Source organism: Methylosinus sp. is20ea (assembly GCF_059718135.1).
In genome coordinates this window covers 567,111-624,781 of the sequence record NZ_AP046088.1, presented here as the reverse complement: position 1 = coordinate 624,781, position 57,671 = coordinate 567,111, and the positions used below count along the sequence as shown (strand labels likewise).

At 63.2% G+C, this 57,671-nt stretch carries 35 protein-coding genes, 2 tRNA genes and 2 pseudogenes (2 of these 39 cut by a window edge); 20 read left to right on the top strand and 19 right to left on the bottom strand.

Features of this window, described 5'->3' with window-relative positions; genetic code table 11:
• Positions 1 to 280 carry the start of an ABC transporter substrate-binding protein gene (locus AC6IY7_RS02750; RefSeq protein WP_497781485.1) on the bottom strand. It extends 731 nt beyond the left edge of the window, so only the first 280 of its 1,011 coding nucleotides appear in the window; it begins with the start codon at positions 278 to 280; the stop codon falls past the left edge of the window.
• Positions 281 to 303: 23 nt separating this feature from the next.
• On the bottom strand, positions 304 to 2,601 hold the full coding sequence (locus AC6IY7_RS02745; RefSeq protein WP_497781484.1) for a TonB-dependent receptor: 2,298 nt from the start codon (positions 2,599 to 2,601) through the stop codon (positions 304 to 306).
• 202 nt (positions 2,602 to 2,803) lie between these two features.
• On the opposite strand from AC6IY7_RS02745, the gene AC6IY7_RS02740 reads away from it, so the two are divergent.
• A complete protein-coding gene (locus tag AC6IY7_RS02740; RefSeq protein WP_497781483.1) occupies positions 2,804 to 3,229 on the top strand; it encodes a hypothetical protein in 426 nt (141 codons plus the stop codon).
• 631 nt (positions 3,230 to 3,860) lie between these two features.
• On the opposite strand, the gene AC6IY7_RS02735 is transcribed toward AC6IY7_RS02740, so the two are convergent.
• Positions 3,861 to 3,936 (bottom strand) — tRNA-Glu (locus tag AC6IY7_RS02735).
• Positions 3,937 to 4,027: 91 nt separating this feature from the next.
• A complete protein-coding gene (locus tag AC6IY7_RS02730) occupies positions 4,028 to 5,587 on the bottom strand; it encodes a leucyl aminopeptidase (RefSeq protein ID WP_497781482.1) in 1,560 nt (519 codons plus the stop codon).
• Positions 5,588 to 5,930: 343 nt separating this feature from the next.
• Here AC6IY7_RS02730 and lptG point away from each other — a divergent pair, with 343 nt between their 5' ends.
• The 6 genes from lptG to accC all read left to right on the top strand — a co-directional run bounded on the left by lptG (position 5,931) and on the right by accC (position 12,947).
• A complete protein-coding gene (gene lptG, locus AC6IY7_RS02725) occupies positions 5,931 to 7,016 on the top strand; it encodes an LPS export ABC transporter permease LptG (RefSeq protein WP_497781481.1) in 1,086 nt (361 codons plus the stop codon).
• Entirely contained in the window at positions 7,016 to 9,658 is a 2,643-nt protein-coding gene (locus AC6IY7_RS02720; protein ID WP_497781480.1) for an LPS-assembly protein LptD, read from the top strand. The genes lptG and AC6IY7_RS02720 overlap by 1 nt, the downstream gene beginning before the upstream one ends.
• A 46-nt stretch (positions 9,659 to 9,704) precedes the next feature.
• Complete coding sequence (locus tag AC6IY7_RS02715) at positions 9,705 to 10,490, top strand: DsbA family protein (RefSeq protein ID WP_497781479.1); 786 nt, start codon at positions 9,705 to 9,707, stop codon at positions 10,488 to 10,490.
• A gap of 105 nt (positions 10,491 to 10,595) precedes the next feature.
• The gene (aroQ, locus tag AC6IY7_RS02710) at positions 10,596 to 11,039 is read left to right on the top strand and encodes a type II 3-dehydroquinate dehydratase (protein WP_497781478.1); all 444 of its coding nucleotides are present in this window, start codon (positions 10,596 to 10,598) and stop codon (positions 11,037 to 11,039) included.
• 6 nt (positions 11,040 to 11,045) lie between these two features.
• Positions 11,046 to 11,576, top strand: a complete 531-nt coding sequence (gene accB / locus AC6IY7_RS02705) for an acetyl-CoA carboxylase biotin carboxyl carrier protein (protein WP_497781477.1) — start codon at positions 11,046 to 11,048, stop codon at positions 11,574 to 11,576.
• 12 nt (positions 11,577 to 11,588) lie between these two features.
• Positions 11,589 to 12,947 carry an acetyl-CoA carboxylase biotin carboxylase subunit gene (gene accC, locus AC6IY7_RS02700; RefSeq protein ID WP_497781476.1) on the top strand — a complete coding sequence of 453 codons (1,359 nt, stop codon included), beginning with the start codon at positions 11,589 to 11,591 and terminating at the stop codon, positions 12,945 to 12,947.
• A 10-nt stretch (positions 12,948 to 12,957) separates the two neighbouring features.
• On the opposite strand, the gene AC6IY7_RS02695 is transcribed toward accC, so the two are convergent.
• The 3 genes from AC6IY7_RS02695 to AC6IY7_RS02685 form a co-directional block, all read right to left on the bottom strand.
• On the bottom strand, positions 12,958 to 13,281 hold the full coding sequence (locus AC6IY7_RS02695; protein ID WP_497781475.1) for a transposase: 324 nt from the start codon (positions 13,279 to 13,281) through the stop codon (positions 12,958 to 12,960).
• Between the two features lie 208 nt (positions 13,282 to 13,489).
• Positions 13,490 to 14,572 (bottom strand): helix-turn-helix transcriptional regulator, encoded by a 1,083-nt coding sequence (locus AC6IY7_RS02690; protein ID WP_497781474.1) that lies wholly within the window; start codon positions 14,570 to 14,572, stop codon positions 13,490 to 13,492.
• 88 nt (positions 14,573 to 14,660) lie between these two features.
• Entirely contained in the window at positions 14,661 to 15,617 is a 957-nt protein-coding gene (locus AC6IY7_RS02685) for a UDP-glucuronic acid decarboxylase family protein (protein ID WP_497781472.1), read from the bottom strand.
• A gap of 256 nt (positions 15,618 to 15,873) precedes the next feature.
• Between AC6IY7_RS02685 and AC6IY7_RS02680 the strand changes: the two genes are divergently transcribed.
• The 5 genes from AC6IY7_RS02680 to AC6IY7_RS02660 all read left to right on the top strand — a co-directional run bounded on the left by AC6IY7_RS02680 (position 15,874) and on the right by AC6IY7_RS02660 (position 19,440).
• Positions 15,874 to 15,949, top strand: a tRNA-Thr gene (locus tag AC6IY7_RS02680).
• 163 nt (positions 15,950 to 16,112) lie between these two features.
• Entirely contained in the window at positions 16,113 to 17,324 is a 1,212-nt protein-coding gene (locus tag AC6IY7_RS02675; RefSeq protein ID WP_497781471.1) for a tyrosine-type recombinase/integrase, read from the top strand.
• Between the two features lie 290 nt (positions 17,325 to 17,614).
• Positions 17,615 to 17,854, top strand: coding sequence for a helix-turn-helix transcriptional regulator (locus AC6IY7_RS02670; protein WP_497781469.1), 240 nt, complete (start codon positions 17,615 to 17,617; stop codon positions 17,852 to 17,854).
• Positions 17,855 to 17,857: 3 nt separating this feature from the next.
• On the top strand, positions 17,858 to 18,334 hold the full coding sequence (locus tag AC6IY7_RS02665) for a helix-turn-helix domain-containing protein (RefSeq protein ID WP_497781468.1): 477 nt from the start codon (positions 17,858 to 17,860) through the stop codon (positions 18,332 to 18,334).
• A complete protein-coding gene (locus AC6IY7_RS02660) occupies positions 18,331 to 19,440 on the top strand; it encodes a tyrosine-type recombinase/integrase (RefSeq protein WP_497781467.1) in 1,110 nt (369 codons plus the stop codon). Before AC6IY7_RS02665 ends, AC6IY7_RS02660 begins: the two co-directional genes overlap by 4 nt.
• A gap of 10 nt (positions 19,441 to 19,450) precedes the next feature.
• Here AC6IY7_RS02660 and AC6IY7_RS02655 read toward each other — a convergent pair whose 3' ends face one another.
• Complete coding sequence (locus AC6IY7_RS02655) at positions 19,451 to 22,534, bottom strand: type ISP restriction/modification enzyme (RefSeq protein WP_497781466.1); 3,084 nt, start codon at positions 22,532 to 22,534, stop codon at positions 19,451 to 19,453.
• 492 nt (positions 22,535 to 23,026) lie between these two features.
• Between AC6IY7_RS02655 and AC6IY7_RS02650 the strand changes: the two genes are divergently transcribed.
• From AC6IY7_RS02650 to AC6IY7_RS02615, 8 genes are all read left to right on the top strand, one after another.
• Positions 23,027 to 23,509 (top strand): hypothetical protein, encoded by a 483-nt coding sequence (locus tag AC6IY7_RS02650; RefSeq protein WP_497781465.1) that lies wholly within the window; start codon positions 23,027 to 23,029, stop codon positions 23,507 to 23,509.
• 232 nt (positions 23,510 to 23,741) lie between these two features.
• Entirely contained in the window at positions 23,742 to 24,686 is a 945-nt protein-coding gene (locus tag AC6IY7_RS02645; RefSeq protein ID WP_497781464.1) for a hypothetical protein, read from the top strand.
• The gene (locus AC6IY7_RS02640) at positions 24,683 to 24,958 is read left to right on the top strand and encodes a hypothetical protein (RefSeq protein WP_497781463.1); all 276 of its coding nucleotides are present in this window, start codon (positions 24,683 to 24,685) and stop codon (positions 24,956 to 24,958) included. Before AC6IY7_RS02645 ends, AC6IY7_RS02640 begins: the two co-directional genes overlap by 4 nt.
• Positions 24,959 to 25,020: 62 nt before the next feature.
• Positions 25,021 to 25,473, top strand: a complete 453-nt coding sequence (locus AC6IY7_RS02635; protein WP_497781462.1) for a hypothetical protein — start codon at positions 25,021 to 25,023, stop codon at positions 25,471 to 25,473.
• Positions 25,474 to 25,655: 182 nt separating this feature from the next.
• Positions 25,656 to 26,051, top strand: coding sequence for a hypothetical protein (locus AC6IY7_RS02630; protein ID WP_497781460.1), 396 nt, complete (start codon positions 25,656 to 25,658; stop codon positions 26,049 to 26,051).
• Position 26,052: 1 nt separating this feature from the next.
• Positions 26,053 to 26,547, top strand: coding sequence for a hypothetical protein (locus AC6IY7_RS02625; protein WP_497781459.1), 495 nt, complete (start codon positions 26,053 to 26,055; stop codon positions 26,545 to 26,547).
• A 21-nt stretch (positions 26,548 to 26,568) separates the two neighbouring features.
• Positions 26,569 to 26,874: a hypothetical protein gene (locus AC6IY7_RS02620; RefSeq protein ID WP_497781458.1), complete on the top strand. Its 306-nt coding sequence runs from the start codon at positions 26,569 to 26,571 to the stop codon at positions 26,872 to 26,874.
• A gap of 27 nt (positions 26,875 to 26,901) precedes the next feature.
• Positions 26,902 to 28,087 (top strand): IS3 family transposase gene (locus AC6IY7_RS02615; RefSeq protein WP_497781456.1). Its coding sequence is split into 2 segments (ribosomal slippage): positions 26,902 to 27,164 and positions 27,163 to 28,087, totalling 1,188 coding nucleotides; the frame shifts between segments, so codons are not numbered across the junction.
• Here AC6IY7_RS02615 and AC6IY7_RS02610 read toward each other — a convergent pair.
• The 11 genes and pseudogenes from AC6IY7_RS02610 to AC6IY7_RS02560 all read right to left on the bottom strand — a co-directional run.
• On the bottom strand, positions 28,056 to 29,066 hold the full coding sequence (locus tag AC6IY7_RS02610) for a hypothetical protein (RefSeq protein WP_497781455.1): 1,011 nt from the start codon (positions 29,064 to 29,066) through the stop codon (positions 28,056 to 28,058). The genes AC6IY7_RS02615 and AC6IY7_RS02610 overlap by 32 nt on opposite strands.
• Before the next feature lie 537 nt (positions 29,067 to 29,603).
• A complete protein-coding gene (locus tag AC6IY7_RS02605; RefSeq protein ID WP_497781454.1) occupies positions 29,604 to 31,523 on the bottom strand; it encodes a TonB-dependent receptor in 1,920 nt (639 codons plus the stop codon).
• Positions 31,524 to 31,935: 412 nt separating this feature from the next.
• A pseudogene (locus tag AC6IY7_RS02600) lies at positions 31,936 to 32,258 on the bottom strand (transposase); the annotation flags it as partial.
• 102 nt (positions 32,259 to 32,360) lie between these two features.
• Positions 32,361 to 32,444 (bottom strand): annotated as a pseudogene (locus AC6IY7_RS02595) (IS6 family transposase); the annotation flags it as partial.
• Positions 32,445 to 32,560: 116 nt separating this feature from the next.
• Positions 32,561 to 34,948 (bottom strand): penicillin acylase family protein, encoded by a 2,388-nt coding sequence (locus AC6IY7_RS02590; RefSeq protein WP_497781453.1) that lies wholly within the window; start codon positions 34,946 to 34,948, stop codon positions 32,561 to 32,563.
• 2 nt (positions 34,949 to 34,950) lie between these two features.
• On the bottom strand, positions 34,951 to 36,792 hold the full coding sequence (locus tag AC6IY7_RS02585; RefSeq protein WP_497781452.1) for a cyclic peptide export ABC transporter: 1,842 nt from the start codon (positions 36,790 to 36,792) through the stop codon (positions 34,951 to 34,953).
• Entirely contained in the window at positions 36,770 to 44,182 is a 7,413-nt protein-coding gene (locus AC6IY7_RS02580) for an amino acid adenylation domain-containing protein (RefSeq protein ID WP_497781451.1), read from the bottom strand. Before AC6IY7_RS02580 ends, AC6IY7_RS02585 begins: the two co-directional genes overlap by 23 nt.
• Entirely contained in the window at positions 44,179 to 50,697 is a 6,519-nt protein-coding gene (locus tag AC6IY7_RS02575; RefSeq protein WP_497781450.1) for an amino acid adenylation domain-containing protein, read from the bottom strand. The genes AC6IY7_RS02580 and AC6IY7_RS02575 overlap by 4 nt, the downstream gene beginning before the upstream one ends.
• Positions 50,698 to 50,730: 33 nt before the next feature.
• The gene (locus tag AC6IY7_RS02570; protein ID WP_497781449.1) at positions 50,731 to 52,287 is read right to left on the bottom strand and encodes an MBL fold metallo-hydrolase; all 1,557 of its coding nucleotides are present in this window, start codon (positions 52,285 to 52,287) and stop codon (positions 50,731 to 50,733) included.
• A gap of 31 nt (positions 52,288 to 52,318) precedes the next feature.
• Positions 52,319 to 55,711 carry a non-ribosomal peptide synthetase gene (locus AC6IY7_RS02565; protein ID WP_497781448.1) on the bottom strand — a complete coding sequence of 1,131 codons (3,393 nt, stop codon included), beginning with the start codon at positions 55,709 to 55,711 and terminating at the stop codon, positions 52,319 to 52,321.
• Positions 55,712 to 55,746: 35 nt separating this feature from the next.
• Positions 55,747 to 57,671, bottom strand: the 3' portion of a protein-coding gene (locus AC6IY7_RS02560) for an amino acid adenylation domain-containing protein (RefSeq protein WP_497781447.1). The gene runs 6,706 nt beyond the window's last position; only the last 1,925 of its 8,631 coding nucleotides appear in the window; its start codon lies beyond the right edge, outside the window — the gene reads right to left on this strand; its stop codon occupies positions 55,747 to 55,749.

Sequence of the window (57,671 nt, the reverse complement as noted above, 5' to 3'; positions counted from 1 at the left end):
TCTGCACGATCGGGCGTTTCGCGAGATCTGGCGCGAAGACGAATTGGAATTTTCGCGTCAGCTCGCGCGGCAGCCCATTGGCGATCGACTGTTGCCGGCCGAAGGCGAAGAGGAAGCCGTTGAGAACCGGAACGGGCCCCACCGTGACGATGCGCGAGATTTTCTCCGGCAGCGTCACGCTGCGCCCGTCCATGTCGACGATCGTCCGGCCTTCGCCTGCGACGGCGGAGGCCAGCAGCGCCAGGACGAAGCAGAAGATGCGCAGGAGATGCGACGACATCGGCGTTTCTCGACCCGGCGCTTTCAGAATGACGCCGAAACGCCGGCGAAGATCGTCCGCGGCGCGCCGACATAATAAGAGGTGGTGTTCAGATTCGTCTCATTGACCGAGATCGCGCTGATATAGCGATGATCGAAGAGATTGGTCACGCCCGCCGAGACGGTCATCGGCGTCAGGCCGAGCTGGGAGCCGAATTCATAGGACGCGGTTACATCGACGAGCGCATAAGGGCTGACCGCCTGCGTATTGTCGGCGAGGCCGTAGCGCGTGCTGTTGAAGCGGAAGACGGGCGTGATCGAAAAGCCGTCGCGGTGATACGTCGCCGCAAGCTTGGCCTGATAGCGCGGCGTATAGGGCGTCTGCTTGCCGCCGATCTGCATCACGGAGGACGAGCCGGCGGCGATATTCGCCACATAGGTCTCGGCGGCGATCGTCGCGCTGCCGGTGAGCGTCAGCCAGTCCGTCGCTTTCCAATTCGCCTCGAGCTCGAAGCCACGGCCGACCGTCGCGGCGTTGCTCTGATAATAGCTCTGCCCGACGGCGGGGTCATAGACGAGCACCTCCTTCTTATGCGTCCAGAAGCCGAAGAAGGTCGGCGCGATGGTCACATCGCCGGTCTGATAGCGCAGCCCGACATCGACGGCGTCGACGGTCTCGGGACGAATTTTTCCCATCAGCGACGCGAGCGTGATCCCCTTGGCGAGGAAAGCCGCTTCCGCGCCGAGGAAGGAGCTCGCTTGCGGCCCCCAGTCGGGACGGCCGACCTTGCGAGAATAGCTGGCGCTGGCGCTCCATTCCTCGGACAGGCGATGGCGTAGGCCGAGATTGGGCAGCCATTCGTAATAGGTCTGCGACGGCGCGCCGGCGTTCGGATCCGGCGCCGGATGGAAGGCCCACACATCGTCGTAAGTGACGTCCGGAAGTCCCTTGGTGCTGAAATACTGCAGCTGCGGCGTGCTCTCTATGTGCAGGCGCAGCCCGCCGGAGATTGTCGTCGCGCCGAGCGTCTGCGTATATTGCGCATAGGGGCTCACGAATTTGTGCGTGTCGCTCGTCGCGAGCGTGGACCAGCTGGCGAAATTCAGCGTGCCGAGCGGCGTCACCGTATAGAGTTTCTGATGCAGCGGCGGCGGCTCCGGCTCCGTCGACTGGCCCCAGAAGCCGAGCGCGAAATCGGCGTCCCAGGGCAGATGCTTGCGATATTCGATCGTCCCGCCGAGATTGTAATTGCTGATCGGCCACAGGCGGACGCTCGCGCCGGAGGTCGTTTCCTGATAGCCCGTGTTGCGCCAGTAATAGGGCTTCAGGACGATCGATTGCGTGGGATCGATATGATAGGCGATCTCCGCGAAGATCGCATTGGTGACATAGCGTGTGCGATTGAAGGCGTAATAGCTGGCGTCGACGCCGGATTTTCCCGTGAGGCTCGTATTGTAGTCGAAGAAGGCCGTCGCGCCGAGATTCTGCGTCTGCACAAAAGTGAGCGGCAGATAATTATTCGCTTTCTGATCATTGTGGACGCCATAGACAGAAACCTCGAGCTGGTCGCCGAGCGACTGCGTGAGGCCGAAGGCGACATTCTTGCGCCGCGCGTCGCCCTCGCCCTTCCATTTCTCGGCGTCGGAAATCGAGCCGGAGACGAAGAAGGAGGTTCCAGTCGGCAGTCGGCCGGAGTCGATGCGCGCGAAAGTGCGGTGAAAACCGTTCGAGCCCGCGCCCTGCGAGATCGTCCCGCTCAATTTCTCCTTGGGCGGAAGGAGGTTGAGATCGAGCACGCCCGCGGCGTTGGCGAAGCCGAAGCCCTGATTGGCGGGAATGCTTCCGCGGTAGAGGTCGATGCGGCCGATGTCGTCGAGATCGAACAGATCGGCGCCGCCGACGATGCCCTGGATCGGCAATCCGTTGATGGTTCGCGCCAGAAAGAAATCCGAGACGCCGCGCACGGTGATGCTGCGATTGAAGGAGAGGCCGTATGGGTCGGCCGAATCCTCGATCACGCTCGGCAGGAGATCGAGCGCTTTGTAGGTGCTCGCCTGCGCCGGCCCGCCGAGAATCTGCATGCCCGCCCGCGTCACCGAGCTCTTGGGGGTCGGCGCAGCGTCGGTCGCAGGATCGCTCAGCGCGTCGCCGGGATGCGCGGACCGAAACGGATCATCGGAGGCTTTCGCCCGATCGGTTCGCGGAACGCTTTCGGAGCCGATGTCGATCGTCGGCAGGGCTTCGACGCCCAGGGCAGGGGAGGCGACGCAGAGAAGCGCTAGGAAGGAAACGCCATATACATGGCTTTCCGCGATACGGAACGTTTCGAGGTTTCGATTCATTTGGGCCCCTCATCCGCGGCGGCGGATATTCGTCATATAGTATCGCTATATAATTAGGATCGGCGTCTGTCCACCACCTAGCCCGAGTTGTGGGTTACGCAAAAAGCACCTGTATTTCAATAGAATGCCTAAATTCTTGGCGTATCGCTCGTAATGGCGTCGGTTTGCCAAACGTGTGGACGAATATCGATCCGTGCGCCCAATGCGTGTGATATTCACGATCGAGAGGAAGAAAATCGTAACAAAATTCCCAAGCCGTAAAAGTAGCGCGTGTGTCGCGTCGATCGCTGAAGCAGGCCCAGGATCGAGGAGGACATTTTATATTCGTCGGCGAGACGAGCGCGCTTCGGCGCTCGACCGCGCGCCGGCCGGTTTGCTGCATTGCAACAGTGCCGGACTGACGCCTTTTCGACGGGCGTTTTCGTCCGCGTTCTTCTCGATGGGGCCGAAGCGGCTCTTTATTTCGGCGCGCGCAGGCTTGCGAGCGGGCGGCGCTGGTATTTGGCGCGCACGTTCCCCCATCAGGAAAACCGAGCGCAAGCCGCTTTGGAACTTCAGGGGTTCCGCAATTTTCTGCCTCGACAACCAGCGATGCGCCCGCACCCAGAAGGCGCGGGACGGCGAATGATGGCAAACGATGAACTCGCTTCACCCTTTTTATGGTCTCGCCGAGGCCGTCTATGGCGACCCTGGCAAGCTCTCGACCCTGGCAAGCTCTCGACCCTGGCAAGCTCTCGGCCCTGTCCAGCGCAATCGGTCGGCTGCGGCGCAAGGGCGTCGAGGTCGAGACGAAGCGGAGGAGCGGCTATCGCCTCGCCGCCGGCGCGGCGTCCCGGCGCCGATCACCCGCGAGACGCCGCCACGGCTCCCCCCGACGCTGGCGCAGACGCTCGGGCCGATCCTCGCTGCAGGCCACGCGACTTCGCCCGGCGCCACGCCTTCGGCGCTATCGCCCTCCTCGCCGGCCCGAGGCCGAGCGCCGGCGCGATCGAATCCGCGCGACGGGACGATGGCGTTTACGAGCTGCGGCGCTGGCATTGCGCCAGCGAATCGGCTCACCTATTTCGAATAGCAATCGGCGACGGCCGACACAGCGAAACGCCCCGACCTCGGATGAACAGGCGGGGCGTTTTTCTTTGCCTGGGCGGTCGGGACCGAATCGCGACTTCTGGCGTTGGCTGTTCGTCCGAGTTCGCGGCCGTATATTTGACGGTTATTCGACGCTTTCGGACTATTCGATTCTAAATCATTGAAATATTTGGCGCTCCCTACCGGACTCGAACCGGTGTTTTCGCCGTGAGAGGGCGACGTCCTGGGCCACTAGACGAAGGGAGCGGACGAGCGGGTCTATAGACCGCTCTGGCCGGCCGAGCAAGAGGTTATCCGACATTCGGCCCCGCCAAATAGCGGGGCCGAAGCCGAATTTTCAGCCTTCGTAATAATCCTTCACCAGACGGTCGAGCAGCCGCACGCCCCAGCCTGAAGCCCAGCTCTGGTTGATGTCCGAGGCCGGCGATCCCATGCCCGTGCCCGCTATGTCCAGATGCGCCCAGGGCGTCTTCTCGACGAATCGCTCCAAAAATTGCGCCGCGGTGATCGAGCCCGCGTGGCGGCCGCCCGTGTTCTTCATATCGGCGAATTTCGAATCGATGAGCTTGTCGTAGACCGGTCCCATCGGCAGGCGCCAGAGCTTCTCGCCCGTCGCCTTGCCGGCCTCGAGAATCCGCCCCGCGAGCTCGTCGTTGTTGGAGAACAGGCCCGCATGCTCTTGGCCCAGCGCGACGAGAATGGCGCCGGTCAGCGTCGCGAGATCGATGATGAATGCCGGCTTGTATTTGTCCTTCACATGCCAGAGCGCGTCGGCGAGAACGAGGCGGCCCTCCGCGTCGGTGTTGATGATCTCGATCGTCTGGCCCGACAGCGAGGTGACGATGTCGCCCGGCCGCTGCGCCTCTCCCGAGGGCATGTTCTCGACGAGGCCGAGCACGCCGATGACATTGGCCTTGGCCTTGCGCGTGGCGAGCGCATGGAGAAGTCCGGTCACGGCCGCGGCGCCGGCCATGTCGCCCTTCATATCCTCCATGCTGGCGGCCGGCTTGATGGAAATGCCGCCGGTGTCGAAGCAGACGCCCTTGCCGACGAAGGCGATGGGCTGCGCGCCGGGGGCGCCGCCGTTCCAGCGCAAAATGACGACGCGGCTCGCATGGACCGAGCCCTGGCCGACGCCGAGCAGCGCCCGGAAGCCGAGCGCCTGCAGCGCGGGAACATCCAGAATCTCCACTTCCACGCCGAGATCGGCGAGCTTGGCGGCGCGGCGGGCGAACTCCTCGGGAAAGAGCACATTGGCGGGCTCGTTGACGAGATCGCGGGCGATGACGACGCCCTCGGCGAGGCCCAGCGACTGCGCGATCGCGCCGCGGGCGGCGTCCGGATCGGCGATGGCGACGGCGATGTCGCTCGCGCCCTCGCGCTCGGACTCGTCTTTCTTCTTCTTGGTGCGGTAGAGATCGAATTTATAGGCGCGCAGCTCTGCGCCCAGCGCGAGCTGGGCGGCCGCCGCGGAAGAATCGGCCGGGGCCTCGGGCGGATCGAACACCACGAGCGCGTTCTGGCCCTGGCCGAGCTTGGCCGCCGTCTGGCCGCCGAGCCCGAGGAAGTCGTCGAAGGGCTCGCTCTTCTCGGCGGAATCGCTCTCCGAGGCGGCGCCGACGCCGAGGACGAGGAGGCGGCCGACCGAAGGAAGTCCCTGAGGGGCGTAGAGATCGAGCGACGTTCCGCGCTTGCCGGTGAATTTCGCCGCTGCGGCGGCGCGGGTCAGCTGGGGCAGGGCGTCTTTCAGGATCGTCTCGGATTCGGAGCCGAAGCGGAGCTTGGCGCCGGCGAGGACGATGAGGACGAGAGGTCTACCGCCGTCCTCCGGAGCCGTCGCGAGGCGCCGCTCCGCCTCGCCGAAAGACACTGCTTCGATTTTCACATAGGCGGACATTTCTGAACCTCTCATAGGGAAAACAGGCGCTTGCCGCGGTTGCGCGGAGACGTTGACGCACTATCGTCCCGCCGCCGCGAAGGGTCAACGCTCGAGGTGGGCGGTAGAGTGTTTCGTAACTGGCGCTTCGCCCAGGAAAAGCCTCGAGCCCAGGTCAGTTTCTATCCATCCGGGCGGACCCTGGCGCCGGCCTCGGCTTGCGCCGCGCCGACGGAGCGTCTAGCCAAGCGGCTCGGAAATTGGCGCGTCGCCGGAAGGCGGCGCATGGGGAGGGGCGGCGACAGGCGATGGCGATCGATTCTGCGCGACATTTGCCGCCGTCGTTCCGCCGCGCGAGGTCCGCATGATCGGAGCCACGATCACGCGCTATCTCGCCGCGCGCTTCGCCAAGACGATCCTGGCGATCTTCGTCACCATGTTCTGTCTCATGTTCGTCGTCTATTTCGTGGAGCTGCTGCGGCGCGCCGGCGACATTCCGCAGGCGGGCGCCGGCACGGTGGCGTGGATGACGCTGCTGCGCGTCCCGGCGACGGCGGAGATGATTCTCCCCTTCGCCGTGCTGTTCGGCTCCATGGCGACCTTCGTCGATCTGACCCGCAAGCTCGAGCTCGTCGTCGCGCGCGCCTCGGGCATGTCGGTCTGGCAGTTCCTGCTGCCGCCGGCGCTGGTCGCGGGAATGATCGGGATCGTCTCGGTCACGCTCTATAATCCGGTCTCGGCGCTCATGAAGATGCGCTCGGATCAAATGGAGCTCGATCTCTTCGGGGTCGAAGGCAGTGTGCGCATCGACCATGGCAAATGGTTCCGCCTCAACGGCGTCGACGGCCAGGCGATCATGCATGCGGTCAATGTGCGGGCGGGCGGCCTCGCGCTCGATGGGATCAGCGTCAATGTCTATCAGAAGGACGGCGTCTTCCTCGAGCGCGTCGAGGCGGCGCGGGCGCGGCTGCTCGCGGGCGTCTTCGTGCTCGAGGACGCCCGCGTCAGCGCGCCGGGCGAGGAATCACGCGCCGTCGGCTCCTATCTACTGGCGACCGATTTGACCCCCGAGCAGCTCGCCTCGGCGGCGACGCCGCCGCAGGGCGCGCCCTTCTGGGACCTGCCGCGGCTCGGCGACAGCAGCCGCGACGCCGGCCTCGATCCGACCGGCTATACGCTGCAGTTTCAGACGCTTCTGGCGCGGCCGCTGCTGCTTGTCGCCATGGTTCTCGTGGCCGCTTCCTTTTCATTAAGATTCTTTCGATTCGGCGGAATCGCGCGGACCATTTCGGGTGGCGTCGTGTCGGGCTTCGTGCTTTATATCGGCTCGAAAATCTTTTCCGATCTGGGCGGCGCAGGCGTCATCAGCCCGCTGGTCGCTGCTTGGTCGCCTGCTCTCGTCGGAAGCATGTTGGGTGCGCTCGCTCTATTGCATTCGGAGGACGGCTGATGGGTCGCCGCTCTCGCGAAACTAGGCTGGAGCCGGCGCTCGTCCGCTCCGGCCCCGCGTCTTCGCGCATCGCGTTCAAGCTCTTTCCGGGCTTGCTCTTTGCGGGCGTGCTTCTTCCTGTCCTGGCGGCGCTCATCGCCGCGGCGCCCGTCGCCGCGCGCGCGCAGCCGCTCGCCGCTCCGCCGCCCGAGAGCGCGCAGCGCATGGTGGTGGAGGCCAAGGAGCTCGCCTATGACGAGCGCCGCAATGTGGTCACCGCGCGGGGCGCGGTGCAGATCTATTACAAGGGCCGGGTGCTGGAGGCGGATCGCGTCATCTATGACCGCAACACGCAGCGCGTCTTCGCCGAGGGCCACGCCAAGCTGACGGAGAAGGACGGAACGGTCGCCTACGCCGATCGCTTCGACTTCACCGACGACTTCAAGAACGGCTTCATCGACAGCCTGCAGGTCGAGAGCGCCGAAAGCACCCATTTCACCGCGCCCCGCGCGGAGCGAACGGGCGAGGTCATGACCTTCGAGCAGGGCTCCTATACGGCCTGCGACGCCTGCCAGGACGATCCGAGCAAGCCGCGGCTGTGGATGGTCCACGCCAAGCGAATCATCCACGACAATGACGAGAAGGTGATCTACTACGAGGACGCCTCGCTCGAGCTGTTCGGGACGCCGATCGCCTATTTGCCCTATTTCTGGTCGGCCGACCCTTCGGTGAAGCGCAAGTCGGGCTTCCTCAACCCGCAGCTGACCTATCGCCAGCAGCTCGGCCTCGGCATTGGCGTGCCCTATTATTGGGCGCTCGCGCCCGATTACGACCTCACCATCACGCCGACAGGCTTCACGCGGCAGGGGCCCTTCCTCGCGGCGGAATTCCGCCACCGGCTCGAGAACGGCTCCTATATCATTCGCGCCGAGGGCACGCATGTCAGCGACCCCAGCGCCTTCACCATCGCGCCCTATGGCGCGCGCAACGAGCGTTGGCGCGGCTCGGTCTATTCGAATGGCGAGTTCGCGATCAACGACTATTGGCGCTTCGGCTGGGACGTCACCGTGCTCAGCGATCGCTATTTCCTGCAGGACTATAAGCAATACAACAGCTTCCTACAGAACTACTTCTTCCGCGAGGCGTCCTCGACCGTCTATCTGACCGGGCAGGGACCGCGGAGCTATTTCGATCTGCGCGGCTACTACTTCCAAGGTCTGTCGGCGAATGACGTGCAGGCGCAGCAGCCGGTCGTGCATCCTCTGCTCGACTATAATCGCGCTTTCGACGTCGATCCCGCCAAGACCTTCGGCATAGGCGGCGAGATCACGCTGGACGCCAATTTCACCAGCACCTCGGCGAGCATCGCCAATTACGAGTCGATCCAGCCGCGCACGCTCGATTCGCTCTATGGCCTCTACAATGTCTGCCAGCTCTACTCGCCCTCCGCCGACCCTTATAAGAGCGGCTGTCTGCTGCGCGGCATCGGCGGCGACTATCAGCATGCGACGGCGATGGCCTCCTGGCGGCGCCGGATCATCGATCCGCTCGGCGGCGCATGGACGCCCTTCGCCTTCACGCGCGTGACGGGCTCCTATCTCAACTACGACACGACCAATTCCTACGCCGCCTACAACAGCATGGGTCAGCCGATCCCCAATTCCGCGCAGTCGCTGTTCGTCAATGGCGCGGACAGCGTGTTTCGCGGGCAGGCGACGCCGGGCGGCGGCGTCGAATGGCGCTATCCCATCCTCGCCCGCAGCAATCTCGGCGATCTCGTCGTCGAGCCGATCGCCCAGTTGGTGGTGCGGCCGAACCAATCGTCGATCCCCTCGCTCGTCAATATGGACGCGCAGAGCCTCGTCTTCGACGATTCGAATCTGTTCGAATGGAGCAAATATTCCGGCTACGATCGTTTCGAGACCGGCACGCGCGTCAATTACGGCGGCCAGGGCACGCTGACCTTCGCCAATGGCGGCTTCGTCAACGCGCTCGTCGGCCAATCGCGGCAGCTGGCCGGCAAGAACGGCTATTCCACCGCCGACGCGGCCAATGTGGGCCTCTCCTCCGGCCTCGACACGCGCACCTCGGACTGGGTCGGACGGCTCGCCGTCGCGCCCTCGTCCTTCTTCAGCATCGTCGGCAAGGGGCGTTTCGATCCGGACGGATTGCGCGGCCGCCGCATCGACGTCATCGCCTCGCTCAAGCTCGATCCGCTCACGGTCAATCTGCAATACGCCAATTACGCGTCACAGCCGGTCATCGGCTTCGACCAGCGCCGCCAGGGCCTGTCTGTGAACGGCCGCTACGATATCACCAAGAATTATTTCCTCACCGGCTCCGCCACCTTCGACATGAGCCGCTATCTCTATAATTCCTTGACCATATCTCCGGCGACCAATATCACGCTGACCGGCAGCACCATCACGGGATCGGCTCCTTTGTTCTCGGTCGCCGCGCTGGGCCTCGGGGGCGGCTACAAGGACGAGTGCACCACTTTTTCGATCAATTATTCGTCGGTCTTCCAAGGGAACACCTCGACCGGGCTCTCGCGGAACCAGACGATCATGGTGTCGTTGCAATTGCGCACGCTGGGCGACGCCAAGTTCAACTATGGGCTCGGCTCGCTCCAACTCAACGATGGCGTGCGCACACAGCCCTGACGAGCGAACGTCGCCGCGACGTTCCGAACCCTTCGAGGAGATCCCCATGCGGCTCGCCCAATTTTTTGACGCAAGCGCTCTGGCCCGCGCCACGGTCGCCGCGGTCGTCGGCCTCGCCGCCGTCGTCGCGCCGCTGCGCGCGCAGACCGCGGTCCCGCAAAAGGCCGAGATCGAGAAGATCGTCCACGACTATTTGATCGCCAATCCGGAAGTGATTCGCGACGCGATCGACGAGCTCGATCGCCGCCAGAAGGTCGCCGAGGCCGATTCCCGGCAGAAGGCCGTGACTCAGAGCGCCGACCGGCTGTTCAATTCGCCCAATCAGGCGGTGATCGGCAATCCGTCGGGCGACGTTACTCTGGTCGAGTTTTTCGACTATAACTGCGGCTATTGCAAACGCGCGCTGGACGATGTCGCCAAGCTGATCGACGGCGACCCCAAGCTTCGCGTCGTGCTGAAGGATTTCCCCGTGCTCGGCGCGGGCTCGGTCGAGGCGGCCGAGATCGCGACCGCGCTGCGCCTGCAGTTCAAGCCGGACAAATTCTACGAGTTCCACCGCAAGCTGCTCAATACGCGCGGCTCGGTCGGCAAGGCCCAGGCGATCGCCGTCGCCAAGGAGCTCGGCGCCGATACGGCCAAGCTCGAGAAAGACGCCAAGAGCCCCGAGGTCAAGGCCTCGATCAAAGAGGTCATGGAGCTCGCCGACAGCCTCAGCCTGAGCGGCACCCCCTCCTGGGTGATGGGCAAAGAGGTCATCGTGGGCGCGGTCGGCTATCAGCCGCTGAAAGCCAAGATCGACAGCACGCGAAAATGCGGCAAGACGGTCTGCTGATTGCGGCAACTCGGTCTGCTGACGGAGGCGGGGCTTCCTTCGCGGCGACAATGAGGCTAGAAGGGGCCCGCCGGCGCGGCGCGCGCCCTTCGTCCAGGACCCTTTATGCCCGCCGTCCATGTTCTAAACGGTCCAAATCTCAATCTGCTCGGGACGCGCGAGCCCGACATTTACGGCCGCGTCACCCTTGCCGATATCGAGGCGCGGCTGGCCGAGATTTGCGCCGCCCGCGGGATCGAGCTCGTGTTTCGGCAATCCAACCACGAGGGCGACCTCGTGGACTGGATTCAAGAGGCGGGCAAAGCGGGCGCGCCGGTGATACTCAACGCCGGCGCCTTCACCCATACGTCAATCGCGCTCCACGACGCCATCAAGGGCTCGGGGGCGACGGTCGTCGAAGTGCATCTCTCCAATGTGCATGCGCGGGAGAGTTTTCGGCGTCACTCCTTCATCGCGCCCGTGGCCCGCGGCGTCATCGCCGGTTTCGGGGCCGATTCTTACGTTCTGGCGCTGAACGCTTTGTTCGATCGAGAAGAAAGAAAGACCTGAGCAATCATGGCGCGCAAAGTTCAAACTCGTCGCCCCTCCACCCCCGCCGCGAAGCCGAAAGCCGCCGCCAGAGCCGCTGGCGTCGACACCGATCTGCTGCGTGAGATTGCGCGTCTGCTCGGCGAGAGCGATCTGACCGAGATCGAGGTCCAGAAGGGCGATCTGCGCATTCGCGCCGCGCGCATGCCGGCCGCGCCGCCCGCTCATGCGACGATCGCGCTGCCGGCCTATGCGCCGCCGCCGGTCGCTCCGCTGGCGCCCGCTGCGCGGCTCGCGGCGCCTGTTCCCGCTCCGGTCGAGCACGCCGACGCGCTGAAATCGCCCATGGTCGGCACCGCCTATCTGCGGCCGAGCCCGGACGCCAAGCCCTTCGTCGAGGTCGGCGCGCGCGTCACCGCCGGCGACAAGCTGCTGCTCATCGAGGCGATGAAGACCTTCAACGACATTGTCGCGCCGAAGGGCGGCGTGGTGACGGCGATATTGGTCGAAGACGGACAGCCGGTCGAGTATGGCGAACCGCTCCTCGTGATCGAATAAAGCGGGGCGCGCATGTTCGACAAGATTCTCATCGCCAATCGCGGCGAAATCGCGCTTCGCATTCTGCGCGCCGCCAAGGAGCTCGGCATCGCCACCGTCGCCGTGCATTCGACGGCCGACGCCGACGCCATGCATGTGAAGCTGGCCGACGAATCGGTCTGCATTGGGCCGCCGCCGGCGCGCGAATCCTATCTCAACATTCCGGCGCTGCTCTCGGCCTGCGAGATCACCGGCGCCGACGCCGTGCATCCGGGCTATGGCTTTCTCTCGGAGAACGCCCGTTTCGCCGAGATCGTCTCCGAGCACGGCCTCACCTTCATCGGTCCGAAGGCCGAGCATATTCGCCTGATGGGCGACAAGATCGAGGCCAAGGCGACGGCGCGCCGCCTCGGCATCCCCTGCGTGCCGGGCTCCGACGGTCCGATCACCGACGACAAAGAGGGCGCCAAGGTCGCCGCGAAGATCGGCTATCCGGTGTTGGTGAAGGCGGCCTCCGGCGGCGGCGGCCGTGGCATGAAGGTCGCACGCAGCGAGGCCGAGCTCCATTCCGCTCTTTCGACGGCGCGCGCCGAAGCGAAGGCCGCCTTCGGCGACGACACCGTCTATCTCGAGAAATATCTCGACAAGCCGCGCCATATCGAGATCCAGGTGTTCGGCGACGGCAAGGGGCAGGCGATTCATCTCGGCGAGCGCGACTGCTCGCTGCAGCGCCGCCATCAGAAAGTGTGGGAGGAGAGCCCCTCGCCCGCCCTCAATGACGAGCAGCGCGGCGAGATCGGCGAAATCTGCGCCAAGGCGATGCGCGACCTGCACTACGCCGGCGCCGGCACCGTCGAGTTTCTCTATGAGAACGGCTCCTTCTACTTCATCGAGATGAACACGCGCATCCAGGTCGAGCATCCGGTGACGGAGGCGGTGACCGGCGTCGACCTCGTCAGCGAGCAGATCCGCGTCGCGGCGGGGTCGCCTCTGTCGCTGCGGCAGGAGGAGATCTGGTTCTGGGGCCATGCGATCGAGTGCCGCGTGAACGCCGAGCATCCCTCGAGCTTTCGGCCTTCGCCGGGGCGCATCGCCTATTATCATCCGCCGGGCGGCGTCGGCGTGCGCGTCGATTCCTCGGCCTATCAGGGCTATACGATCCCGCCCAATTACGATTCGCTGATCGGCAAGCTCATCGTCCACGGCCGCAACCGCACCGAGGCGCTGATGCGCCTGCGTCGCTCGCTGGACGAGTTCATCATCGACGGCGTCGACACCACCCTGCCGCTGTTCCGCACATTGGTGCGCAACGCCGACGTGCAGAACGGCGTCTATGACATCCACTGGCTCGAGCATTTTCTGGCGACGGGCGGCATCGATCCGAGCTTCTGAGCGGCGCCGCTCAGCGCGGCGCGCGGCGGCCGGGCAGGGCGCAGACGGCGGTGAGCGCAGCCTGCAGCTCTGCGTTCGCCGCGGCTCGCGCCGCCGCGAGCAGGAGGCGCCATTGGCCGCCTTCCGACCATCTCAGAAACTGCCGATAGACCGAACTCCAATTGCCGAACTCCGGCGGCAGGTCTCGCCAGGCGGCGCCGGTCCGCGCGATCCAGAGCACCCCGTCTATGACGCGGCGATGGTCGCGCGGCGGTCGTCCGCGCTTTGCGCCCGTCTCGATGACGAAGCGCGTGCAGAGCGCCCATTCGTCCTCGTCTAGCCGGCCGTCGATCACATTGGTCTCCGCACGCCGTCGTGGGCGCTATCGGCCACGCCGAAGGCTGTGCGCAGCGTCGCTCGCGGCCGGGGGCGCGCTCCCGATGCGATCGTCGAAACTGGCCATGCGTTCCCCCGAACCCCTTCGACTCAACGTCGAGAACGCCGCATCCCGTCCTATATCGGTCGCGCCCCCGGCGTATCCCCCAAATGGAGGAGGGAGGCGCTCAGGGCAGCGTCGCGCCCGACAGCAGCCGGACGAGCTCGACCTGGCGCGACACGCCGGTCTTGGAGAAGACGGCCCTGAGCTGGGTCCGAACGGTTTCCGCCGAGACGCCATGCGCTCTGGCGATCTCGGCGGCCGGCTGGCCCGTGGCGACGGCGCGGGCGACGCGCGCCTCGGCCGGGGTGAGATCGAACAGGCCTTGGAGCAGGCCGGCGCTCGGAGCCGCGCCGAGACTCAATTCGGTGACGATCAGCAGCAGATCTCCGGCCGCGAACACATCCCGAGCCGCGCCGCGGATCGGCGCGAGATGCAGGACCAGCGGCCGGCTGCCCTCCCGCGCGGGAACCGGCAGCGACTGAACCCCGGCCGGCGCGCCGACGATCCGCAGCCGGGCGAGCGCTTGCTCGAACAGCGCATCGGCGCGCGGATCGGCGAGGACGACGCGCTCGCGCCGATCCTGCATCAGCGATGGGACGAAGCGCGCGAACAGATCATTGGCGAGCAGCAGCCGATGCGACCGCGACAGCACGGCCGCCGGCAGGCCGAGGGCGCGCATCGTCTCGGCGGCCGCTCGCGCCCGCTCGAGGCCGAGCCGCGCGGCGACGAGCGCGGCGCGGGCGAGATGGCCGCCGATCGCATCCAGAGAATCGAGCATAGCGCGATCGAAGGGGCCTTCGGCGAAGCGCTTCTCCCAGCTGAAGATGAGCGTGTCGCCCGAGGGCGGGGCGGCGATCTTGCCGGCGCACCAGCCGAGTCCCAGGCTCCGCAAATAGGCGTAGGTCGGATCGGCGTCCATTTCCGCGGGCGAGAACAGCTCGTGATCGCCGACGAAACCGGCGGCGCCGAAAGCGCGTCCGCGCGCTGGACGCGGATTGCGCTCCGCCCATCCTTTTTCGACGAATTCGGCGAACATGGGCGCGATGCGCGGCGACGCCGTCCAACCCGCGAATTGCACATTGGCCGCGAATAAAATGCCGCCGAACGAGCCGCTGAGCACGGAGATCGTTTCGAGAACCTCCGGCCAGAGCTCCGGAACGATGGCGGCCTCATAGATGCGGTCGGCCAAAACTTCGAATTGCGACATCGATGACGTCCGCAGGCGATCGTAAGCGACGGAAGCAATATTTCCGCCGCTCGGCTTCGAGCGAGAGCCGCCGTCGCCTACCCCGTCGCTACCCCTCGCGCGGACGGCTCAGCAGCTCGTCGAAATAAGCGATGGTGCGCAGAAGCCCCTCGCGTAATTGAATTGTCGGCCCCCAGCCGAGCACGCTCTCGGCTGTGGAAATATCGGGCCGGCGTTGCTTGGGATCATCGGCCGGCAGCGGCTCGAAGACGAGCTTGGAGGCGGAGCCGGTGAGATCGATCACCTGCTCGGCGAGCTGGCGAATGGTGAATTCCTGCGGATTGCCGATGTTGATCGGCCCGACGACATGGTCGGGCGAATCCATGAGCGCGGTGAAACCGCCGATGAGATCGTCGACATAGCAGAAGGAGCGGGTCTGCTGGCCTTCGCCATAGATGGTGATCGGCTCGCCTTTGAGCGCCTGCACGATGAAATTGGAGACGACGCGTCCGTCGCGGGCGTGCATGCGCGGTCCATAAGTATTGAAGATGCGCACGACTTTGATCTTCAGTCGATGCTGCCGGTGATAGTCGAAGAACAAGGTCTCGGCGCAGCGTTTTCCTTCGTCGTAGCAGGCGCGGGGGCCGAGCGGATTGACATTGCCCCAATAGGATTCCGGCTGCGGATGGACGGACGGATCGCCGTAGACCTCGGAGGTCGAGGCCTGGAACACTTTGACCTTCAGCCGCTTGGCGAGGCCGAGCATGTTGATCGCGCCGATCACGCTGGTCTTTGTCGTTTGAACGGGATCGAATTGATAGTGGATCGGCGAGGCGGGACAGGCGAGATTGTAAATCTCGTCGACCTCTACGAACAGCGGAAAGGTGATGTCGTGTCGCAGCAGCTCGAAACTACTATGGCCGAGCAGATGGTGGATGTTTTTACGTTGTCCGGTGAAGAAATTATCGACGCAGAGGACCTCGTGTCCTGCCGCGATGAGCCGTTCGCACAAATGCGAACCGAGGAAACCCGCGCCACCCGTCACCAGAATTCTGCGTCTTTCCATGCGGGCGCCCTAGGTGGTAACGAAAAGCAGTGCGTCGGCGAATTTCGATTCGTTACGCCGCGACAATTTCAGATAGCATCTCGTCCGATTGGGCGCAACGCCGCCGCCCCCGCTTCGACGGCCGCTCGCGGCGGGCCGGCCGCGGGCAGCCGACCGGCGGAACTGATACGCTTCGAGGATGCGGTCACGCTCTTTTCCGAAGGATCGCAGAAGCGTATAGAGGCGCGGGACGTCGACAGGCTTGGTCGTTCGAGGCGCCGGTTTAGCTCAGCTGGTAGAGCAACTGATTTGTAATCAGTAGGTCGCGGGTTCGAATCCTGCAACCGGCACCATCTCCCCGTCTCAGATCGTCCGAGAACGTCCAAAAATCCCTAAAAAACAACGTGATATCGGAGAATTAGCGTCCGATGGCGTCTTTCGGCGTGCGTTGGTATCCCGCTCAAAGGTTGGTATTTATGTTGGTCTCTGCGAAACCCCGTCCCGGCGGATACCAACATGCCTTTCACCGACCTCGAACTCCGCGCCGCTAAGCCCCGCGACTCACTGTTCAAGCTGTCCGATGGCGGCGGCCTGCAATTGTGGGTCTACCCCGATGGCGCGAGGCGCTGGCGCATGGCCTATCGCTTCGCCGGCGCACAGAAGACGCTGGCGATTGGCGTCTACCCCACGGTCGGCCTCAAAGAGGCGCGCGAGGCGCGGGAGCAGGCCAAGCGCTCGCTCGCCGAGGGACGCGACCCGTCGCTCGTGAAGAAGATGGCGAAAGCTGCGAAGGCCTCCGCCTCGGCCAATACTTTCGACGCGCTCGCGGGCGAGCTGCTCGACAAGAAGCGCCGCGAGGCGAAAGCCGAGCGAACTCTCTCCAAGCTCGAATGGTTGCTCGGCCTCGCTCGCCCGATGATCGGCGCGCGGCCGATCGCCGAAATCACCGCGCCGGAAATTCTCGCCGTATTGCGCAAGGTCGAGTCGCGGGGCCGGCTCGAAACCGCGGCGCGCCTTCGCGGGACGATCGGCGAAGTCTTCCGCTTCGCCGTCGCGACGGGCCGCGCCGAGGGCGACCCCACGGGAGCGCTAAAAGGGGCTATCGCGACGCCGATCGTCCAGCATCGCGCGTCCCTCATCGAGCCCAAGGCGTTCGGCGGGCTTCTCCGCGCCATTGCGAGCTATGACGGCGCGCCGGAGACTTGCGCCGGGCTCGAACTCTTGGCTTTGACCTTCGTCCGCCCCGGCGAGCTGCGCTCGGCCGAATGGGCGGAATTCGACCTCGACAAGGCGATTTGGTCGATACCGGGCGAAAAGATGAAAATGCGCCGGCCGCATCGCGTTCCGCTCGCTCCGCGCGTCGTCGCGATTCTCCGCGACTTGAAGGCGCTCACCGGACACGGCCGCTTCCTTTTCCCCTCGGTCCGCTCGGCCGACCGTTGCATGAGCGAGAATACGATCAATGCAGCGTTGCGCCGGCTCGGCTTCGAAAAGGAGGAAATGACTGGCCACGGCTTTCGCGCCGCGGCGTCTTCTATGTTGAACGAAAGCGGTTTGTGGAACGTCGACGCGATCGAACGGCAATTGGCGCACGTCGACTCGGACGCTGTGCGCCGCGCCTATGCGCGCGCCGACTATTGGGAAGAGCGCGTGCGGATGATGGATTGGTGGGCGGAGCGATGCCGGGACATGCAGCGCGGCGGCCTCGTCGTGGCGCTCACCGCGTGAAGATCAAAAAGAGAACATCAAGCGAATTGTGGACAGAACGGGCGGAATGGCTTGCCGAGTCCGGTGAAGTGCTAAGCTGACCATCACTGTTACGAAAAGCGCGGCACGGATCACGTCCGCCCGCGCCCACGAGGCAGAAGAGCCGCACCGACCCCGGCCAGGGAGTCAATGCGGCTCGGTGGGCTGTAAACCCGTGCTCGGCTAAGAGCGGGTTCGAGCCTACCCCGGCAGGCCGATGGCAGTAAAGCCGTCGGCCCGTCGGCCCGTCAATCAAACGGTTGAAAGGTAGCATGACGAACTCGACGAACTCCGGCGACAATCGCCAAAAGACCGCCGCCTCCCCTTTCCCTCGGACCGGCTTTCTCCGCCTCTCTTCGATCCTCGCGCCCAAGGGGCCGATCCCCGTCAGCCGCTCCACATGGTGGGCGGGCGTCAAGGACGGGCGCTTTCCCAAGCCGGTGAAGCTCGGCCCGCGCATCACGGCGTGGCGAGCGGAAGATATCAACGCGCTCTGCGAAAATCCGCGGTGACGCATGACGAGGCGGCACGACGTCCGCCGCGTCAAAATCCATCGGAGCTACACAGTCTCGGAAGCCGCTGTGCTTCTGGACGTGCATAAGCTCACCGTCAGCCGATGGATAAACCGCGGTCTTCCCCTCATTGAGCAAAAGCGGCCGTATCTCATTCAAGGAGGCGACTTGCGCGCTTTCTTGAAGGCGAGCCGGCCAGCCCGGCAACCATGCCGTCCCGGCGAAATCTATTGCGTAGCTTGCCGGACGCCTCGGCGCCCGGCGGGCGACATGGCCGATTATATCCCCCGGTCGGCGACGAGCGGCCTGCTTCGCGGCATTTGCCCGGTGTGCAATGCGCTCATGCATCGCGCGACGAGACAGGCCTCGCTCGCTGCGGCGAGCGGCGGTTTGGACGTAACGCTCCAACCCCCGCAACGACGCCTAAGCGATAGGCGTTCCGCCCTCTCGAATGTTCACTTCTCGAAGGACAAAAAATGACCCCCAAACGAACGCCCGCCAATGAGCGCGTCAAGCGCGCCTATCTGCAATTTCTGAAGGACACCAAGGGCCGCGACGAGGCTTCGCTCGATGCGGTCGCCAAGGCCATCGAGCGCTTCGACGAGTATAATCGCCGGCGCGATTTCAAGAAATTCCACATAGAGCAGGCGCGCGGATTCAAGGCGCATCTCGCCGAGCAGCGTAACGCGCGAACCGGCGCGCCCTTGTCGGCTTCGACCGTCTGCTCGACGCTCGCGGCGCTCAAAGCCTTCTTCAAATGGCTCTCCGGCGAGCCGGAATATCGATCGCGTCTCAAATCTGCCGATGCGGACTATTTCAACCCGCCGGACAATCTGGCGCGCATCGCGACGGCGCATCGGCACAAGCCATGCCCGACGCTGCCGCAGATTCGCGCCGTTTTGGACGCCATGCCGGCCGCGACGGAACCGGAGCGCCGCGACCGCGCGCTCGTCGCCTTCGCCATTCTGACCGGCGCGCGCGACCGCGCCATCGTTTCCTTCAAGCTGAAGCATATCGACCTCGAGCGCGATTTGCTCGAGCAGGATGCGCGCGACGTGCGCACCAAGCGCGCCAAGACCTTCACCACCTGGTTCTTCCCCGTCGGCGACGGCCTGCGCCAAATCGTCGTCGATTGGGTGGGCTTTCTGCGGAAGGAGAAAGGCTTTGGGCCAGAAGACCCGCTCTTTCCGAAGACGCGCGTCGCGCCGGGCGCCGAGCATGAATTCGCCGCGCGAGGGCTCGACCGCGTGCATTGGGCCAATGCGGACCCTGTGCGGGCGATCTTCAAAGCGGCCTTCCCGAGGGCTGGCCTGCCCTATTCCAATCCGCATTCCTTCCGCAACACGCTCGTGCAATTGGCCTACGATTTGGGGCTCGACGCGGAGCGGTTCAAAGCATGGTCGCAGAACCTCGGGCACGACTCGTGCCTCACGACCTTCTCGAGCTACGGGACGCTTCCGCCGCATCGGCAGGCAGAGATTATTCGGGGGCTTGCGCGCGGCGACGCACGCAACGGCGACGCGATCACGGCGGACGCGCTGCGTCGTCTCGCGGATCAAATGGAGCATCGAGCAGCAACTCGCTGAACGCGGCGCGTCAATCGCGCTTCAGCGCCTTCATCGCGTCGATGATTTCCATCGTCTCGACGGACACGCGCGTCACGCGCTGGAGAAGGTCGACGACCTTCTCCTTGTAGTCTGCGAAACGATAGGTGTTGAACTTTTGGCGGATGGTCGGGTCTTTGGGCGTCTTCTCTTTGTATTGGTCGAGAATCCATTCGAGCCCGCTGCGATTGCCGAGCCTGTAATTCCAGGCGCTCGCGGGCACGCCCGAAAGCTGCGTCTCGCTGTCGAGCGTGATGATCCCATGCTCCTTGTCGGCGCGCAGCACGCATTTGGGCGCGAGGCCGGCGCGGGCGGCTTTCTCGTCTTTGGCGTCGATGCGCCGCAGCGGCCAAGGCTCGAGGCCCTCATAGCCGATATGCAGCGCCATGAGCTTTTCGCCCCAGTCCGCCCAGCGCCAGAAATCCGCGTAGAAGGGAATGCGCGGAAATTCGCGCTTCAGATTGAGCGCGTATTTTTCGCGATAGACCGGATCATGCAGCACGGCGTAGACGTAATGGAAGATCGCGTCCTTGGTGATGGGGCGCTTTGGCGTTTTGTAATGGGTCGTGAATTGGGCGAGCGCCCAGTCGGTGATGTTGTCGATGCGGGAGCCGGGGGCAGGATAAGTATAGCGAGCTAGAACTTGAGCTGCACTCGGCATAAAGAAATCTTTATTTGGAATTTTTGTGACTGCTAGAGCAGAAAAATCGACGCGTTCTTCCGCGACGTAACAAATTCCAATGTTCTGGCCCACCATAGGTCCAAAAAGTTGCGGAATTTGATAAAGCATTTCATTAAGATTTTGACTAAAATAAAGCTTCCTGCGCACGAAAGGTCGGTAATCGCTCTCAGTTTGAGAGTCTTCATGATATTTATATACTTCGCCCTTCCTAAGGTCGCCCTTTACCGCTCTTGTCCATTTGATCATCAAATCAAGATCGCGGCCTGTCGTTTCTTTGGAAAGAGATTTCGCAAGTCGCTTACGATCTGTGTTGTATACATCAATTAGAAAGCGAACTTTTTCAGCCAATCGTTTGTCGTCGTCTGCATAGACCCACTCGTCGCGATTTGTCACGACACCGAGCGAATATAATTTGAAAATCGCCCTCTCATGTCCCGGTGTCTTGGCTAATTTCGTCTCCTTCGATCCAATAGGAATCAAGGTGTCGAAATCATTGTCCGTGAGGTTGAGCCAGTTCTGTTTCGTGTCCGGCTTCAGGTCGCTTACGTCGAGTGACGACAATCGCGCGGTCGAGACGAACGCCAGCTTATCGTCGCGCGTTTCCAATTCCGGCCGTCGCGCATATAAAATGCGCGCCTTCACGGTCGCGTCTTTTCGCTTCACCAGAAAAGAAATCGCCACGCCCGTTTGAATGCCGAAAACATTATTTTTTGTGCCGGAAATTTTCGGATTGGCGCGCACGTCGCCGCCCAGATCGACGAGATAAATCTCGTTAAAATCTCGCGCGGCGATCTTGCGGAATCCATCGAATGTTCGGCTGTCGATAAAGCTGCGATTGGTGATGAAGGCGATAATCCCCTCGTCCTTGATCCTGTCCGACGCCCAACGGAAAAAGCGCGCATACATGTCGTAGAGCTTTGTCTTCTGCGCTGTGCTCTCCTTTATGTAGGTGTCCTTTATGCGCAGATCGATGCGCGGATATGTGCGGTTCTTGTTGTTGTCGTTCTCGTTCTGCTGATTGGCGTTATAGGGCGGATTGCCGATGATGACGGAAATCTTGCGCTTGTTCTGCCGCTTGATGCGCTCGACATTTTCCTCGCTCATCGCGCCGAAAAGCTCTTCCTGATGGCCAGAAAATTTGCCGAGCCCCGCGACATTGTCCAGTGTGTCGACGAAGCAGAGATTGGGGAATTCCGCATATTGGCCGGTGATCGCCGCATAGGTCGCCTCTATGTTCAGATTGGCGACGTAATAGGGCAGGATCGCCACCTCATTGGCGTGCAATTCCTCCTTGTATTTATGCGCGAGCTTCTGCTTCTGACCGCGAAAATGCTCCAGCAATTCGCAGATGAAGGTGCCGGTTCCCGTCGCAGGATCGAGAATCTCGACGCCCTTGTCGACGAGGCTCTTGCCGAAATGTTTTTCGCATAGCCAGTCGGCGCTTTCGATCATGAAGCGCACGATTTCATTGGGCGTGTAGATCACGCCGAGCCGATCGGCGGCTTTGGGGTTATAGACCTTGTAGAAATTCTCATAGATGACCTTCAGGAAGGTCTGCTTCTCCGCATGGCTCGGAATCTGCGACGCGGCCGTGCGAATGGCTGCGTAATAGGGCTCGAGCTGCTTCAATGCGTTCTTCTTTGCGCTGCCGGTAAAGAATTTCTCCTCCAGCGCATAAAGCTCCTTGGCGATGTTGTTCTGGCGATGGAAATCGCCGTCGTCGAAAACGCGCGCAAAAATGTCTTCCGTCAGAATGTGCTGAATCAGCATCTCGCGCACGTCGTCGGGCGTGACGCTGGGATTAATCGTGTCGCGGGCGTGGTCGAGGAATTTCTTTTCCGCTTTGGCGAAGGGCTTGTTGCTCTTGCTTGCCTGCTCGATTTTTTCGCGCAGCGCCTTCAGCACGGCGGGCAGATCGATCTTGAATTGCTCGACCGCCTTGCGGAACTCCGCAATTTCCGGCCGCTCATAGCCGAAGAACAGATCGAGCAGGCGTTCGAGCCCACGCGGGGCGTCATAGGCGACGCGCGCGACTTCCTGCCTGTTCTGAATCAGGATCGCACGACGCGAATCCTCGAAAATGATATTATCTTGCGGATAGCCCTTGCGCTTCTTCTTGTCGATTTCCTTGTCGAGATCGTCGTCTTCGTCCTTGGCTTCCCAATAGCCGAACGGCACGCGAAGGGAGTAGAGCAGGGCGCCATCGACATAGCGGCGCTCCCTGGCGGGCGTCTCGAACTCGAATTCGGGGACGAAGACGAGATCATATTGCTTGGCCCAGGCCTTGAGCAAATCCTTGAAGGCCTCGCGCACGACGCTTTCGCGTTTGGAGCCAGAAATGGCGCGGAGACGGTCCAGCTCGGCGAGGAATTGGTTAATGAGAAGCTGACTCAACGTCGGGACCCTTTGGATTTGCAGCAGGGGCCAAGATAGACGCGGAGTCGCCGGCTGCGTCAATCGGGACGTCGAGCGGGACAGGGGGGCGGGTAAATCTCTCGCGGAAGCGGCGAGCCGATAGCCGGGGAAGTGGCACGCGGAGAGGCTTGGGGGGCAAATCAGCGAGCACGCCTTTGGCCCTGCCGAGAAATTAGTTGGTATATTTGTTGGAACAAATATTTTTCGTTCTCAGAAATAACGCATTAAATCAGCACTTTATTGGCGTAATTCGGCTCCTGCAACCGCACCAATAAAATCAATATGTTATGACGAAATTTTAGGCGCGTTCCGCTCCCGCTTCGGCGTCGGTAAGCGCTCGGTAAGCAGAAATGGGAAATTCCGGGTAATCGAGATTCACCCCGCTGGTCGTTCGATCGTTGAGCGCCGCCCTCCAGGGCGCTTGTCCCCTCGCGTCCATCGGCATGGTCTCGTGTTTCAAGGACCAGCATCATGGACACGCCGCAACCCGCGTCCGAAGTGGAGCGCCTACCCACCGCCGCGCGAACCTTCGTTCATGCCAAGTTGCGGCGGCTCGCGGACGCGGTGATTGATCGGCTGCGGGACGAGCCAGCGACGGGCGTCTTCAGCGACATCGCCGCCCGCCATCTTTGGGACGAGTTCTGCTGGGCGCTCCAAGAAGGGCCATTCGACCTCGATTTGAGTATCGACGGCCCTCGCGGCGACCTCTCCTACAGCTTCGGCACGCTCTCCGATGGAGCCGACGACACGGTGTCTGGTTTGGTGCTCGTCGAGGCGGAAAAGCTCTCGCAGCCGCTTCTCGAACTCCTGACCGCCTATGCGATGGACCAGGACGACAGCACGATGTTTTTCGGCGAGCCAGGGGGCGTCTGGATCGATGGCGTCGTAAAACTCGCCATGAACGAGATTGAGGAGCGCCGGGCCGCGCGCCGGCAGACACGGAAGACCACGTGAGCGGGCTCGCCGCGCCACGACACGGACACAACAGAACGACTTCGCCCTTCCCAACGCGGAGGCAGCGCGTTAACACAGTTCGGGTTACGATGAATGGCCGGCGGAACGGACGGGGAGCCAGGTGGTTGAGGGGCCAGACGATATACAGCTCAAGTTTGACGGTGAGCCTGTAGAACGGCTAGAGGGGGCTCCAGCCGATGCTGTCATTGCGTCCCTCACCGCGCTTCAGCGCATGGTCCATATCATTGGAATGCGATCGGAAGGGCGCTCGATCACCGAAAGACTAAAGCCTCCGGCGAAGGTGAAGCGAGAATATACCATCATCTGTCGCGCACCGAAACCGGGTAGCCACATCCAACCGTTCAACATCGCGTCGCAATCTGGCACCTTCACCCCGTCAGCCGCGGCCGCCCGCGACAAGCTGCTGAAGACATTGAAGGCGTTCGATAGCGGCGATGAGCAGATGGTCGAACAGGTGCTGCCCAACGCCCGCGAGCGTTGGTTTATGGCGCGGGCTGCTCTCGGCCTGATTCCCCCAGAAGATAGCGGACTTGAGATTACGGTGCGCGCGGGGAGTCGCGGGCCTTTTGCGTTCAAGGCAGACCGAGCGCGTGAACTCCTTCGGCAGTACGAGGCAGGAAGCCCGCCAGATATCGATGAAGAGACAGTTGTTGGAAAGCTGAGAGCGATCGACTTCGCTCAGACGATCCTGACGGTAAAGCCTAGCCAAGACCCCGCGCTGCGCCTGGACTACCCTCTCCCGTTGGAGGGGTGGCTAACAGCGAATGTGCGCCGCCGCATTAAATTGGTGGGCCAGCCCAAGTTCAATCAGAAGGGCGATGTCAGTTCGTTCAAAGAACTGTACAGCGCGACAGAACTGGAGCCGACGCTTGAGCCAATCGAAGAGTTCAAGGTAGACGGTGATTTAATTCGGACGACTCGCCCGCTGTCGATTCCCGTGACTGTGGACTGGCAAGATCGAATTTTCTTAATTCAGGAGAAGTCGCTCGGAATCGATGTTTTCTCGCAAAGCTATTGCCAGCTGAGACAATGCGTGCTGGCAGAGTTGAACGTGCTATGGAGACACTATGCTTTGGCTTCGGACGGTGAGTTGGACTCCGAAGCCTTGGTGGTAAAGCACACCTTGCTGTCGCGATTCAAAGTGGTGCATCCGTGACTAGGGAAAGAGACGATATCGACGCCGCGTTGCAGCGGAAGGGTTTTGAAAAAGAGTCCGGCGACCATTTCTATTACATCTACTGGAATCTTGCCGGTAAGAAGACGATAAAAAAAACAAAGATGAGTCACGGCTCATCTCATAAAGTGGTCGGTGATCCTCTGTTAGGACAGATGGCAAGACAGATCGGCATCACAAAGAAAGATTTTCTTCGGATGGTTGATTGCACCGTCGACCAAGCGGAATACGAGAAGCTGGCATTCCCCAAGTGAGGACGCGCCCAAGCGGCGCGCTGCTTGATCGAGAGCTGAGTCCGCTCGCGGATCGAACGCCTGTGGTTTCTATTCGCGTGTTCGACGATCACCTCTTCGACGAAGAGGCGCGCTTCGACTTCTGCCTTTCTTTGACAAAAACAGGCATGTTTCCGCGCATAGCCCGACAAGTTCATCGTGATGGCGATTGGCAGAGACTACAATGTGATTCGCTCGCTTCGTCGGCGCTATATTCGGGACGCTTGAATCATCACTGCTGCGACAGGGGCTTCATCCGATGCAGGTTGCGTCGTTACTGGCCAGATCCGATGACAATCACGCCTCCTTCGCGGGCGATGGTGTGCGGCTCGCTTTTGGCCGGCGATGGGATGGCAGAATTATTCACATATCTGACGCTGAGCGTGGGAGCGCATGCGGCTGCACCTGTCCCGGTTGCGGCCGAAAGCTGGTCGCTCACAAAGGGGCGGATGTCCGGCATCATTTTGCTCACGCTCCGTTATCGGACGAAGAAATAGCGAAAGGCGTTGCGCCGAGTTGCGTTCATGGCCGGATGACTGCGCTCCATGCCTACGCGCAACAATTGCTCAACGAGAAAAGATGCCTCGTTCTTCCTCCTGTCGAAACGAATATAGGATCAAGACAGAAGAAGCTCAGAGGCGCAGAGAGCCGGAGCTTCGATACTGCGCTGTTGGAGAGAATGGATGGCGAGACAATTCCTGATGTGATACTCTTCCTCGGCCATCATCGAATGCACGTGGAGATATTCGTTACACATCGCTGTGGCCCGGAGAAAATCGCAAAACTCGTCGCCGCCGATATTTCCGCGATCGAAATTGATCTTTCAGGGCTTCCAAGAGATGTGCCCCTCGCCACCCTCGATGATGCGATCTTGAACTGCGCGCCTCGCCGCTGGCTTCACAATCGGCGCACGAAAGCGCTGAGACAAGAGCTGGAGGCGGAGATTGCCGCCGATGAGGCGAAGGTCAAAGAGCGGCGCGCGCGACAGGTCGAGCAATTGCGTCGGACATACGCAAGCAAAGTCACGGGAGGCTGCGCTGAGAGCGACACCGCTCGCCGTCTCCCAAATCAGTGACATGGCCGGACCAGGGCGCGAAGAAATCCTAAACGAAGCAACGGAAGGCGAAGGCTTCTTCTCGGTTCATCCGACCGCATGGAAGGCCGAGGTCATGAGGATGCTCTTGGAAGGCGTCTCGCCGTCCAGCGCTGCCCGTGAGTTCCGACATAGGAAGTGGATTAGCGCTAAGCTTCTCTCGACATGTCGTGACGATGACATGCTTCGAGAAGCGGGACTGCCGCTCGGCGTTGAAGGCGCAGTTCAGAACTTTCTACGTTTCCTCGCGCGCCAAGGGATCGCCGAGGACGAGGGGCGGCGCTGGACCCTTTCGCGAGAACACTCCGCGCAAATCAAGGTCGCTGAGCACAACCGTCGTCGGGCCGAAGAGGAGCGGCGGGCAAGAGAGCAGCGCCACAATGAGCTTTCTGAAATCGTGACGAGAATCGTCGAACTCGCCGAGCCCCACGAGGCCAGGGCCTTCGACTACGGGGCTTGGCTGTCCAGGCGAGGCTAAGAAGGACCGTCATTCGGCGAGGTGGCGGATTTGGGCGCGCGCGAATGGCGAGAACTCGCGGTCGGGCTTCGTCAGACTCTCCGCGTGCTCGAAGGCCGAGCAAAGCCACCCGCTCAGGATTTCGGCCTGCCAGTGCGCGATCTGCTCTCCACCCTGTATGTCGAGCATGTCGCTCAGTTGGAAGCGGAGCGGCGGACTGCGGAAGAAGCGGCGCGGATTGCGTCGGAAAAGCGAGTCGACACTATTGTTCGACGCTCAAGCGTTATCCGCGACCGTATCGAAAATTGGATTGACGTGCCCCTGAAAAATCCCACCAGCATCGATTAGAGTCCGATCGATTGCAGGACGGACACGATGAAGAAGAAACGGTTCACGGAAGAGCAGATCATCGGGATTTTGCGGGAGCAGGAAGCCGGCGCGAAGGCGGCGGACCTCGCTCGCAAATACGCGGTTTCGGAGACGACGCTCTACAATTGGAAGGCCAAATTCGGCGGGATGGACGTTTCCGAGGCCAAGCGGCTGAAGGCGCTGGAGGAGGAAAATGCCCGTCTGAAGAAACTCTTGGCCGATCAGATGCTCGACGCGGCGGCGCTTCGGGAGCTCTTGTCAAAAAAATGGTAGGGCCCGGCTCGAGCGCGAAGCCGTCGCGCACCTTCGGGCCGTCATGGGCCTGTCGGAACGTCGGGCCTGCCGGATTGTCGCCATCGATCGCAAGACGGCGCGCTACACGTCGACGCGCCCGGCCGACGCCGAGCTTCGAGCCGAGCTGCGCGATCTCGCCAACGCGCGTCGGCGCTTCGGCTACCGGCGACTGTTCGTCTTGCTCCGGCAGCAGGGCGAGCGTTCGGGCAAGAACCGCATCTATCGGCTCTACCGCGAGGAAGGGCTGACGGTGAGGAAGCGCCGCGCGCGCCGCCGCGCCGTGGGAACACGGGCGCCGATTCTCGTCGAGGCGAAGCCGAATGCCCGATGGTCTCTCGACTTCGTGCACGACCAGTTCGCCAGCGGCCGACGATTCCGCATCCTCAACATCGTCGACGATGTGACGCGCGAATGCCTGGCGGCGATCCCGGACACGTCGATCTCCGGCAAGCGGGTGGCGCGTGAGCTGTCCGCGCTGATCGAAAGGCGCGGCAAACCCGGCATGATCGTTTCCGACAATGGGACGGAGTTCACCTCGAACGCCGTCCTGTCCTGGTCGGAGGAGAACAAGGTGGAGTGGCATTTCATCATGCCGGGCAAGCCGATGCAGAACGGCTTCTGTGAGAGCTTCAACGGCCGCATGCGGGACGAGCTGCTCAACGAGACGCTGTTCTTCGGGCTCGACCACGCGAGAGAGAAGATCCGCTCTTGGATTCACGATTATAACCACCGGCGCCCGCACTCTTCCCTCGGCTATGCGACGCCGGCGGACTATGCGGCCGCGCTCACCGCAACAGGCGATCGGCTGCGCAACCCGGACCAGCTCCGCCGATCGCCTGTTGCTCACCCTACGCCCGCGGGCGTATCTACCGCCGGGACTCAACTCGCCGCTGGATGAAACTTCGGGGGCACGTCATGGCATAGTAACACATGCTTCCCACGACAGTTGAATAGGTTCCGATTTGGTCGAATTTCCACCGCTGCCCAGCACGATGGATGAGAGGCTTGGTAAAGTTGAACGTCTTGATGTTATTGAATAGATTATAATCCTGGGAAACAAAATCCTCCCCGGTGGTTTGGCCTATGCCTATCGCGCCTTCGACGGTGGCCCCACTGTTGTTCTGGAACTCCATGTCATGCACATGAAGAAATGCCGATATATCCCCTGGATCGGCCGCCGTTGCCCCATGAAATTCGAACAGCACGTTTCCGCCGGAAAACGTCTCAGAAGCAATAAAGCGCACGCCTCCGAGCGAATCTGCACACCCACCCGTATCCAATGGAGCCCATGTGATCGGATAGAAATTCACGGGACGTTGCAGCATATATAGACCGCAAGCAACTCGCACACCGAAGCGTGCGACACTGTCGGTATATGCACCTGCGCGATACGGACCGGCATATTTAACGCTGTCCGCGGCGGCCTGCAAAGCCGCTGAGAAATCGCCCCTCGGCCACCAATTTGCATATGGATAAGACAGCCCGCGCACCGTGCCTGCGCCCGTGAATATCGCATACGGGGCCGCGTCTATCTCCGCCTCGCTCGGGAACGTAAGCGTCTTCGTGCTCGCCACATTGATTGTCGCTCCTTGCTCGACAATCCAGCGAAACGCCCCCGAAAGCGTCAAGTCATTCGATACTGTGCATGCCGCCCCGCTCGTGAAGACAACAGTCCGCTGTGAAGACGAGGCCGCAGTCAACGCCGCATCATCACACGTCGCGCCAAACGCCGAGATCGATATTGCGCCTGCTATGTTGCGCGCGAACGTAGTTGTCGCGAGATACGTCGAATTATCGGTAGTCGGCTGCGTCGTTGCTGTCACCCCATTCGGAATAGCCGATGCTCCCGACACGGCGGACCCGGCGCTCGGATACACCGCGATTTGCCCTATTGTTCCTGGGCCAACAGTTCCAGCCGCGCAGCACGGAGAGCCGCCGTCAATGACGTTCCCGCTTGCATCTGCCGCGAGATAATGCCCGTTCGTAAACGCGCCGCTCGCAGTCGCGAAGATCGTCGTATTGCCAGAGCGCGTGCCAACTCCGATCGCACCGGATCCGTTCCCGATGAGCGGACACCGCGCCCATTGATCCGCACTTCCGACATGCTCGGCTCCCGAGCGAAAGGAGCTTGAATCAGATTTGCCGGTCTCCGGGAATCCTGAATGTCAACGCGCTCTAAACGACGATAAGACTTAGATAGTCGTATAAATTCGTCGATGGTGGACAAGCCGCTCAAGCGTGATCGCGACCAGTTGGCGCGGCTTTTTCGACTCGTACAGCAGCGCCTGCATCGAACAACAAACGATAAGTAATCAATGGGACTGGACTATCGTCGACTGCGCCGCAAGAGCTCATCCCAACGCCGTCGTTGCCGCCCGAACCGCCACACGCCCAGCGGCTCGAGAAGATGGGCGTCAATATCTGAACGACAATGTTGCGGAGATGGAGCGAGGTTCGCCGCGATAGAGCGCGCCGCTCGAGGTGAAATTCGGCCGGTCGGTGAGATTGCTCGCGCTCACATCGAGCTTCCAATGCTCGTCGAAACGATAGCCGAGCGAGGCGCCGAGCATCTGCTGCGGCGCGAGGGTGAATCCATAGGCGTTGGGCAGGGTCGCCTCCGCGGCGCTCGCGTAATAATAGCTCGCGCCGAGCTCCAATCCGCGCAGGACCTCCCACTCCGGCTTGTAGTCGAGGCTGACGCTGAACACGCGGCGCGGCGCGCCGAGGAGATCGCTGCCCGCCTGCGAAGGGACATTGGAGTCCTTGGCGACGACGGCGTGCAGAAAGGTGGCCGCGCCGCTCGCATTCAGCCCGGGAAGAATTTCGCCGGAGAGGTTGAGCTCGACGCCATGGCTGTGTTGGCGGCCGGTGACGAGGGCGAAAAATCCGCCCGGATTCGCGGGATCGGTGATGGCGACATGGTCGCGTGTCACATCGAACAGGCCGATCTCGAAGCGCGCATTATATTCCGAAAAGCGCCGTTCGAAGCCGATCTCATATTGCGTGTCCTGCTGCGGCGGCGGCGCGTCGCCGCCTTTCACTCGCACGGAAATATTGGGGATGAGCGAGCGCCCAAAGGCCGCGAAAAGATGCGTCTGCTCGTCAGGATGGAACAATATGCCGGCGCGCGGGCTGAAATAGCCCCTGGTTCCTTTGCCGATCGTGGAGGAGGATGCCCCGGAGAGCGCGCCGAAAGGATCGAAGGTGGTTTCACGCTGCGCCAAGAGATCATAGCGGCCGCCGAGGAGAATGCGCCATTGCGGCGACAGGTCGACGAGATCCTGCGTGTAGACGGAACGGCTCCAGGCGCGCGCCGCGCCATTGGCCCACTGCGCGCCGGAATAATCGACTCCGAGCGGATAGAGCGGCGCGCCTACGTCGATGTTCGGCAGCGCGTCGCGCGCGAATAATTCGTCATGGCCGTAGAAGTAATCCCAATGCTCGAGGCCGAGAACGACGCTGTGCCCGATGTCGCCCGTCGTGAAGCGTCCGCTCAGCCGCAACTGCGCGTCGAAATTTCGGGACGCCTGATGCGTCTGCGCCGGGCGGCCGAGCGTCAGCGAATGGACGCCGTCATAGCCCCAGTTCAGGAACCAGCCGTATTTGTTGCCGGTCAGCGAATAATCGACGACTGACGTCAACGACCAGTCGGCGTCGAAGGCGTGCTCATAGGTGAAGGTGAAATCAGCCGAATTCGGCTTTTCGTGCTCATTGACCGGCGCGCCCGCGTAGAAGGGGCGCGGCACGTGCAGAAAGAGCGGCGACGCCGGGGCGCCGTCGCGATAGACCAAGCGCGCCGCTTGATATTCGGCGCGCAGCGTCGCCTTGTCGCCATTGTCGAAGACGAGAGTCGCCGCCGGAGCGACGAGAAAGCCACGAGAGCGCACATAGTCCACGAAGCTGCCGACGCTCTGCGCGAAGCCTGTCATGCGGAACAGCAGCGTCTGCGTATCGTTCAGCGGCGTACCGACGTCGAAGGTCGTGCGATAGACGTCGAAGGAGCCGATCGTCGTCGTTCCGCGCGCGAAGCGCTCGGCGACCGGTGCCTTGCGGATGTAGTTTGCCGAGCCGCCATAGCCGCCGAGCGCCTTGCCGAACAACATGGCGCTCGGGCCCTTGTAGAATTCGACGTGATCAATCGTCGAGAGATTGACGTCCTGCGCGGTGAAGCCATGCGCGGCGCCGTCGAAGAGCGTGAGGCCGCCGGGAAAGCCGCGCATCACGAAGCTCGGCGAATAGCCGGAGTCGCCGATCGAAGCATTGACGAAGACGCCCGCGACATCCTTGCCGAGACCCTTCGCCTTCGGGGCCTCGTCCTTCTTTTCCTCCTCCATTGCTCGGGGTTGCGGGATATTTGACCTCCCATCGACGGTCGTTTCGACGCAAAGAGCCGGTGCGGGCAGGGCGAAAATCGACATCATCGCTATGTCGCGTAGGTTTCGACGATAGGGAGTAAGTGCGCTCGATAGCCTCGCGAGTCGCTCGCGTGGACATAAGAAAAATGAGGAGACTGCGAGAGGCGGGCGACGCTCGGCGCGCCACGCCCGAGAATATGCGTCGGGACAAAACATCACATGACTCTCACAGCGAAACTCGCCCCCGAACGGAGCCGAGGCCGTCAGGTGCAACACGCCATTCTTTTATATTGCTCTCCATTGGAGCTGCAATCGAGCAATTAAAACGTCGACGAATATTTTTCGATCTCGCAAACGTTTCGTGAGATTCTCGAAGGCCGCATCGTCGAACGCGACTTGCGCGCCGCGCCTTCTTCCACCAAACGTAGACGCCGGTGACCGACAGCATGGCGGTGACAAGGCCGAACGCATTCGCCATATGTAGAGCGACAAGCAGGGCGGCGAAGTAGTTTGCGCATTGAGCGGGCTCGAAGATGTCGGCGCAGGCTTCGAGGGTGCGCATCAGAGCGCCGGTGTGCGCTCGGCGATTTTGCTCAGATGCACTTTCAGCTTGGAAAACGCCTTCTCGATCGGGTTCATGTTGGGGCTATAGGGCGGGAGATTGTGCAGCTTTGCGCCGGCGGCCTCGATCATCTCCTCGACGCGCGGGCCCTTGTCGTCGCATACCTTTGTTCCGCCATCGTGCGGAGGCAATGCAGGTGAATGGCGATGGCCGAGCGGTGGGAAAATAGGGATGGGACGGGATTGCGGACTGCGGAGAGGGAAATACAGCCAGACGGCGTGGGCGATGATCTGTGGTGGGAAGCGATGGCGCCTGTCGCTCGGGGTCGGTCGGTTCATGATGCCAAAGTGACTCACCGCAACCTACTTGTCGGTTAACGTGACATCAACCCGGCAGGTGTGAGCAAGTCCCCTAGGAGCCGTTTTGCTTCACGTAAATTGAAGCATTTGGTCAGCTATCGTGCCGGCTTCAAGAGCATCGTGTTGCGTGTGTCAGATATGCGGAACGGCCGCGAACGCCCGGCAACCCAATCCGCTTCCTGATCCGCATAATGGGGGGAACCGAGTTGCCCAGATTGACCGGCCGCCATCTGCATTAACCCCTCCGTCTCATGCCCTGGCGCTACGACCATCCGCGCGTTGGCTCCGGAACTCTTGCCTTCTTCTGAAAAATAAAATCTGACACATTGCGCGCATCCAGAAACGGGTGCGCGCGGCATGTTCAGGAAAGGGGCAAGCACGGGCGCGGCGACCGCGAGCGGGTGACGAATCTCGACCCGATTTGTTTCTCCCCAGCTGAGTTCGCTTGCGGCGCGCCCTCCATTGAACTGTGCCACGCGCCGCGCGCTTTCCACCAGCATGGCGCGCAGAAAATGCATCCAATCACGATGCTTGCTGCGGTCCGGAAGCAATTCGGGAAGCTTGGTGTCGACGATGCGCTGGAGCGGGACATCGACATTGGCCCAGTCATAGGCGAAGCCCGGGTCGAGCGCGCGGCATCTCGCCAGCAAGGGTGACAGAACGGCATCGATCAGCGACTTGCGGAACTCGATAAGCAACGGGAGCCCGAGGCTCGCGCTTTCCGCGCGCCCGTCCCAGGCTTCGAGCGCGCGGATCGAGTTAGCGGAGTCTTTGTCGCTCTCGCTGTCGGCACCCTCCAAGGCTCGCAACGCGACGATCTGATAATATCGGTAGAACTCGGTCGAGGCGTCTAGCTGAAGCGCTGCCATATCGTTCTCGTTGACGTGCGACAGCTCGCTCAGGCGCCGGCTGATCCGCCAGGCGCGAAACCCTCCAGAATAGTCATGGCCGATCTTTGGCGCGAGCTCGGAAGCGCCGAGCATGCGCTGATTGGCGTTGACGATATAGCCCGATGCGGGATTCTCGATGCTGGGAAGTTCATCCTTCGAATAGTAACCGTCCCATCCGACACTACCATCGTCCCAAAATTCGGCGAAAAGGCCGGTGAAACCGCGTCGTTTCGGAATACGCCCCATCAAGGTCCAGGCAATCGCACCGGAGCTGTCCGCAAGGAGAGCATTGAGCGGAGGAACGCCCGTATCGCGCAAGAGCGGCATCGCGTCCGCGACGGTCGCGACTCCGTCCATTTCCATCAGATCGAGATTTGTCGCCGCGGGATCGAGCATCGTCCAGCGGATGGCGATCTCATCGCCGAGCAGCGGCTCGGGCAGAATCGGGCCCCAGATCGTATCTTTGACTCGCAGCTCGACCGAAGCCCCGCCCCGCACGTCTATGCGCTCCTCACGGACCGAAAAGTGTCGTGCGCCCTCGGGCGTGCGATATTTCTCAGGCTCGCCCGAGTCCCTATGCAGTCGAACCAGATCGACGAAGTCGCCCTCGACGCTCGTGAGCCCCCAGGCGACGCGCCCGTTCGACCCCGCGATGACCAGCGGCAGTCCCGGCAGCGTCAAGCCTTCGATCCGAGACGCGCCGTAGGCGAGGTCGGCCTGATACCAGATGTTCGGGGTTTCGAGCCGCAGATGCATGTCATTGGCGAGAAGCGCACGGCCATCTCGGGTCCTGCCGGGCGAAACGATCCACCCGTTGGAGCCGCGCGGCGTCCGTTCGCTCTGGACGAGGCCCGCGCTGCGCGGACGCTCTCCCGCTTCCCGCATGAGCTGCGCGAGTTCCAGAACCGGAAGCGCGCCCGGCGCGCAGCGCTCGGGCGCTCGCGGCGCGAGCTCTTCGTTGTAGCAGTCGCCGTCCGGCGTCAGGAATTCGACGACCGGCGCCGGAAGAGCCGCGCGCATGACGCTGGCCGTGCGTTCTTGATCCGCCGAAAAGGACAGATTCGCCAGATTGAAGGCGACCAGGATGCTGTCGCGCGGACGCCATGGCTCCGGCGCATAGGCCAGCACGATGAATTCCCACGGCCATATGGGGGCGTCCCGCATCGCTTGATTGACGCCTGCGGCATATGCGTCCAGCGCCGCTCGCTGCGCGGCCGGAAGCTGTCGCAGGACCGCGTCGGCGAGGCGTTCGAAGCCCATTGTGCGGCTCCAGGCGTCCTCCTTGACCAATGCTGAGCCGAAGAGCTCCGCCAATCTTCCGCCTGTCTTGCGGCGGAGCATGTCCAGCTGGAACAGCCGGTCCCGCGCCGTCGCATAGCCCAGAGCGGCATAGGCGTCCGTTCGGCTTTGAGCGCGGATATGCGGCACGCCGATCGCATCGAACTCCACCACGACCGATTGTTCGAGACCGGACACGACATGGGAGCCGTGCTCCTCTGAAACCGGCAGGCGCACGATCGCATATAGCGCCGCCGCCACCGTCAGGAGAGCGCCGCCGGCGAAGCGGCCGAGGCAAAGCATCATCTTACGCATGTTCAGCCACTCTTGCGGCTTGGCTCGCAAGCCTCGTGAACGGGCCGCGGCGCCTCGATCTGTCCGGCGGTCATTTGCAGGACGTAATCGGCCAAATGAAAATAGCGGTCGTCGTGCGTGATCACTATGACCGTCTTTCCTCGTGCTTTCAGGTCCGGCAGAAGCTTACGGTAGAAGATCTCGCGGTACTGCGGATCCTGCTCGGCGGCCCATTCGTCGAAGAGATAGAACGGCCGATCCTCCACATAGGCGGTGAGCAGCGCCAGCCTCTTGCGCTGCCCGCGCGATAGGTCGACCGTCGAGAAGCGGCCGTCTTCGATGCGAAGCTTCTTGTCGAGTTTGAGAAGCGCGAGTAGCTCTTCGGCGCGCGCTTGCGCTTCGGCGCCTGCGTAACCGAGAAGTGAGTCGAAGATGAACGCGTCGGCGAAGACGGCGGAAAAATTCTGTCGATAGGCTTCCCGATTCTCATCGACGACGCATTCGCCGCCGAGCCGGATATCACCGCCGCCCGGGGGAAACAAGCCCAGGATGAGCATGGCCAAGGTCGTCTTGCCGCTGCCGTTGCCCCCCGTCACGAACACCAGCTCCCCGGGCTCGATACGAAGATCAATCGGCCCCAATCGATAGCCGACCTCGTCATTGTCCCCTTGATATTGATGCGTTACGCCAACGAGCTCCAACGGGCTCGGTCGTGACCGGCAGAAGGCCGGCGGCGCCTCGGCGGCGGCATCGGCCTCCACCGCCAGCTTCAGTCCCATCGCTTCGATATTGCGAAGCGCCACGACGCCTTTGCTGATATTCGGAAGCCAGCTTCCCACCATCGACAGCGGCCCTCCGAGGAACAGAACGGCGAGCGCGAAGCCGATCGACGTCTCCGAGGAAATCGTCAGAAAATTCGGGACAACAAACAAAATCAAGCCGATTAACAAGTAGAACAGCGCATCCACCCAGCGATCGACCAGAATCAGGATCGCCAGCGCCTTGATTTTTTGGCTCTTGAGAGTGCGCGCTGTACCGCGCAGTTCGTCGTCCAGAAAGGCCTGCCGACGTCGCGCGTCGATCTTCAGCTCCTTGCCGCCTTCGGTCGCGGCACGGAAATGTCCAAACATCGAGTTCTCCGTTCGCCGGGCCTGCTCGAACCACCGCAGAGCCCATTTCTGCGGGACTTGCAGCCCGACGAAACACAGGGTCACATAGACCGCCGAAGCGAGACAGAGAGACGGGGACAGCAGGCAGAGATAGACGAACACGGCGATGACCTTCGAGCCTTCGATGAAAAACGAAGGCAAGGATTCCTGAGCAACTACGACGCTCTCGACATCGCTGGTGAGGGCGGCCATGAGCCGATGCGCCCCCAACGCCTGCACCTGCCGCATCGGGGCCGCGAGAATGCACCGGCTGAGCCAGAGGCGAAGGCTGTAGAGATTTTCTTGGGCGATCCTAGATAACAGGATCTGCGACACGGCGCTCGTTGCGACCGCAATCGCGCAGAGGGCGAAAAAGCCGATGGCGGCCTCCGCTGTTCTCTGCCCTCCGCTCTCGAGCGCGCGCGCGATGAAGGTGAGAAGGCAGGCGCTGCTTGCACCGGCGATCACGCCTGTGGCTACCGAGAACGCCACGGTGGTTTTCGACGCAGCGAAAACGCGCCACAAACGCCAAGCCGTGACACGCGGTCCATTCATATCCGTGCTCGCGTCGCTCATGGTCAGCTCCGAAATCTTTCGCTCTTCCTCAGCGACGGCGCCCGGGGCGCCGGCGCTTTCCGACGCGGCATGCGAATTCTTCGGCGCACGCCACGGCGCAGCCTCGTTTCCTTCCGTGTCATTCGGGCGCCCACAGCGCATCGACGATTTCCTGGTGCACGCGTTCGTCGACCACGATTTCCTCGTGCGTCGCATCAACCCATCGCGTCTCGACGGCGCCTCGTGCAAAGCGCGTCAAGGCCACGGGGCCGGCGTTCGACGCCCCGCGCGCCTTGGAAGCTCGCCAGACGCTCAGATTTGCGAGCACTGAATCGAATTGCAGGCGGTCGAGCATGTCTTCGAACGCCATGCTGTCGTCGAAGAGCATGTCCAGGACCTCGGTCGACACATCCGTCCAGAGGCCGCGCTCCTGTCCCCAGATGCCTGCATATACGAAGCGTTCGCGATCGCTGTCTCCCGGCCGATTTCCGAGAAGATGACGCCGATCTTCCTCCGTCAGCGCCGTCTCTATATCCACGTCCTGAAAGTCGGCGAACTGCTCGACATAGTCCAAGGCGGTCGAACGTTCTCGGGACGAGCTCGCAGAGAGGCTTGGATCGAGCAAGCCGAGGAAGGCGACGCGTTCTCCCTCGGCTTCGAGCAGCGAAGCCATATTGAGAGCGATCGCTCCGCCTGCGCTCCAGCCGAGCAGAAGATAGGGGCCGTGCGGCTGATTGTTCCTTATCAAGCGGACATAGTCGGCGGCCATCTCCGCGATCGACAAGGCTCGGTACCCGGGCTCGAGCAGATGTCGCGATTGAATGCCGTGAACAGGCCGTACGGCTCCGACTCTTCTGGCGAGATCCTGATAGCGAATGACCGATCCGCCCGCCGGATGAATGCAATAGAGCGGGGTTCGGGCCGGGCCGGCGCTGAGCCGGACCAGCGGCGTCTGCATTTTCTCGTCGTCGGAAGAGATCAGCCGTGCGAGCTGCGAGACGGTCGGCGCGCGAAAAATCGCGGCCACGAACAATGTGCTGCAGACCGATCGGCGAATCCTCTCCACGAGCTTCAGGCCGAGAATCGAATTTCCGCCGAGGTCGAAGAAATTGTCGTCGACGCCGATACGTTCGAGGCCGAGAACCTCCTTGAACTCGCGAAGGAGAAGCCATTCCGTCACGCTCTTCGGCGGGGCATGGGCGTCTTGCGCATATTCGTCGAGGTCGCGGTCCGGCAACGCCTTGCGGTCGAGCTTGCCATTGGATGTGAGCGGCAGCGCCGCGAGCCGCACGAACAGCTGCGGGACCATGTAGTCCGGCAATTCGCGTCGCAGCGCCGCCTTCAGCAAAGCGAAATCCATTTCCCCTTCGCCCGTCACATATGCGACGAGCCGTTTGTCGCCGAAAACGTCCGGACGCGCCGCCACTAGCGTCTCGCGCACCTCGGGCAGGCGCCGCAGCGCCGTCTCGATCTCGCCGAGCTCGATGCGGAAGCCCCGGATCTTCACCTGATGATCGAGCCGTCCGAGGAACTCGATGTTCCCGTCTACCCGGAAGCGCGCCATATCCCCGGTGCGATACATTCGATCGCCGGACGCGTCGAACGGGTTGGGAACGAAGCGCTCCGCGGTCAGATCGGCGCGGCAGAGATAGCCGCGCGCGAGGCCGACGCCGCCGATATGGAGCTCGCCCGCGACGCCGATCGGAACAGGCTCCGCATTCGCGTCGAGAATGTAGGCTCGGGCATTGCTCACCGGGCGGCCGATCGGAATGTCGCACAACAAATCGGCGTCCCTGCTCGAACGGAAATAGGTTGCATTGACCGTGGCCTCGGTCGGCCCGTAGGTGTTTGTCCAGCCGATCTCGGCGCCGGACAGCGCACGCCACTGGCGCAGCGTCTCGACGTCTGCTTTCTCTCCGCCCACCGAGATCGCGCGCAGGCTTCCCGGAAGCGTCGCATTCGCTTCGGCCAGCCATTGCGTCAAATGACGCCAGACCGCTGTGGAGGCGTTCAGGAATGTCACATGCGCCTTCTCCAGCATGGCGACGAAGCTCGACCAGGACTCTCCCAGCCGCGCCGGCGCCAGGACGAGCCTGGCTCCGCTCGATAGAGCCGGAAAGATTTCTTCCACGGCCATATCGAAGCCGAGCGAGGCGAGTTGGAGAACGCGGTCGTCCGATCCGAGACTGAAAAGATCGATCTGGCCGAGTGTCAGATTGACCACGCCGCGGTGGGGCACGGCGACGCCTTTGGGCTTTCCGGTTGAGCCGGAGGTGTAGATGACATAGGCGAGGTTCTGCGGCGCGGCGCGCCTGCCGAGCGGCTCGGCGCTCTCGCGAGCGAGCGCCTCACGCTCTGCGTCCAGAAGCAGCACGGGCGTTCCAGAAGGAAGCCGATCCGCGAAACGCTCCTGCGCCAGCACGAGCCGCGGCGACGCGTCGGCGATCATATAGGCGAGCCGCTCGTCCGGATAATCGGGGTCGAGCGGCAGATAGGCTGCGCCGGCCTTCAGCACGCCGAGCAGACCCACCACCATGTCGAGTGAGCGCTCGACGCACAGGGCGACGATCGTCTCCGGCCCGACGCCGAGGCGAACGAGACGCCGCGCCAGCCGATTGGCGCGCGCCTCCAGCTCGCCATAGGTCAATTCTTCGTCCCCGAACACCGCCGCCGTCGCTTCCGGCCGCCGCCGGGCCTGCGCCTCGAACAGCTCGTGAATGCAAGCCTCGCGCGGAAAATCCGACGCCGTGTCGTTCCACTCCACCACCAGCCGATGACGCTCCGCGGCGGTCGTCAGCGGAAGCGCGTCGGCGCGCTGCATCGGATCGGCCGCGATCCCCTCCAGCAGCGTGAGGTAATGCGACGCCATCCGCTCGATCGTCGCAGGCTCGAACAGCGCCGTCGCATATTCGAGCGACGCGCTCATGCCTTTCCCCGCATCGCCGCCATCGGCCTCGGCGAGCTCCAGCGTCAGGTCGAACTTCGAGGTCCCGCTGTCCGTCTCCAGCGCCTCGATCCGCAGCCCCGGCAGAGCAAACGCCCGCTCCGGCGCGTTCTGATAAGCGAACATCGCCTGGAACAGCGAGCTGCGGCTCATGTCCCGCGCGGGCTGCAGCTCCTCCACCAGCCGCTCGAACGGCAGGTCCTGATGCTCTTGCGCGCCGAGCGCCGCCTCGCGAACCCGTTCCAGAAGCTCGACGAAGCTCGGCTCCCCCGAAAGGTCCGCCCGCAGGGCCAGCGTGTTGACGAAAAACCCGATCAGCCCTTCGAGCTCGACCCGCCGCCGGTTCGCCACTGGCGCGCCGACGCAGAAGTCCTTCTGTCCGCTGTAGCGCGACAGCAGCAGTTGAAACGTCGCCAGGAACGCCATGAACGGCGTCGCGCCCCGCTCGCGCGCCAGCTCCTTCACCCGCGCCGCCAGCCGCGCCGGAATCTCGAAACGATGCACGGCTCCGGCATGATCCTGCACGGGCGGGCGCGCATGGTCTGTCGGAAGCTCGAGAACGAAGGACGCTCCGCTCAGAGCCTGCCGCCAATAAGAAAGCTGCCGCTCCAGGACTTCGCCCTGCAGCCACTCCCGCTGCCACGCCGCGTAATCGGCGTATTGGATCGCCAGCGGCGGGAGCGGCGACGCCAGCCCCAGCATCCGCGCCTCGTAGAGCGCCGCGAACTCGCGCATCAGCACATCCGTCGACCAGCCGTCGGAGACGATGTGATGCAGAGTGAAGGCGACGACATGCTCGCGGGCTTTCGTCTCTTCGCCGATTCCGAGGTTGATCACGAGCACGCGCAAGAGCGGGCCGCGGGCCAGATCGAAGGGCCGTCGCGCCTCTGCGTCGATGAGGCGCCACGCCTCCCTCTCCCGCTCGTCGCGCGGCAACTCGCTCAGATCGACGACGGGACAGGCGATCACGAGCGACGGCGCCACGATCTGCGTCGCCTCTCCTTCCGACCCTCCGAAGCTCGTCCGCAATGCCTCATGGCGAGCCACGATCTCGTTCACGCTCCAGCAAACTACCGAAATATCCAGCGCGCCCACGATCCTCAGCGCCGCGGGAATGACATAGGACGCTTCGCCCGGACGAAGCTGCTCCAGAAAAAACAGGCGCTGCTGCGCGAACGACAGCGGCATAGGCGTGGCGCGCGACACGCGAGTGATGGGCGAGGTGGCGTCCGATTCCGCATATGCGTCGAATTCGAGCGCCGCCGCATATTCCGCGACAGTTGAACGCTCGAACAACATTCGTAACGACACCCGTCGCTGCGTTTCGTTTTTGATTCGCGCCGTCGCCTTGACAGCCTTCAGCGAATGTCCGCCGAGGTCGAAAAAGTCGTCATCGACTCCGATGCGTTCGAGGCCGAGCGCTTCGGCGAATATTCGGCACAGCGTCTCTTCCATCGACGTCCGTGGGGCGACGAAGTCGCTGCGCGTCGCCGTCGCGGGGTCGGGTTCAGGCAGCGCCTTGCGGTCGAGCTTGCCGCTCGACGTGAGCGGCAGTGCGTCGAGCCGCACGAACAGCGGCGGGACCATATAGTCCGGCAATTCCCGCCCCAGCGCGGCCTTCAGGGCCGCGAAATCCATTTCCCCTTCGCCCGTCACATAGGCGACGAGCCGCTTGTCGCCGAACGTGTCCGCCCGCGCCGCCACGGCGGCCTCGCGCACCTCGGGCAGGCGCCGCAGCGCCGCCTCGATCTCGCCGAGCTCGATGCGGAAGCCCCGGATCTTCACCTGATGATCGAGCCGCCCGAGGAACTCGATGTTCCCGTCCGCCCGGAAGCGCGCCAGATCCCCGGTGCGATACATTCGCTCGCCGGACGCGTCGAACGGGTTCGGAACGAAGCGCTCCGCGGTCAGCTCGGGGTGGCCGAAATAGCCGCGCGCGAGGCCCACGCCGCCGATATGGAGCTCCCCGGCGACGCCGACCGGAACCGGCGCGGCATTTGCGTCGAGAACATAGAGCTGGATATTCGCGATCGGACGGCCGATCGGCACGCTCTGCGAGCCGTCGTCGCGTAGACATTCGTATGCGCTGACGTCGATCGACGCCTCGGTCGGGCCGTAGAAATTATGAAGCTCCGCCCGCGACGCGGCGTGAAAATAGCGCACTGCCGTCACGGGTAGGTCCTCGCCGCCGCAGAACGTCCGCCGCAGCGACGGCAGCGCCGAGAGATTCGCGACGCTCATGAACGCCTGCAGCATCGACGGCACGAAATGCAGCGTAGTGACGCGGCGCCGCTCTATCAGCTCGGCGAGCCGCGCTGGCTCGCGATGGTCGTTCGGCCCCGCGAGCGCGAGACGGGCTCCCGCCTGCAGCGGCCAGAAGAACTCCCACACCGAGACGTCGAAGCCGAATGGGGTCTTTTGCAGGAGCGTGTCGTCGGCCTCGAGCCCGTAGCGCTTCTGCATGCAGTCGATGCGGTTGACCACGCCGCGGTGGGGCACGGCGACGCCTTTGGGCTTTCCGGTTGAGCCGGAGGTGTAGATGACATAGGCGAGGTTCTGCGGCGCGGCGCGGCGGCCGAGCGGCTCGGCGCTCTCGCGAGCGAGCGCCTCACGCTCTGCGTCCAGAAGCAGCACGGGCGCTCCAGAGGGGAGCCGGTCCGCGAAACGCTCCTGCGCCAGCACGAGCCGCGGCGACGCGTCGGCGATCATATAGGCGAGCCGCTCGTCCGGATAATCGGGGTCGAGCGGCAGATAGGCTGCGCCGGCCTTCAGCACGCCGAGCAGACCCACCACCATGTCGAGTGAGCGCTCGACGCACAGGGCGACGATCGTCTCCGGCCCGACGCCGAGCCGGACGAGGCGCCGCGCCAGCCGATTGGCGCGCGCCTCCAGCTCGCCATAGGTCAATTCTTCGTCCCCGAACACTGCCGCCGTCGCTTCCGGCCGCCGCCGGGCCTGCGCCTCGAACAGCTCGTGGATGCAAGCCTCGCGCGGAAAATCCGACGCCGTGTCGTTCCACTCCACCACCAGCCGATGACGCTCCGCGGCGGTCGTCAGCGGAAGCGCGTCGGCGCGCTGCATCGGATCGGCCGCGATCCCCTCCAGCAGCGTGAGGTAATGCGACGCCATCCGCTCGATCGTCGCAGGCTCGAACAGCGCCGTCGCATATTCGAGCGACGCGCTCATGCCTTTCCCCGCATCGCCGCCATCGGCCTCGGCGAGCTCCAGCGTCAGGTCGAACTTCGAGGTCCCGCTGTCCGTCTCCAGCGCCTCGATCCGCAGCCCCGGCAGAGCAAACGCCCGCTCCGGCGCGTTCTGATAAGCGAACATCGCCTGGAACAGCGAGCTGCGGCTCATGTCCCGCGCGGGCTGCAGCTCCTCCACCAGCCGCTCGAACGGCAGGTCCTGATGCTCTTGCGCGCCGAGCGCCGCCTCGCGAACCCGTTCCAGAAGCTCGACGAAGCTCGGCTCCCCCGAAAGGTCCGCCCGCAGGGCCAGCGTGTTGACGAAAAACCCGATCAGCCCTTCGAGCTCGACCCGCCGCCGGTTCGCCACTGGCGCGCCGACGCAGAAGTCCTTCTGTCCGCTGTAGCGCGACAGCAGCAGTTGAAACGTCGCCAGGAACGCCATGAACGGCGTCGCGCCCCGCTCGCGCGCCAGCTCCTTCACCCGCGCCGCCAGCCGCGCCGGAATCTCGAAACGATGCACGGCTCCGGCATGATCCTGCACGGGCGGGCGCGCATGGTCTGTCGGAAGCTCGAGAACGAAGGACGCTCCGCTCAGAGCCTGCCGCCAATAAGAAAGCTGCCGCTCCAGGACTTCGCCCTGCAGCCACTCCCGCTGCCACGCCGCGTAATCGGCGTATTGGATCGCCAGCGGCGGGAGCGGCGACGCCAGCCCCAGCATCCGCGCCTCGTAGAGCGCCGCGAACTCGCGCATCAGCACATCCGTCGACCAGCCGTCGGAGACGATGTGATGCAGAGTGAAGGCGACGACATGCTCGCGGGCTTTCGTCTCTTCGCCGATTCCGAGGTTGATCACGAGCACGCGCAAGAGCGGGCCGCGGGCCAGATCGAAGGGCCGTCGCGCCTCTGCGTCGATGAGGCGCCACGCCTCCCTCTCCCGCTCGTCGCGCGGCAACTCGCTCAGATCGACGACGGGACAGGCGATCACGAGCGACGGCGCCACGATCTGCGTCGCCTCTCCTTCCGACCCTCCGAAGCTCGTCCGCAATGCCTCATGGCGAGCCACGATCTCGTTCACGCTCCAGCAAACTACCGAAATATCCAGCGCGCCCACGATCCTCAGCGCCGCGGGAATGACATAGGACGCTTCGCCCGGACGAAGCTGCTCCAGAAAAAACAGGCGCTGCTGCGCGAACGACAGCGGCATAGGCGTGGCGCGCGACACGCGAGTGATCGATCCGATCGAATATCCGCTCTCCGGTCGCGACAGAGCAGCCACCAGACTAACTTTGTGCTTCGTCAGAGCTCGCTTGATCTCATCCGTCAACGCGCCCATCGGCGCTTTGAGCTGCAGGCGGCCTTCATCGAGAGAGACGCTTATTCGACGAGAACGGATCTCGTTCATGAGTTCGATTGCGTTCATATCGCAAAATCCTCGAAAACGGCGTCTGCGGGATGAAGCTCATCCTGTCTCAGCGATTCGAGTGCTTTCCTCATGTCCAGCGCGTCCGCCAAGTCCGAAACTTTGTCGAACTGATAGAGCTGAGAGAGCGGCAGATCGACTCCGAGCACGTTCGATACGCGTGCGGCGAGCTGCATCGCCTTCAGCGAATGCCCGCCGAGCTTGAAGAAGCTGTCGTCGACGCCGACGCGCTCGAGGCCGAGCACTTCGGCGAAGGCCTCGCACAGTGTCTCCTCCGTCGGCGTGCGGGGCGCGACATAGACGCTGCGCGCGAGCGCCGTGGAGTCCGGTTCGGGCAACGCCTTGCGGTCGAGCTTGCCGTTGGATGTGAGCGGCAGCGCGTCGAGCCGCACGAACAGCGGCGGGACCATGTAGTCTGGCAATTCCCGCCCCAGCGCGGCCTTCAGGGCCGCGAAATCCATTTCCCCTTCGCCCGTCACATAGGCGACGAGCCGCTTGTCGCCGAACGTGTCCGCCCGCGCCGCCACGGCGGCCTCGCGCACCTCGGGCAGGCGCCGCAGCGCCGCCTCGATCTCGCCGAGCTCGATGCGGAAGCCCCGGATCTTCACCTGATGATCGAGCCGCCCGAGGAACTCGATGTTCCCGTCCGCCCGGAAGCGCGCCAGATCCCCGGTGCGATACATTCGCTCGCCGAATGCGTCGAACGGGTTCGGAACGAAGCGCTCCGCGGTCAGATCGGCCCGGCCGAGATAGCCGCGCGCCACTCCTGCCCCGCCGATATAAAGCTCTCCGGCTACTCCGACCGGAACAGGCTCCAGCCCGTCGCCCAGAAGATAAATCTGCGTGTTCGCGATCGGACGGCCGATCGGCGGATTTCGCCAGTCACGCTCGCTCAGCCGGATGAAGCTCGAATAGGTCGTGCATTCCGAAGGCCCGTAGAGATTGAACACGCTCCCGACCCCTTCGCGTCGCCCCAGCGCCTCGGCCAGGGTCGGCGGAAACGGCTCTCCCGCGAGGTTCACGATCCGAACGCAGGAGGGAAGCGCGTCGAGCCGCAGGAGATTCGCCATGGCCGAGGGCACGGTGTTGACGACATGCGGCGGATGGCGCCCGTCCAGCCCGGCGAGGTCGAACGCATTCTCGACGACGATGACGCTGCCGCCGAAGCAGAGCGGCAGGAACAGCTCGAACACTGCCAGATCGAAGCACAAGGACGTGGACGCCAGCGTCGTCGACACGTCGGATCGAAGGAAGATGTCCTTCGCCCAGTGCAGCATCGCCACCGTGTTGACATGCGCGATGGCGACGCCTTTGGGCTTTCCGGTGGAGCCTGAGGTGTAGATGACATAGGCGAGGTTCCGCGGCGCGGCGCGGCGGCCGAGCGGCTCGGCGCTCTCGCGAGCGAGCGCCTCACGCTCTGCGTCCAGAAGCAGCACGGGCGCTCCAGAGGGGAGCCGGTCCGCGAAACGCTCCTGCGCCAGCACGAGCCGCGGCGACGCGTCGGCGATCATATAGGCGAGCCGCTCGTCCGGATAATCGGGGTCGAGCGGCAGATAGGCTGCGCCGGCCTTCAGCACGCCGAGCAGACCCACCACCATGTCGAGTGAGCGCTCGACGCACAGGGCGACGATCGTCTCCGGCCCGACGCCGAGCCGGACGAGGCGCCGCGCCAGCCGATTGGCGCGCGCCTCCAGCTCGCCATAGGTCAATTCTTCGTCCCCGAACACTGCCGCCGTCGCTTCCGGCCGCCGCCGGGCCTGCGCCTCGAACAGCTCGTGGATGCAAGCCTCGCGCGGAAAATCCGACGCCGTGTCGTTCCACTCCACCACCAGCCGATGACGCTCCGCGGCGGAAAGAATGTCGAGAGCTCTGACCGCCGTCTCGGGCGCCTTCTCCAAAGCGCTCACGAGACCATGCAGAGTGGATCGCATGTAGTCGCATATGCAGGCTGGATCGATCGGCCGCCGTGTTTGCGCGGTCACCAGAAAGCCATTTCCGAAATCATCGATCGAGAGCGTCAGAGGATAGTTGGTCCGTTCTTCCGCGAACAGCAGCTCGACCCCGTCCATCGGCGTCACAACGGACTCCGCTCGATCCGAATCGTCTGCGCTGTGACGATAGTTCAGCAATGCGGAGAATAGCGGCGCCGGCGCGGCGACCTTGCTGCACCGTTGTGCCAATGAGAGCGATGCGTGTTCATGCGCGAGCAGATCGGAGAGCGCCTCGTGCGTGCTTCGCACGCCGACGACGCTCGAGCAGTTCAGGCGAATTCGAATCGGCAGGGTGTTGATGAAGACGCCGAGCGCCCGCGCAACGTCGGCCCCGCCGCTCAGGCGGCCGAGCAACACCGTGCCGAATACAACGTCCTGTCGCCCCGACAGCTCGCCGATCACCCGTGCGAAGGCCAAATGAAACAGGCACGCGGCGCCGACGCGGTATCGTTTTGCGCACTCCCTCAGCCGAATTGCGAGGCGCGCGTCCAGAGGGAGCCTCGCCTCCTCGATGGAAGAGGCGTCGCCGAGGATGTCCAAGACCCCGTAAGGCGCTGTCGGCTCGCTGACATCCCCGAGCATTGCGGTGAAGAATGCTTCATGCTCCCTGCGGCTCACGCCGAAACGCGATTGCGCCACGAAATTCCGGAAGGGCGTCGTCTCGTGCAGCGACGACATCGCTTCGCCAGCGAGTCGGGCTCTCGCTTCTTCGACGACGAGTTCGAGCGTCGTGTGGTCCAGAGCCAAATGATGCGCCAAAATAAGAAGGAGCCAGCGGCGTTTTGCGGCGTCATGCGCGACGAACGCGCGCATCAGCGGCGCGTTGCGAATATCCAGGCGAATTCGCCGCGGATTGAAGCGCTCGAGCATCTCTTCGGCAGATTCGACAGTCGCATTTTCGACGCACAAGGGAGCACTGCGCAGAACCACTTGCATCGGCTCCGGCAGCCCCTCCCACGCGATAGCGGTGCGCAGCACATCGTTTCGCTCGATGATTCCTCGGAGCGCTGCGACGAAGCTCTCCAACATCTCCCGTGAGGCGAATGCAAGCTGTATCGGCAGGAGATAGGAATCGCCGTCGACGCTTGCCAAGTGATGATACAGAATCCCTTCTTGCAGCGGCGCCAATGGATAGATGTCTTGAATGTTGGCGGCGCCGCCGGGCACGGATCGAGCGATGCGATCGATGTCCGCCTGAGAGAGTTTTACGAGCGTCAGCATTTCCGGCATAATGCAGAATTCGTCGGCGGGGATGAGATTGGGCGGGACTACCACCTCACGCCGCCTCGCCAAAGCGCCTGCCAGAGTCGCCGGTGTCGGCGCAACGAAGATCGTCCGAGCGTCTGCAGGCACGCCGCGCCGCTGCAGCAGGTCAATCGCCCTGATCGCCTTCAGCGAATGCCCGCCGAGCTCGAAGAAGCTGTCGTGGACGCCGACGCGCTCGAGGCCGAGCACTTCGGCGAATATCTCGCAGAGCGTCGCCTCCGTCGACGTGCGGGGCGCGACATAGACGCTGTGTGCGAGCGCCGTGGAATCCGGTTCGGGCAACGCCTTGCGGTCGAGCTTGCCATTGGATGTGAGCGGCAGAGCCTCGAGCCGCACGAACAGCGGCGGGACCATATAGTCCGGCAATTCCCGCCCCAGCGCGGCCTTCAGGGCCGCGAAATCCATTTCCCCTTCGCCCGTCACATAGGCGACGAGCCGCTTGTCGCCGAACGTGTCCGCCCGCGCCGCCACGGCGGCCTCGCGCACCTCGGGCAGGCGCCGCAGCGCCGCCTCGATCTCGCCGAGCTCGATGCGGAAGCCCCGGATCTTCACCTGATGATCGAGCCGCCCGAGGAACTCGATGTTCCCGTCCGCCCGGAAGCGCGCCAGATCCCCGGTGCGATACATTCGCTCGCCGAATGCGTCGAACGGGTTCGGAACGAAGCGCTCCGCGGTCAGATCGGCCCGGCCGAGATAGCCGCGCGCCACTCCTGCCCCGCCGATATAAAGCTCTCCGGCTACTCCGACCGGAACAGGCTCCAGCCCGTCGCCCAGAAGATAAATCTGCGTGTTCGCGATCGGACGGCCGATCGGCGGATTTCGCCAGTCACGCTCGCTCAGCCGGATGAAGCTCGAATAGGTCGTGCATTCCGAAGGCCCGTAGAGATTGAACACGCTCCCGACCCCTTCGCGTCGCCCCAGCGCCTCGGCCAGGGTCGGCGGAAACGGCTCTCCCGCGAGGTTCACGATCCGAACGCAGGAGGGAAGCGCGTCGAGCCGCAGGAGATTCGCCATGGCCGAGGGCACGGTGTTGACGACATGCGGCGGATGGCGCCCGTCCAGCCCGGCGAGGTCGAACGCATTCTCGACGACGATGACGCTGCCGCCGAAGCAGAGCGGCAGGAACAGCTCGAACATTGCCAGATCGAAGCACAAGGACGTGGACGCCAGCGTCGTCGACACGTCGGATCGAAGGAAGATGTCCTTCGCCCAGTGCAGCATCGCCACCGTGTTGACATGCGCGATGGCGACGCCTTTGGGCTTTCCGGTGGAGCCTGAGGTGTAGATGACATAGGCGAGGTTCCGCGGCGCGGCGCGGCGGCCGAGCGGCTCGGCGCTCTCGCGAGCGAGCGCCTCACGCTCTGCGTCCAGAAGCAGCACGGGCGCTCCAGAGGGGAGCCGGTCCGCGAAACGCTCCTGCGCCAGCACGAGCCGCGGCGACGCGTCGGCGATCATATAGGCGAGCCGCTCGTCCGGATAATCGGGGTCGAGCGGCAGATAGGCTGCGCCGGCCTTCAGCACGCCGAGCAGACCCACCACCATGTCGAGTGAGCGCTCGACGCACAGGGCGACGATCGTCTCCGGCCCGACGCCGAGCCGGACGAGGCGCCGCGCCAGCCGATTGGCGCGCGCCTCCAGCTCGCCATAGGTCAATTCTTCGTCCCCGAACACTGCCGCCGTCGCTTCCGGCCGCCGCCGGGCCTGCGCCTCGAACAGCTCGTGGATGCAAGCCTCGCGCGGAAAATCCGACGCCGTGTCGTTCCACTCCACCACCAGCCGATGACGCTCCGCGGCGGTCGTCAGCGGAAGCGCGTCGGCGCGCTGCATCGGATCGGCCGCGATCCCCTCCAGCAGCGTGAGGTAATGCGACGCCATCCGCTCGATCGTCGCAGGCTCGAACAGCGCCGTCGCATATTCGAGCGACGCGCTCATGCCTTTCCCCGCATCGCCGCCATCGGCCTCGGCGAGCTCCAGCGTCAGGTCGAACTTCGAGGTCCCGCTGTCCGTCTCCAGCGCCTCGATCCGCAGCCCCGGCAGAGCAAACGCCCGCTCCGGCGCGTTCTGATAAGCGAACATCGCCTGGAACAGCGAGCTGCGGCTCATGTCCCGCGCGGGCTGCAGCTCCTCCACCAGCCGCTCGAACGGCAGGTCCTGATGCTCTTGCGCGCCGAGCGCCGCCTCGCGAACCCGTTCCAGAAGCTCGACGAAGCTCGGCTCCCCCGAAAGGTCCGCCCGCAGGGCCAGCGTGTTGACGAAAAACCCGATCAGCCCTTCGAGCTCGACCCGCCGCCGGTTCGCCACTGGCGCGCCGACGCAGAAGTCCTTCTGTCCGCTGTAGCGCGACAGCAGCAGTTGAAACGTCGCCAGGAACGCCATGAACGGCGTCGCGCCCCGCTCGCGCGCCAGCTCCTTCACCCGCGCCGCCAGCCGCGCCGGAATCTCGAAACGATGCACGGCTCCGGCATGATCCTGCACGGGCGGGCGCGCATGGTCTGTCGGAAGCTCGAGAACGAAGGACGCTCCGCTCAGAGCCTGCCGCCAATAAGAAAGCTGCCGCTCCAGGACTTCGCCCTGCAGCCACTCCCGCTGCCACGCCGCGTAATCGGCGTATTGGATCGCCAGCGGCGGGAGCGGCGACGCCAGCCCCAGCATCCGCGCCTCGTAGAGCGCCGCGAACTCGCGCATCAGCACATCCGTCGACCAGCCGTCGGAGACGATGTGATGCAGAGTGAAGGCGACGACATGCTCGCGGGCTTTCGTCTCTTCGCCGATTCCGAGGTTGATCACGAGCACGCGCAAGAGCGGGCCGCGGGCCAGATCGAAGGGCCGTCGCGCCTCTGCGTCGATGAGGCGCCACGCCTCCCTCTCCCGCTCGTCGCGCGGCAACTCGCTCAGATCGACGACGGGACAGGCGATCACGAGCGACGGCGCCACGATCTGCGTCGCCTCTCCTTCCGACCCTCCGAAGCTCGTCCGCAATGCCTCATGGCGAGCCACGATCTCGTTCACGCTCCAGCAAACTACCGAAATATCCAGCGCGCCCATAAAGCGGAAAGCGCCGGCATTGTTGTAGATGGCGCGCTCGCGCTCGATGAGGTCGAGCAGCCACAGGCGTTGTTGTCCGAAAGAAAGCAATTTTCTCGCGCCGCTCGAGGGCTCGAGCGGACTCTCCGGAACCGCCCGCGTCTCGAGCCGCGTACGCAGCGTCGTCAATTTTTCGGGAGAGAGACGCGACAGACGCTCGACTAGATTAGCCATAATCGTCCTTCCTGGCTCTTGGATTCCTGTCGGTCAGATCATGATCTCTGCTCTGCCGAAGAGAAGTTGCGCGGAGACGCCGAGTTCGTCGCGGAGCGATCGGATGAATTTCGAGATCTCCGCCATGTACACATCGTCCTCGGCCGGAGTCAGCGCGAGCAGATAGCGAACCCAGGGCTCGCGCCCGACCGCATAGACGAACGCCTGCCGGCAGCGAACGGTGCGAGCCAGCTCCTTCGCGGCATCTGCGTTGCATCCGTTCGAGCGCCGCCCCTGGCTATGCCGGTTGTCGGGCTTGTTGGGCAGGATCGGCCCATAGACCCACGTCAGGGGCGCGCCGACGCACTCCATCCCGACGAAGAGCGCGTCGATGGCGCCCGTCTCGCGCGTAAGATGCGTATAGATGCCGGGATCGAGACAGTTTGAGTCCGCTGCGAAGAGGACGCTGCGCGTCCCCGCACAGATGAGGTAGGCGGCCTTCGCGCTGGGGAGATCATTGTGTTCGCCGAGAAATGGAACCGCGATGATCCGGCCGCCGGGAATCGCGATCTCATCCATCACGTCGACCTCCCGCACGTCCTCGAAGCCGAGCCGGCGTGCGAGCAACATCAGCGACGGATCCGCATAGAAGGCGCCGGAATTCTTCGGGACGACGATCGCGCCGATCTTGTGCCTCAATCGAAGCAGCGTTTCGATCACGAAATGGTCGTGATGCCCGTGTGTGATGAGCACATAGTCTATTCGTTCGGGCAGATCGCCGAAGCTGAAGCGCTCGACGTCATGCTGCTCGGGCCGAGCGGCGATCAGCGGATCGACGAGGATCGAGACGCCTGCGCCCTCGACGAGCGCGCAAGCATGGCCGAAATAGCGAATGCGAATTCCTTCGCCGCTCCACGGCGCCCGGATCGCGCCTTCGGCCTCACGCAGCAGCGCTCGTAGCCGCGCAGCCCGCGACTCTGGAACGTCCAGCATGAATCTGATTTCGTCGAACGGCTTCGGCTCCCGATCCAGCCGGAACAGCTCGTCGATCTTCGGATCGTCGAAGGCCACGTCCCAATCCACCGACTCCTCGCTCGAAAGCCTCGGCGTGCTCATGTAATAGGGACGTTCGAGATCGGCGTCGAGGCGGAACAATCGCAGCGATTGCGCCTCCTTCTTATACGATCCGCTCTTGTAGAGAAGCCCCTCGAGTGGCCGAACGATCGGCCGGTCATAGTAGTCATAGAGGAGCTCGACATAGCCCCGCAGCGGCGGCGGAAGACGCTGATAGTACGCTTCCAGGCTTTCGCCCTTCGCTTCGGATACGAGCTGGTTATGAAAGGCGATCAGCGTACGCGCGAATGCGAGGCTGTCCGCGAAGACAGTCTCGGTCTGCTGCGCAAACGCTTGCACCTCCGGCAGCCGAGTCGCCGGCACGTCGACGAAGGCGCCGCCCAGAAGCTTGGGATTACGGCACGACGCTTCGTGAATAGCGGGGGCGCCGAGATATGAATGCAGCGTTTTCAGCTGATAGTTCAAGAGATGCATGCCGTGAGTCACGGGAGCCATCACATGCGGCCACGCCACCCAACGTCCGATCAGCGGTTCCACACATGTGCTCTCTGCGAGAGCGTAACGCGCCTCAACCGACATGCCGCCGTCCCCCGTCGTCAGCAAACAGCCTCGCCGTCGCGTCTGCATCGGACATCGGCTCGATCTCCTCAAGAAGCGCTTTCAGCTTCTCGTCGATGACATCCGCGCCCACCGCCCGCTCGATCTGTGCGGCGAACTCTGCGAGAGTGCCGCCTTCGAACAATGTCGTGATCGGGATATCCTTGCCGAACAGCTGCTGCACGCGTGCGACCACTTGAATGCCTGACAATGAGTTGCCGCCCCGATCGAAGAAATTGTCGTTTCGATCGATTTCCTCTGTCGAGAGAACTGTGCGCCAGATATCGGCGAGGAGAAATTCGATCGCGTTCGCGCAACCTTCGCTTTCGGCAATCGGGCGCGATATCGCGGACTCCGGCTCGACCAGCGCCGAGCGATCGACCTTTCCGTTCGGAAGCTGCGGCAGAGCGGTGAGCGCGACGATGGCGTCGGGCGTCATGAACGCGGGCAGATTTTGCGCGATATGCTGCCGAACCGCGTCTTCGGTCGCGCGAAGGTCGCCTTCGGCGGCGACGTAGGCGATCAGCCTTGCGTCGTCTCCTCCACGCGTGCGCACTACGACGACCGCATCCGACACCGACGGATGCGCGACGAGAACGTCCTCGATTTCCCCAGGATCGACGCGGTAGCCGCGAAGCTTGATCTGTTCGTCGAAACGTCCGAGAAATTCGAGCCGGCCGTCTCGCAGGCGCTTCACGCGATCGCCTGTCCGATAGAGGCGCTCGCCTGGCTCGCCGAAAGGGTCGGGCACGAATTTCTCCGCCGTCAGATCGGGACGGCCGCGATAGCCTCGCGTCACGCCTGAGCCGCCGATGTAGAGTTCGCCGACGACGCCGATGGGCGCGAGATCCCCGTCCAGCCCGACAACGAAGGCTCTCGCGCCCGGAATCGCGCGCCCGATGCTCACTGGCCTCATTTTGTCATCGCTTCTCTCGATCTCGTGAACCGTGCTCCAAACCGTGCACTCCGTCGGACCGTATTCATTGAACAGGGCGGTGTCCGGCAGCACCGTAAAATGGGCCTCCGCGATTTCACGCTTGCAGGCCTCGCCCGCGACGATGCAGCATCGAAGCGATGCGCCGCCTTTGGAGTTCGTCACCTTCAGCAGCGCGGAATAGAGCGAAGGGAGACAGAGGAGATGAGAGATGGACTCGTCTTCGATCAGACGCACGAGCGCGCTGGGATCACGCCGCGTCGCCTCCGAGGGGATTCGCAGACGCCCGCACTGGAACAAGGTCCAGAAAAGGCCGGCCAACGAGCTGTCGAATGAAGTCGACGACAACAGCAGGAAGCTTTCCACGGGGGCGGCATAGCGCCGAATGCGCGCTCTCGTGGATGCGACGGCGTTGCGATGGGTCGCCATCACGCCTTTCGCGCGTCCCGTGGAGCCCGACGTATATATGATGTAGGCGATATTGTCCGGCCTGACGCGCGAGACGACGGGAGTGGCCGGCATAGCGTCGAGAACCTCCGCCTCAAGCAGCACGATGGGCGTGGTCGCTGTCATGTCGCCGAGGTTCGCAGCGAGCTCTCTCGTTGTGATCACCGCGACGGCGTTCGCATCCGACAGAATGTAATCGATCCGGCCGGATGGATAGGCCGGATCGATTGGAAGAAAGGCCCCTCCTGCCCCGAGAACGCCGACGATCGCCGCCACCAGATCGACCGACGGCTCCAGAAGCACGGCCACCGGCGCATCCGGGCCGACTCCGAGGCGTTGGAGCCAATGCGCGATCTGATAGGCGCGGCGAGACAATTCGTCGAAGGACAATGAGGCGTCGTCCGCCGATACGGCCACTTCGTCGCCACGAGCGTTTTTGCCGATCCAATGATGGAGCAGCTCGGATTCCGCCTGCTCGAGCGGATCGCCTTCCGAAAGAGCGGAGATTCGCGATCTCTCGACAGAATCGAACAGTCGCAGCGCGCCGATGCGTCGCGCGGGCGCCGCCAATATGTCTCGAACGAGGAGGGTAAAATGCTCCGCCATACTTTCGATGCTCGCTTCATCGAAGAGATCCGCGTTGTATTCGAATCGCAGCCGCAGACCCGGCGCCTCGTTGAACACATGCAGCACGAGATCGAACGCCGCCGAATCCGTGCTCATCTCGTCGACTTCGATCGTGAGATCCGCAAGCGACAGTCGTTCAATCGGAATATTGTGGTGAACGAAAGCCACCTGGAACAGCGGATTGTGGCTCAAGCCTCGCTTGTTCGCGAGCCTCTCGACGAGCGCCTCGAACGGCGCATCCTGATTCGCTTGAGCGCCGACCGCGGCTACATGCACGCGCTGGAGCAAGTCCTCGAATGTCGGATCATCGTCGACGGTTGTGCGCAGCACCAGAGCATTTGCAAAAAAACCGACCAGCCGCTCCAACTCGGGATGCGTGCGATATGCGATAGTGGTTCCGACGGCGAGGTCGGTTTGGCCGCTGTAATGATAGAGCAGGGTTTTGAACGCGGAGAGCAAAACGACGAATAGCGTCGTGTTCGCCCTTCGAGCGAGCTCCGTCAAGCCGGCGAGCGCCTCTCGCGAAAGCGTCCATGAATGCCGTGCGCCGCGATTGGCTTGCTTTGCGGCGCGGGGCCGGTCAGTCGGCAGAGCGAGCAAATCCGGCAGGCCGGCAAGCCTCTTCGTCCAATAGTCCAACTGCTTCGCGCCGACTTCGCTCGTCATCAGCCGGCGATGCCAATACGCGAAGTCGCCATATTGCGCGGACAATGGCGTGAGCGGACGAGATATGTCGGTGGTCGCCGTTTCGTAGAGCTGCGCAATTTCCTTTACGAGAAGCCCGCTCGACCATCCGTCCCAGATGATGTGATGAATGGTCAGAAGAAGGACGTGGCGATCGGGAGCCAAGAGCAGCAGCGTCGCTCGCATCAGAGGTGGCGCATCGAGATCGAAAGGCTTGCGCGCTTCGATGTAGGAGAGCTCGTGAGATCTCGCCTGTTGCTCCGCTTCGTCGAGATGTCGCAGGTCGATCCGGTCTATGGGGAAATCGACAGCCGTCGAATAGAACAGCCGAGGAACGCCGCCGTCATTCGCAAAGCCCGAGCGCAGCACCTCGTGGCGACGAAGGATCTCGCTCAGGCTTCTCGACAGGGCTGCGTGGTCCAGATAGCCGCCGATGCGCGCCATCAATGCGATGTTGAACAATGCCGGATTGGGCGACACCTGGCACTGAAACCAGATCCGCTCCTGCCCATAGGACAGCGGATTCTCCCCCTCCGGGCGGGGTCCTATCTCTGCGCCGGAAAGCTGTGGTGCCGAGCGTCCACGCAAGCGGAGCTCGAGCAGACGCCGCTTCTCCGGCGAGAGGTCCGCCTTCTTGTCCTGTCGTTCTCGGCTGGTCTCGATAATGTCCATCGGCGGTCACTCTCCTTTCGAGAACGGTCTCGGCGTCAGGCGCGGGCCGGCGCCAGTTCTTCCGCTCGGAAGGACGCCTCCGTGTCGCTCAACGCTTCGATGTCTGCGAGGACCATATCCTCCACGCGTTCCGCGAGCGCGGCGATGGTCGCTGCGTCGAATAGGACGGGCAGCGGCATCTCGATCGCGAAGGCGCCGCGAATGCGAGATCGCAATTGGATCGCGAGAAGCGAATGTCCTCCGAGCTCGAAGAAATTGTCTTCGACGCCGACCTGCGCCACGCCGAGAACATCCGACCAGATCGCGACGAGAGTGTTCTCGGTCGCGGTGCGCGGCGCCACATAGGCGCGCGACAGATGCGCTGAGGCGTCGACGTCGGGAAGTCTCTTGCGGTCGACCTTGCCGTTGGAAGTGAGCGGAAGCTTCTCCATGAAGACAAATGCGCTCGGGACCATGAACTCCGGCAGTGTCTGCAGCAGATGCGCGCGAAGCTCGTCTGTTTCGAGCCGCGGCGTGACCACATAGGCCGCCAGGCCGAACACGTTCTTCGAGACCTCCCGAGCGATCACGCAGGCCTCCTCCACGAGCGGGTGGGCGACTAGGCAAGCTTCTATTTCGCCCGGCTCAATTCGATGGCCGCGAATCTTGACCTGATGGTCGACACGTCCGAGGAACTCGATGACACCGTCGGAGCGGCGACGACCGAGGTCGCCCGTGCGGTAGAGAACCGACCCTGAGGGACCGAAGGGATCGGGAACGAAGGATTGCGCGGTCAACTCCGGGCGATTGATATACCCCCGGCCGACCTGGATTCCGGCGACGCAGATTTCGCCTGCTACGCCGACAGGCGTCAGCTCGAGCTGCCGATCCACGACATAGAGCCGCGTGTTGTCGACGGGACGCCCGATCGGAACACTCAGGTCGTCGCCTTCCGGCGGCTTCTCGATGGGATAGTAGGAGACGTCGTCCGAGCATTCCGCCGGTCCATATGCGTTCAGCAGGCGGACGCTCGGGAAACGCGCCATGAAGCGCCGACATAGTTCCGGCGTGAAGGCCTCGCCGCAAGGCAGCAGCCATCGAAGCCCGGTCAATCGTTCATCGTCTTCCGCCGCATCGAGCAGCGCCTTGATCATCGACGGCACCGCCTCGAGAATCGTTACCTGTCGCCGGTCGATCTCCTCAAGCATCCGCTGCGGATCGCGAGAAATGTCGTCTGGAAAGACTTCGACCCTCGCGCCGATGGCGATCGCGGTGAGAAATTGCCAAACGGAAATGTCGAAGCATTGCGACGCGGTCTGCGCAATGACGTCGTCGGCCGTCAAATCGAGCACGCGTTTCTTGGTGATGAGATTGTTGAACATGCCTCGATGCTCGACCATCACGCCTTTCGGCTTACCGGTGGAGCCGGATGTAAAGATGACAAAAGCCAGGTTGCGTGGTCTGTGTCGCGGCGATGGATTGCTCGCTGCGTCGTCGCCGTCGCTTCGCGCGTCCGGCTCGATCAGGCGCGGACGCGCGCCTTCATCCAACGCGGCGCAGAGAGCGGCTGCGCGGGAGCGTTGATCCGCTCCGGCGACGAGCCATGCCACTTCGGCCTCCTCGAGCACCTGAAGTATGCGCCTGTCGGGATAGGTAGGATCAATGGGCAGATAGCCAGCGCCCGCTTTGAACACGCCGAGGATCATCGCGAGAAAGTCGAGCCCTCGCGCGTCCCACAATGCGACGAGATCGTCCTGCGCGACGCCTGCTTCGATCAACGCGCGCGCGATGCGGTTCGCGCGTTCGTCGAGCGTGCGATAGGTGATGGTTTCACCCTTGCAGGCGGCCGCGACGGATTCGGGACGCGCTTCGGCCTGTGCTTCGAACCGTTGCACGAGATCGAGCGGACCGTCGTAATCGTAATCCGTCTCGTTCCATTCCACTGCGATGCGACGTCGCTCGTCTTTGGTTAGGAGCTGCA

Excerpts from the sequence above, each read along its gene's own strand:
- AC6IY7_RS02660 (WP_497781467.1), top strand. The coding sequence starts at position 18,331 with ATGACCCCCAAACGAACGCCCGCCAATGAGCGCGTCAAGCGCGCCTAT.
- AC6IY7_RS02670 (WP_497781469.1), top strand. The coding sequence starts at position 17,615 with ATGACGAACTCGACGAACTCCGGCGACAATCGCCAAAAGACCGCCGCC.
- AC6IY7_RS02590 (WP_497781453.1), bottom strand. The coding sequence starts at position 34,948 with ATGCGTAAGATGATGCTTTGCCTCGGCCGCTTCGCCGGCGGCGCTCTC.
- AC6IY7_RS02625 (WP_497781459.1), top strand. The coding sequence starts at position 26,053 with ATGGCCGGACCAGGGCGCGAAGAAATCCTAAACGAAGCAACGGAAGGC.
- AC6IY7_RS02685 (WP_497781472.1), bottom strand. The coding sequence starts at position 15,617 with ATGGAAAGACGCAGAATTCTGGTGACGGGTGGCGCGGGTTTCCTCGGT.
- AC6IY7_RS02605 (WP_497781454.1), bottom strand. The coding sequence starts at position 31,523 with ATGGAGGAGGAAAAGAAGGACGAGGCCCCGAAGGCGAAGGGTCTCGGC.
- AC6IY7_RS02740 (WP_497781483.1), top strand. The coding sequence starts at position 2,804 with ATGCGTGTGATATTCACGATCGAGAGGAAGAAAATCGTAACAAAATTC.
- AC6IY7_RS02585 (WP_497781452.1), bottom strand. The coding sequence starts at position 36,792 with ATGCGCTGTGGGCGCCCGAATGACACGGAAGGAAACGAGGCTGCGCCG.
- AC6IY7_RS02730 (WP_497781482.1), bottom strand. The coding sequence starts at position 5,587 with ATGTCCGCCTATGTGAAAATCGAAGCAGTGTCTTTCGGCGAGGCGGAG.
- aroQ (WP_497781478.1), top strand. The coding sequence starts at position 10,596 with ATGCCCGCCGTCCATGTTCTAAACGGTCCAAATCTCAATCTGCTCGGG.
- AC6IY7_RS02575 (WP_497781450.1), bottom strand. The coding sequence starts at position 50,697 with ATGGCTAATCTAGTCGAGCGTCTGTCGCGTCTCTCTCCCGAAAAATTG.
- AC6IY7_RS02630 (WP_497781460.1), top strand. The coding sequence starts at position 25,656 with ATGGATGGCGAGACAATTCCTGATGTGATACTCTTCCTCGGCCATCAT.
- AC6IY7_RS02665 (WP_497781468.1), top strand. The coding sequence starts at position 17,858 with ATGACGAGGCGGCACGACGTCCGCCGCGTCAAAATCCATCGGAGCTAC.
- accC (WP_497781476.1), top strand. The coding sequence starts at position 11,589 with ATGTTCGACAAGATTCTCATCGCCAATCGCGGCGAAATCGCGCTTCGC.
- AC6IY7_RS02675 (WP_497781471.1), top strand. The coding sequence starts at position 16,113 with ATGCCTTTCACCGACCTCGAACTCCGCGCCGCTAAGCCCCGCGACTCA.
- AC6IY7_RS02645 (WP_497781464.1), top strand. The coding sequence starts at position 23,742 with ATGGTCCATATCATTGGAATGCGATCGGAAGGGCGCTCGATCACCGAA.
- AC6IY7_RS02715 (WP_497781479.1), top strand. The coding sequence starts at position 9,705 with ATGCGGCTCGCCCAATTTTTTGACGCAAGCGCTCTGGCCCGCGCCACG.
- AC6IY7_RS02720 (WP_497781480.1), top strand. The coding sequence starts at position 7,016 with ATGGGTCGCCGCTCTCGCGAAACTAGGCTGGAGCCGGCGCTCGTCCGC.
- AC6IY7_RS02745 (WP_497781484.1), bottom strand. The coding sequence starts at position 2,601 with ATGAATCGAAACCTCGAAACGTTCCGTATCGCGGAAAGCCATGTATAT.
- AC6IY7_RS02580 (WP_497781451.1), bottom strand. The coding sequence starts at position 44,182 with ATGAACGCAATCGAACTCATGAACGAGATCCGTTCTCGTCGAATAAGC.
- AC6IY7_RS02565 (WP_497781448.1), bottom strand. The coding sequence starts at position 55,711 with ATGGACATTATCGAGACCAGCCGAGAACGACAGGACAAGAAGGCGGAC.
- AC6IY7_RS02650 (WP_497781465.1), top strand. The coding sequence starts at position 23,027 with ATGGACACGCCGCAACCCGCGTCCGAAGTGGAGCGCCTACCCACCGCC.
- AC6IY7_RS02690 (WP_497781474.1), bottom strand. The coding sequence starts at position 14,572 with ATGTCGCAATTCGAAGTTTTGGCCGACCGCATCTATGAGGCCGCCATC.
- lptG (WP_497781481.1), top strand. The coding sequence starts at position 5,931 with ATGATCGGAGCCACGATCACGCGCTATCTCGCCGCGCGCTTCGCCAAG.
- accB (WP_497781477.1), top strand. The coding sequence starts at position 11,046 with ATGGCGCGCAAAGTTCAAACTCGTCGCCCCTCCACCCCCGCCGCGAAG.